Here is a 57,671-nt window from a genome sequence, read left to right as displayed (position 1 = left end):
TGGATCATTTCGGCGCTTGAGCTGCCTGAGATCAAGCAAATTTTAGGCAAATTTACCGACGTTTTAGAAATCCGAAAAAATTTAGAAAGCATCAGGGCAGGGCGCAAGATAGATAGCCAAACCGGCGACGAGACGCTAGATAGCCTCGAAAAATACGGCATCGATCTCACCGCAAAGGCGCTAAATAAGGAGCTTGATCCGGTCATCGGGCGCGACGAGGAGATCACGCGAATGATGCAAATTTTGATAAGAAAAAGCAAGAATAATCCTATTTTATTAGGCGAGCCGGGCGTGGGTAAAACCGCTATCGTCGAGGGCCTCGCGCAAAAAATCGTGGCAAAAGACGTGCCTACTAGCCTAGCAAACAAACGCGTAGTAGCACTTGATATGAGCGCGCTGATCGCGGGCGCGAAATACCGCGGCGAATTTGAAGACAGGCTAAAAGCCGTCATAAACGAGGTAAAAAGTGCGGCAAATATCATCCTGTTTATCGACGAGATCCATACTATCGTGGGCGCGGGAGCTAGCGAAGGCAGCATGGATGCGGCAAATATCCTAAAACCCGCGCTTGCTAGAGGCGAGCTGCATGCCGTAGGCGCGACGACGTTAAAAGAGTACCGCAAGTATTTCGAAAAAGACGCCGCGTTGCAACGACGCTTTCAGCCCATCGACGTAAAAGAACCTAGCGTAAACGAAGCGCTTCAAATTTTACGCGGTATAAAAGAGCGCCTCGAGGTGCACCACGGCGTGACGATCACCGATAGCGCGCTGGTCGCGGCGGCAAAGCTAAGCGATCGCTATATCTCAAACCGCTTTTTGCCAGATAAAGCGATCGATCTCATCGACGAAGCCGCAGCCGAGCTAAAAATGCAGATAGAAAGCGAACCGTACGAACTAGCCCGTATCAAACGCGAGATCGTGACGCTGCAAGTCGAAAAAGAGGCGCTAAAAATGGAAGACGAGGCCAAAAATGCGGCGCGCCTAAGCGAAATCGAAAAAGAAATCGCCAATCTAAACGAGCAAAAGCACGCCCTTGACGGTAAATTTGAAAACGAAAAGGCGGTTTTTGGCGGCATTTCAAATGCTAAAAAAGAGATAGATAGTCTAAAAAGCGAGGCCGAGATAGCGCGTAGAAACGGCGATCTGCAGCGCGCGGCCGAGATAGAATACGGCAAAATTTTAGAAGCGGCCAACCGCCAAAAAGAGCTCGAAAAAAAATGGGACGAGATGAAAAAATCAGGCGTGCTACTCAAAAATCAGGTCGATGAGGAGCTGGTGGCTGAAATACTAAGCAAATGGACGGGAATTTCAGTCAGCAAAATGCTAACTAGCGAAAAGCAAAAATATCTGATGATCGAGGAGCATTTGCGCGAAAGCGTCGTCGGTCAGGATGCCGCGCTGCACGCTCTAGCAAGAGCCATCAAGCGAAACAAAGCGGGCCTAAACGAGGGCGCGCGTCCGATCGGATCTTTTTTGTTTTTGGGGCCTACGGGCGTAGGTAAAACGCAGTCGGCGAAGGCTTTGGCTAAATTTTTATTTGACGACGAACGCGCGCTCATACGCTTTGATATGAGCGAATACATGGAAAAGCACAGCGTCTCTCGCCTGCTCGGAGCGCCTCCCGGATACGTGGGCTTTGAGGAGGGCGGACAGCTAACAGAAGCCGTGCGCAGACGTCCGTATAGTGTCATACTTTTTGACGAGATAGAAAAGGCTCACAAGGACGTGTTTAACGTGCTTTTAGGCATCCTAGACGACGGAAGGGCGACTGATAATAAAGGCGTGACGGTCGATTTTAAAAACACGATCATCATCCTCACGTCTAACATCGCGTCAAATTTTATCATGGATCTAAAAGGCGAGGAGCGCGAGCAAGCGGTCAAAAACGAGCTTAAAAACTACTTTAAACCCGAGTTTTTAAACCGTCTTGATGATATGATAATCTTTAATCCGCTTGACGAAGACGGACTCATAAAAATCGTAGATATAATGTTTAAAGAGCTCGAAAAAACGCTGCAAAATCGCGGCATAAAAGCAAGCCTAAGCGAAGAGGCGAAGAAATTTATCGCGGGCGCCGGCTTTGACATCGTTTACGGCGCTAGACCTTTGCGTCGCGCGCTATATGAGCTGGTTGAAGATCCGTTAGCCGATATGATCCTACGCGACGAGCTTGAAAGCGGCGACGAGATCGTAATCGGTAGCGACAAAGAAAAAATAACTATATCTAAAATTTAAACCAAATTTACGGTCGCGTTTCAGGCGCGGCCGAGGCCGGTTACCCTAGACGAGGCGCTAAGCTTGCTTGACGTGCCGCTTTAAATTCGATTTTAAGGGTGCTAGCGCGGCTAAAGGGCTATATTTTGCTTTTTCATCGCAGGACATCGGGCTTACGCGGATATTTTGCCACCGAGCGATAAAGGGTGGGCGCGTCGCCGAGGTCGTAGATTGCAAAGAAATTTGCCGCACCATCGGTAAAGAGTTTAAAAGAGCGGTGTCGCCGCTGTTTTCGAGCTATTAAATACTTAAAATTTATCTAAATAAGTTTAAAACGACGCGTCTAAATTCGCCGAGTTTTGAAGCGTTAAATTTCGCCTAAAGCGATACCGTATAGCGAGCGCGAGTAAATAAAGGCAAATTTACGGCGCTCGTAGCTTAAAAATTGCTAAAATTTTATTCATTTCAGGATGCTTTCAGAGAAAATTTATGCAGGTAAATTTGGCTCAAAAAGTCAAATTTGATAGTTTAAACGAGCGATTTTGCCTGCGTAAATTTAGCAAAATCCTAAAAATTTAGCTGCAAAAATTTGGCGTATAGTAGTAAAAAACGAAAATTAAAACGCAAAAAGAGCTTAACAAAATAACATTAATTTTTAAGGCCGCGTTAAGACGCTTTACTCACGAATTTAAAACAAAATTTACAGCGTTTCGCATATTTTTCGCTGCCGGTTTTGCGGATAAAAATCCAAGGCCCCTTTAACTTAATCTCAAGCAAAAAAGTGGGGGGGGGGGGGTATTGAGTTACGATGAGAACTATGTTCTTGAAAAGTAACGAGCGTAGCGAAGTTAAAAATAAGTAAATTTAGCAGTGAGATTTCCAGCTCGCACACTCGCCTAGAAGCTTCGCTTTAAACTTTAAAATAGATGAAAGCTACTTTAAAGCTAAGAGAGTAAGAGGTCTTGTGCTTAGCTTCATACTACTGATAAGACGCACTCTCTTTGAGAAAAAAGGTAGAGGTGCAGCAAATAAAACACCGGTGCTTAACTTCGCTTAGCGTCGCTTCGCTAGCTACCGTCGTCTAATGGCTCGAGACCGCTCGTTACTGCGTCTTGAAAAGCTACGAGTGTAACGAAGTAGAGTTTAGATATAATAACAGTAAAGATACAAAAACTTTCTATCATATTCTACTAAAGATGATAAGAGAAAATCCACTTAAGTTTAATCGAGCCAAATCCAAATAACGACGTAAATTTAACCTTTTGCCGTGCGAAACGTAAATTTGACCCGCCCTCCGCATTTCCCGCCAAATTTTAAGTAACGGCAAATTTGGCATTTAGATTTTTAGACTTTTGCGATCGGGGTTATGACGACAAAATCCGGGTCAAATTTAAAAATACAAAATAAAACCTCGACAGATTGGTAAAGATTGGCTAGAAGTACTAATCAAACCGCCGTATAGCAAATATTTTTCATCAAATTTAAGCAAAAATCACAAACGATAAAGCCAAATTTAACAAAACGGCAAAATTTAAGCGCCAAATTTGTCCGAGGCACAAATTTACTTGACTGCAAGGCTTCAAGTTTGGCTAAAAAGGCGAAAATTTTCAAAAAAGCAAATTTGCAAAGTTGAAAAAGTAAAATTTAAGCACAAGATTGTCAAATTTTATAAATAACGTTAAAAAGAAGATGAGGCCTACACATACCCGCAAAAGGCTTGCGAATTCGGCGATGAAATTATAAAAACTAACCGAATTTTACGAAAACAAAGGCACAAATTTAAAGCCAAAAACTAAAATTTAACGCCTTAAAACACGGTTTTATAAGCCCGCTGCCGCCAAACCGCTCAAATTTAGCGGCTATTCTCCGCTCAGCTCCTCGGCTACCTGCGCGGCGAGCTTTAGCTTTTCGCTATCAAAATGCGTGTAAATTCGCGATGTGTTTAGACTCGCGTGCCCGAGCACTTCTTGCACTAAAACCAGGTCTTTTTGCTTTTTGTAAAGCATCGTGGCAAAGGTATGACGCAGCATATGAGCGCCGTTTTTTTCCTTACGGATGCCAGCTTTAAAGAGTATCTGCTCGACGATGCGGCTCACGTAGGCTTGCGTTAGACGCGTGCCTTTTTTATTGATAAAAAGATAGCCTTCTTTATTTATATAGTTTATCGCGATCGCGTCCAGGTGGGCTTCGATGAGGCGGCGTTTGATCATCACGACGCGGTATTTGTTGCCTTTGCCGCGGATTCTTATGACGTATAGTTCGCCGTCCTCGGCTATGTCTTTGCGCTTTAGACTTAGCGCCTCGCTCACGCGGATGCCGGTGAAAATAATGATTTTTATGATGAGCTTATTGCGGTTGGCATTGCTTTTAAAGTCTGCGTTTTCGATCGCCTCCAAAAATCTCTTAACCTCATCCTCGCTCATAAACTCAGGCAGCTTTTGTCCGCGCGCTCCGCCCACGCCGCCCCAATTTTTTAGCCCGACGTCAAAGACGTGCGCCTTGCCGTCCTCTTCGTTTTGCTTATCCAAAAATGCGAAAAAATTTATCGCGCTTATGCGGTAGTTTTTCTTGCTCGCGTCGCTAAGTCCGCCCGTGACGCTAGCTAGCACTTCGCTTAGCAGCTCTTCGTCGATCTGCTTTAGGCTCTCTAGCTCGTAAAATTTAAGCGTCTCGTAAATTTTTTTAAGCGGATTAAAGTATGTATTTATGCCCGTTAGCCCCGCGTTTCTAGCCGATTTTACGAGGCCGTCGAGCTGATCGATGTTTTTTATCTCGCGGCTTAAAGCGAAATTTACGCTTGCTAGCGCCTTTGGGTCGCGAAGCTCTTTGTTTGAGAGCGAGCTAAGCTTAAATTTGACGTATCTCGTGAGCCAAAATATAAACGAGTTTTCAAAACTATCCTTGCAATCAAGCGCGTATTTCAAGATCTTTTCCTTAAATTTATAAAAATTTGAAAAGCATTATAACCAAACGCTTCTAAAAAATAAATTTTTGATAGTCTAAAAAATACTTTTAGTTAAAATATTAATATTATCGTTTAAGCTAATATATGATAAAGTCATAAAATCATTTCAAATCAAAGGAGAAAAAATGCAATCAACGCTAGGTTCGCGTCGTAGCTTTATCGCTGCGGCGGGTGTTTTTATCGCCTCTACCGCGCTTAGAGCCGCTACGAATACTTTTGAAAAACCAAAGGCCCGCGCTACGGCATGGTCATCGACCTCACGCGCTGTATCGGCTGCCAGTCGTGCACGATGAACTGCGCGATGGAAAACAACGTCCAAGCAGGCGCCTTTAGGACGATCGTTTCGGAGTACGAAGCCAGCGACAAAGACGGCAACCGCGCCGTTATCGCCTCGTTGCCGCGCCTTTGCAATCACTGCGAAAACCCCGCCTGTATCGACGTTTGTCCGACGGGCGCCAGCTACCAAAGAAATAGCGGCATCGTCAAAGTAGATAGCGCCGAGTGCATCGGCTGCGCGCTTTGCGCCGAGGCCTGTCCGTATCACGCCAGATACCTTAGCCTGCAGACTTACAAGGTCGATAAATGCACCTTCTGCGACCACAGACTGCGCGCGGGCCTGCTGCCTGCCTGCGTGGAGACCTGCGTGGGCGGAAGCCGCATAATAGGCGATCTAAACGACGAAAACTCAAATATCAGGAAATTTTTAGCCGCTCACGAGACGATGGTACTAGATAGCCCGAAAAATACGCACCCGCAGGTTTTTTATCACGGCGTGAGCGAAATTTTGGCTAAGAACGACAAGGAGCTGCTGGCTAAAAACGGCTACAAGCAAGCGATCAGCTGGAGCGAAGAGATCGCGCTGTAAGGAGAAACGATGAAAAGACGAGAATTTTTAAAAAACGCGGCGATGATCTCGGCCGCGGGCGCAACCGCTGCTGTAGCGGACGACGCTGCTAAAATAAAAGACGACTACAAGCCGCAGGGCAGCTCGCTACAGCCAGAATTTAGCGTAAAAGACGGCAAAATTTTAATGAACGACGGGCATAGCGTGGTATTTTCGATGTGTCACGGCTGCGTGGCAAAGTGCGGACTACGCCTACACGTGGACGAAAAAGAAGACCGCGTGCTAAGATGCACGGGCAACCCATACCATCCGCTATCAAACGTGCACTGGGCGAGCTTTGAGACATCGATAAACGACGCATTACTGGCAACCACGGCTAGCGGCGAGGACGATCGGCGCGCCACCGTATGCGCTAGAGGCGCGGCGCTGCCCGAGATGATAGCTTCGCCTATTAGAATTTTATCTCCGCTAAAGCGAGTGGGCAAAAGAGGCGAGGGCAAGTGGAAAAAGATCAGCTTTGAGCAGCTCATAGAGGAGGTCGTCGAGGGCGGGGATCTTTTCGGCGAGGGGCACGTGGACGGGCTGCGAGCCATACACTCAGACGAGCTCATCGACGAGGCAAATCCCGAATACGGCACCAAGCGCAACCAGCTTTTGAGCTTTTATCTCTACGACGGGCGCTCGGATATCGTCGATCGCTTTATCAAAAAATCTTTCGGCACCGTAAATCACTACTCGCACGGCGGTATCTGCGGCGGCGGCTTTAGGGTGGGCGGCAAGATCGCGCACAACGCAAAGGGCTTTGCTCACACCAAGCCCGACTACGAAAATTCCAAATTTAGCATCTACTGGGGAACCTCGCCCGCAAACGGTGGAAATCCGTTCCAAAAGCAAGCTAAAATGGTCGCCCACGCAAGAAGCGTAAACGATGACTTCAGCTATGCGGTGGTAGATCCGACGCTAACAAACGCCGTCAAATTCGCCGCATCCGACAAAGGCCGCTGGATCGGTATAAAGCCGGGCACCGACTCGGCGCTCGCTATGGCGATAATACGCTGGATCATCGAAAACGAAAAATACGCCGCAAACTACCTCATGCAGCCAAATTTGGAGCAGGCAAAGCTAGCGGGCGAGATACATTGGTGCAACGCCACCCACCTAGTCATCACGCAAAAAGGCCACCCAGACTACGGCAAATTTGCGCTTGCGGGCGACGAGTGGCAGGTTTGCTCGCAAAGCGGCAAAATCCAAAGCTACAAGATAAACGAGCCCGCCAAGCTCTACTACGAGGGTAAAATTTTACTGGGCGGCGAGGAGGTCGAGGTCAAAAGCTCGATGCAGCTGCTAAAAGAATCAGCCCACAAACATAGCCTCGAAGAGTACTCTAAAATTTGCGGCGTGAGTATGGATGATATCTTGTGGCTGTGCGAAAATTTCACCAAAAACGGCAGGCAGGTTAGCACCAACGTCCACGGCGGCATGATGCACACGCAAGCGGCGATGAGCACGTATGCGATATTTTGCCTAAACACTCTGATGGGCACATACGGCTACAAGGGCGGCAGCATAAACGCAAGCGCGGGCACGCACGGATTTTTAAAGGGCAGATACGATCTGGAGAGCTTCGAGGGCGCATATAAGGCAAACGGGCTAAATTTATCCCGCTCGGGCAAGTATTACGAAACTAGCTCGGAGTTTAAACGCAAAGTGGCAGCCGGCGGTAGCGGCTATCCCGCACAGCAGCCGTGGTATCCTATCTCGATGCCGCTGGTAAACGAAACGCTAACCAGCCACGCCGCTGGCTACCCGTATAAGGTAAAAGCGCTCATAAACTACATGACGAACGTCGTCTACGGGCAGGCGGGGCTCGAGGCTGCGGTACTAGACGCGCTAAAAGATAGCAAAAATTTACCGCTTTTCATCGGTATCGACGCCTTTATGAACGAGACCAACGCCTACGCCGACTACATCGTACCGGACGGGCTAAATCTCGAAAACTGGGCGCTTCCGAATTCGCTTTGGGGCACGATAGCTAAAACCTCGGTCGTGCGCTACCCGGCCGTCGCCGCCAAGCAAGACCGCGCCGCAGACGGTACGGTGATCGACGTGGAGGCCTTTTATATCGCGGTGGCAAAGAGGCTCGGGCTAAAGGGGTTTGGCAAGGGCGCCTTTAAGGATAAAGACGGAAAGCCGATGGATCTGGATACGAAAGAGCAGTATTACGCCGCGGCGCTGGCAAATTTGGCCTTTGACGGAGCGGGCGTGAAGGACATCGACAAAGAGGACTTGAAGCTTAGCAAAATTTCAAAAACCATGAAAAAGCTAGAGCCGTTTTTAAAAGACGAGGAAAAGCCGAAAGTAGCGCACGTGCTGGCAAAGGGCGGTAGATTTGATGATTACGAAAGCGCGTATGCGGGCGATAAAACCACGGTAAAAGTGCCCGCCGCCACGCCTGCTGCGATCTACTACGAGCCTCTTGGCGGACACAGACACTCTATCACGGGCGAGTATATGCCGGGTACGCCTAGCCTCGCTCTGCCTGTAGCAAGCGACGGCACGCCGTTAGAAAAGTGTTTCCCGAAATCCGAGTGGAAATACCTCGTAAGCTCGCGCAAATCAAACATCCAGCACTACTACACGATCGTAAGCCCAAAGCTACGCGCGATACATCCGAAAAATTTCGTCAGGATCGCGCAGGACGTGGCGAGCGAGCAGGGTATCAAGACGGGCGATACGGTCAAGATCACGACGCCCTACGGCTCGCAAACTGGCGAGGCCTTCGTAACAAACGGCGTTGCTGGCGGCGTCATCAGCCTCGAGCACGGCTTTGGACACGACGAGTTCGGCGCTAGGACGCATTTCGTAGACGGCGAGCCCGTCTTTAGGCTGGAGGGCGCCGAGGGCGGGCTCAATCACAACAAGCTTGGGCTGCTCGATCCAAAAAGGGAGGGTAAATTTAGCCTCAACGATTGGTTGGTGGGCACCTGCGCCAGACAGGCGCTGCCTGCGAAAATAAGTAAAATTTAATCGGCTCGGCGGCGGCTCGGGTTTTTGCGGCTGCCGCACTAAATGGAATTTCAGCGCGGTTTTTGCTTCGGGCCGCTGCGTTATTTCGCTTTGAATTTTGCCTCAAGTCGCTGCGCTATCTCGACGCGGGAGCACAGAAAGCGTTAATCTTCGTTTTGGATTTGCTTTAAGCTGCGGCGCGAAGAGGGCTTGCAGGGCCGCGGTTTTAATTTTTACGTTGTGCGCGAGGCGATTGACTGAAACGGCCTAGCTAGTTTAGGCGAGTAAAGCTCCCAACCATCGCGCCGACGCCAAATTTGCTAAAAACAGAGGCCAAAATTTGCTTTAAATTTATTGCTAAATTTAATCAAAAGTTAATTTTGGTCAAAAATTTAGCGACTACGATAGCCGCTCTGGCGAGGGCATTTGGTTGCCGCGCCGCATTTCTCAAGTTTTTTGACAAAGGCGGGCCGAAACGAGCAATGCGTAAATTTTCGTTTTAAAATGCAGCCGTCAAATTTGATACGAATTTGACGGCCTTTTAAACGATAGAGTTTGTTAAGCAAAACGCCTAACTCGCTGCGAGAATTTACGCGCATTGCGGTCTAAAACGGTCATTTTTATCGAGTTTATAAATAAGCACCGAATCAGGCTTTACGTACAGCCCCTAAGACCGCTTAAGTTTCATTACAGCATAGTCTCTACGGTTTTTCGCCTAAAAACTGTCGTATCCGACAAATCGAGGCTAGCCTTGGGCGATCTTTACGCTCCCATCGTGGTTAAAATTTCATAGCCTTTTTATATTTTTCAAAGCTCCCGTCGTTTTGTAATGCGGTCTCTCTTGCAAAAGCTCGGTTCAAGCTCCGGCGTAAGCCGTTTATCGTCCTTATTTAGATCAAATTTAAGTTTTGATTGCGTTTTTAAAAGCGCCCAAATCGCATTAAAAAGCTCGATTTTTATCTTACGGTAGCAAATTTTAAACTCCGACCGACAGACATTTACCTCAAATTTCGCCGATAAAACCGCTAAAACTATCGGCGACGGCATCAAATTTACGACAAATCCGTGCCGTAAATCAAGATTTTCGCAACAAACCCGCATAAATTTGACGATAAAATCACGCAAAAATCGCCCAAATCCGCCACAACCTAAAATTTATCTATTATAAAGCTCCAAGCTCAAATTTAGCTCGTCGATGACGCTAAGCATCTGCCTCACGTATCTTTGCTCGCGGCGAGCTTCGGCGATATCAAGCCTCTCAAAGAGCCGCCCCTCGAAAAAATTTCTCCTACTAAAGCAAAATAGATAAAATTTATCATCCATAAAGGCGGCACTTGGCGATTTTAGCGTGTTTTTGTAGGCCTTGAGCATATTTAGCTTGCCCATAAATTTAGGTGTGAGCAGATATCTCGCCTCTATCTTATCCGTCGTAAAAACTCTAAAATTTTCATTAAATTTGATGTCGTCGAGTAGCTCTTTTTCGCCTAAAAATTTAGTATTAAAATCCTTGCTTACGGCGACCGTTTTGCCGTGAAATTTCTTATTAAATTCGCACTTAAGCACGCTGCCTTTGAAGTCCGAATACTTGTCAAACGCGTATTTTAACAGGATAAATATGGCGGCGTATTTGTTATTTATCCGAGGGTATTCGCGCTCATGGCTAATAATCTCGCACAAGTTAAATTTGACGCCGTTATATACGCCACATATCCAGTCCTCGCTGTGAAAAACGCTCGGTCTATAAATCCCCGCCGCGTTAAATTCGCTCTGCGAAATGCCGCCGTAGGCGCTATACGTAAAGCTCTCGTTGATCTCACCGATGAGCGCTCGGACGAAAACTTCTTTGTAAAATTCGTTGTACTCGTTCTGTGCCCTGTCGATATCTACTGACTTTGACGATAGCCAAAATAGCAAACAAAAGAACAATATCAATAAAACAAGGGCAGCTCCGCCGCCTAGATCAAAAATCTTAAGCGCCGCTAAAAATAGTGCAAAAACGCCGACGCAAAAGGCGATAAGAGTGGGCGAACCGGCCGCTGCGGCTCGGCACTCTTTTTGTTTGTTTTTGGTTAATATAAATGCTTGCGAAAGGGTCATCTGCTCGCTTTTTATTAAATTTGACGTAAATTTTGACCGAGCGCGGCTTAAAATAAAATAAATTGAAAAGTATAAATTTTTCAAGAAATATAGTTATAGACTTATTGTTTTTTAAGTGCAATCAATATAGACTAACTACTTTGATTTTTACCGATAGGGAGTTTTATGGATAAAATTATTTTATTAGACAGAAATGTTATTTCAAAATGTAATGATTTATTAAATAAGAAAAAAGTAGATCAAAACATAAAACGAGAATTAAGAAGATTAAACCAGCCAAATATATTTATTAGTCCATTATTGTCTATTCTAGAGGGAAGTAAGGGGATTAATGAAACTATCAAAGAAAAAGAGCTAACAATTAAAAAAGAAACCTCTATTGTAAAACATTTTTTCAAAAAAGCTAAACATGATGCGATTTTTTTAAATGAAAATATTGAAGAATTTTCAAAAATATTTGCAGAGAGTGAGTTGGAAGATAAAGCTAACGACTACAGAAATTTTATTAAAGAAATTAATTCAAAACTTTTTCAACGAGTAAAGGCAGAAAAAAGAGAAATAGTAGAAAACGAAATACGCGATATTGCAAAAAAATATGATATTGATCAACAGCACTTGGTAGTAATATCTGCTCTTGAACTTCTATACGGAAATGACAACATTGGATATATTTTTAAATTTAAAAAAAATATTTCGGAAGGTGAATTGGAAAAACTAGCTTACAATGCTTATAGCGATATCATTTCTGGCGTCAGAATAGCTAAGATTAAAGAAATTATACAAAATAAGTATAACCAAAAAATTGAAGTAGAGTATTTTAGCTTTGACAAAGCTCTTGTTATTTTTTTGAATGAACTTAAAATTAGTTACAAGACTCTAGATGACGAATATGGTGAAGTAAGTATAACTTTTAAAAAAAATTGCTATCAACCTATGTGCGCAATTTAAAATATTTAAATTGCGCACTTTTTGTTTATCAATTTTCTATCACTCGCTTTGTTTCTAGCGCGATTTCTAGCTCCTCGTTAGTCGGCACTACGAGAGTTTTTACCGCCGCGTCAGAGGCGCTGAGATCTCGTATACCGCCGCTTGCGGCAAAATTTAGCTCGTGATCGATCCTGATACCCATATGCGTGAGATCGTTGCAGATTTTCTCGCGGCTATACGGGGCGTTTTCGCCGATACCGCCGGTAAAAATGACCGCATCCACTCGGCCCAAAACCGCGTAATACGCGCCGATATACTTTTTGATACGGTAGCAAAACATCTCAAAAGCTAGATGCGCGCGCTCGTCGCCGCCTTGCATCTTGACGACCACTTCACGCATGTCGTTTGAGCCGCAGATGCCTAGCAGTCCGCTTTTTTTGTTTAAAAACGCGTCTATGCCCTCGGCCGTGAGCTCGCCTAAATTTAAAAGATAAGTAAGCACCGCAGGGTCCATATCGCCGCTTCTAGTGCCCATTATCAGGCCTTCTAGCGGGCTTAAGCCCATCGAGGTATCGACGCTTTTGCCTCCTTGCACGGCGCAGGCGGAGGCTCCGTTGCCCAGATGCAGCGAGATAGCGTTAAATTTCTCATACGGCACGCCTAAAAACTGCGCCGCTTTTTTGGTCACGTAGTGGTGCGAAGTGCCGTGAAAGCCGTATCTGCGGATGTGCAGCCTTTTGCAAAGATCAAAGGGTAGGGCGTATCGGTAGGCGTACTCGGGGATAGTTTGATGAAATACGGTATCAAAAACGACGACGTGAGGCACCTTTTTGCCGCTTCCGTTTTTGTCTGTTTCTTGCATCGCGTTTTTTATGCCGGCTAGGTGGCCGGGGTTATGAAGCGGCGCTAGGACGGAGTTTTGCTCGATTTTAGCGATCACGTCAGGGGTAACTATGGCAGAGTCGCTAAAGCTCTCGCCGCCGTGCACGATACGGTGTCCGATGCCGTCCAGCTCTCTAAAATCATTCAAGATACCGGATTTTGCAAACAGTCGCCTCATCGCCTCAAGCCCGTCATGATGATCTTTTAGCGGCGCGTTTTCTTCGTAAATTTTACCCGAGCCTACGTCTTTTAGCTTTGCTTGCGAGCTCGCTTCGCCGATCTTTTCGACCAGACCGCTAGCGATGACGCGGTTATCCGCCATATCGAAAAGCTGAAATTTTATCGACGAGCTTCCCGAGTTTAAAACCAAAATCCGCATCATTTCTCTCCTATTCGCGACGCTTGTATCGCGCTGATTAGCGCCGTATTTACGACGTCGGCAACCGTGCAGCCGCGGCTTAGGTCGTTTACGGGCTTTTTTAACCCTTGCAAGATCGGCCCAACTGCTACGCAGTTTGCGCTTTTTTGCGCGATTTTATAGCCGATGTTGCCAGCGTTTAAATTTGGAAATACAAAAACGTTCGCGCGGCCGGCTACGTCGCTGTTTAGTAGCTTTTTGCGCGCTACTAGCGGATCTATGGCCGCATCGTACTGCACGGGAGCTTCGATCTTTATGGCGGAGTCCAGCTTGCGCGCTATCTCGCCCGCGCTCCTAACCAGGTCGATGTCTTCGCCGCTGCCGCTATCTCCGCTGGAGTAGCTTAGCATCGCCGCTCGCGGCTCCAGTCCGAACGCTCGTGCGGTATCTGCCGAGGCTATGGCGATTTGCGCGAGTTGCCGGGCATCTGGATTTGGATTTATCGCGCAGTCGGCGTAGATCAGGATCTCCTCTGCAAAGCACATTATAAACGAGCTTGAAACGAGCGGGCTATCAGGGCGGGTTTTGATGATCTGAAGAGCGGGGCGGATAGTGTGCGCCGTGGTCGTGTTTGCGCCGCTTACCATGGCGTGGGCTAGTCCTTCTTGTACCATCATCGTGGCAAAATACGTCCTATCACCTACGAGCTTTCTAGCCTGCTCCATACTCACGCCCTTGCTTTTGCGAGCTTCAAAAAGCGCGGCGGTTAGGCGCTCTTCGTATTCGTTTTTTTCTAAATTTATAAATTTAGCGCCGTTTAAATTTACCCCGAGCTTATCCGCATCAAATTTGACTTCGTTTTCATCGCCCAAAAGGATCAAATTTACCGCGCCGCTTTTTAGTAAAATTTCGCTCGCTCTTAGTATCCGCTCGTCTTCGCTTTCGGGCAAAACGACGGTTTTTTTATCTTTTGCGGCGAGTTTAAACAGCGAATTTTCAAAGCGCAAAGGCGTGATGATATCTTGCTTCGCATTTAAAATCTCATCCAAATTTCCGCTTACGATCAGCTTTGAGTTTCGCGTAAAAAAACTCAAATTTTCGCGGCAAAAAACGGGAACGTTTAAATTTCTAGCGATCTGCAAATTTAGCTCTGTTTCACCGATATTTGCGACGCTTTTTGTAGGCTTAACGAGTACGAAATCAGCGCCTGCGCTAAGGCGGTCAAATTCGCAAATAATGCTCTTAAAAAAATCGCCTTCTTTGCCGCTTTGAAAGTCTCTTTCGGTATTTTCGCGGCCGAAAAAACCGCAGACGGGATCAAAAACGGCTACATTTTCAAATTTTGTTGATATAATTTCGTAAATTTCTTGAAAATTTACGCCCAGCGTGAGGATAGAATTTGCCATATTTTTCCTTTTTGGAACTTGATTTGCTTATTTTATCGTAAAATTTCACCGGATAAGGTAAAACGTGAAAAAAAATATTTACTTCTGCGCGGTTTTAACGGCGTTTCTTAGCGGATGTTTGCCTAGCGCCGACCCCCGCATAGATATGAAGCCGCCCGTTTACGTCGAGCAACTTCCCGCCAAACAGGTCAACAACCAGCCAAACGCGGGCAGTCTTTTCGGTCGCGGCGACAACCCGCTTTTTGCCGACCGCAAGGCGATGAACGTAAACGACATCGTAACCGTCGTCATCAGCGAGCGCGCCAACCAAAGCTCCAGCGGCAAGCACGACACGAGCAAAAACAGCACGATAAACCTGGGCGGAGGGCTATTTAGCGCGGGTTCGGCGCCGCTATCCACGCTGGCTACTCAGCTAAATAAAGTAGGCAACATCGGCTTTAGCGCGGGCACGAAAAACGAATTTACGGGTGCAGGCTCTAGCGTGCGCGCAGAGGCCTTTACGACTACGATCTCAGCACGCATCATCAAGGTGCTGGAAAACGGCAACTACTTCATCGAGGGTTCGCGCGAACTGCTCATAAACGGCGAAAAGCAGATCATGCAGCTTAGCGGCGTGATCCGCCCCTACGACATCTCAAACGCCAACGAAATCGACTCGCGCTACATCGCCGACGCCAAAATCTTATATAAAACCGAAGGCGACTTGGATAGGGCGACGAGGAAGCCGTGGGGGACGAAGCTTATGGAGGCTATCTGGCCTTTTTAAGCTTTTTTATGCTTAGCTAGATGGCTTGTCTTTTGAGCGCCTTTGAATGAGTTTGAAATTTTCGCCCTGTGACAGACAATATGTCTAGTCTTGGGACGAAAATTTCCGCACAACATTCAAATCCATCTCAAAATACTTCGCCTTAATTTCTAAATTCAAATTTAAAGTCAAATTTGTAAATTTCGGCTTCAAATTTTGACCACCGAGACCCGCATCTCGAAAACGTAAATTTAAAAATTTGCGGCGCGACAGCGCCAGATAAAACTGCGCATAGCGCAGCAACCTCTCACGTGCAGTGGGGTTAGAGAGGGCTTGGGAGAGGAAGGGGCGACGCTTCGTAAGTAGAATCCCCTTCCTCTCCCGAAAAAAGAAAAAGGGAGCTCTTTTGCTTCGGCTTTGTCTCGCAACTGCAAGCAGAAAGCAATTCGGTCGGCTTCGATTACACACGCTCTCTCGTCTGACGAAAAAATACTGCGCCTTATCGTTTTACGCTCAAATTTGCAAATTTTATTCGCCGAGACCTGTATCTTGAAAACCCAAATTTAAAAAACGTGCGGCGCAATAGCGCAAATTTGAACCTGCACGTAGTGCAGCAACTTCTCACGTGCAGTGGGGTTAGAGAGGGCTTGGGAGAGGAAGGGGCGACGCTTCGTAAGTAGAATCCCCTTCCTCTCCCAAAGAAAAGAGACAAGCGGATATAAAAGTGAGCTTTTTGCTCTGCTAGGGGCTGTAGCTGATAGTAGAGCGTAATTCAAGCCCCCCCCTTTAACAAGAAAGATTGATTTGTGTAAAAAAATCTAATTTATAACGCCAAATTTAACCAAACCAAATTTAGCATCTTAAAGGTGCGGGTCTCGATGCGTAAAATTTAAAAAATTATTCAAATTTGCCCCTTTCTAAAATTTGCTCACAAATTTACTCAAATTTAGCCGTTGCAAAAACCCGAATTTCAAAACGACAGCCCCGATTTTACGCATTTTTAAAGCTGAAAGCTGTATAATCGGGGTCAAATTTATCAAAAGGCGATACAGATGATAAAAGGCATTTCTGGCTCGCGCATGGTGATGGAAGCCTTGCGCGAGGAGGGCGTAGACACGGTTTTCGGTTACCCCGGCGGCGCGGCGCTAAACATCTACGACGAGACGTACAAGCAGAGTTATTTCAGACACGTTTTGACGCGTCACGAGCAAGCCGCCGTGCACGCAGCAGACGGCTACGCGCGCGCTAGCGGCAAGGTCGGAGTGGCGTTTGTAACGAGCGGCCCCGGTTTTACAAACGCGGTCACCGGCCTAGCCACCGCATACTCCGACAGCATCCCGTTGGTGCTTATTAGCGGTCAGGTCGCGACCTCGCTTATCGGCACGGACGCCTTTCAGGAGATCGACGCCGTGGGCATCTCTCGCCCGTGCGTGAAGCACAACTACCTCGTGCGCAGTATCGAGGAGCTACCGCGCATCCTAAAAGAGGCCTTTTACATCGCTCGCTCGGGACGCCCGGGGCCCGTTCACGTCGATATCCCAAAGGATATAACCGCGGCCGTCGGGGATTTTCTTTATCCGACCGAGATAAAGATGCCGACATACAAACCGACCTACAAAGGCAACGCAAAGCAGATCAAAAAGGCGCTTGAGGTCATCGCCGAGGCCAAACGCCCGCTGCTTTATCTAGGAGGCGGCGTCGTAGCGGCGAACGCTAGCGAGCTCGTGCGTAAATTTAGCGCAAAGACGGGCATCCCTGCGGTCGAAACGCTGATGGGGCTTGGCGTCCTAGCGCACGAGGATAAAAATCTACTCTCGATGGTCGGCATGCACGGCAGCTACGCGGCAAATATGGCGATGAGCGAGACCGATCTAATCATCGCGCTGGGCGTGCGGTTTGACGACCGCGTGACGGGCAAGCTAAGCGAATTTGCCAAACACGCCAAAATCATCCACGTCGATATCGACCCTAGCTCGATCTCAAAGATCGTAAACGCGCACTTTCCGATCGTTGGCGATCTAAACTGCGTCCTAGAAGAGATGCTGGAAAAAGTAACCGTAAACGAGCAAAATTTGACCGCGTGGCGCGAGATATTGGCCAGGTACGACGCGCTAAATCCGCTGGATTACAAAGATAGCGACGAGATCATAAAACCGCAGTGGGTCGTGTGCGAAACGGCTAAAATTTTAAAAGAATCTGGCAAAGACGCCGTGATCGCCACCGACGTCGGCCAGCACCAGATGTGGGTCGCGCAGTTTTATCCGTTTGATAGGCCGCGCCAGCTGATAACTAGCGGCGGGCTTGGCACGATGGGTTTTGGTTTGCCCGCAGCCGTCGGAGCCAAAAACGCGATGCCGGGAAGCATCGTCGTAAATTTCACCGGCGACGGCTCGATCCTAATGAACATCCAAGAGATGATGACCGCCACCGAGATAGATAAGCCCGTCATTAACATCATCCTAAACAACAACTTCCTAGGCATGGTGCGCCAGTGGCAGACCTTTTTCTACGGCGAGCGCTACTCCTCGACCGACCTTAGCCTGCAGCCTGATTTTGCAAAGATCGCGGAGGGCTTTGGCGGAGCGGGCTTCGTGTGCCGCACGAAAGACGAGTTTCGCTCCGCGCTAAAAGAGGCGATGGCCTGCGGCAAAACGGCGGTGCTAGACGTGCGCGTGGATAGATTTGAGGACGTACTGCCGATGGTTCCTGCGGGCGCGGCGATATACAATATGATCTTAAAAAGCAAGGAATAAAAATGAGCATAAGAAGAGTGATTTCAGTCATCGTGCTAAACGAGCACGGCGTTTTATCGCGCATTTCCGGGCTTTTTGCGGGGCGCGGATACAACATCGACACGCTAACGGTTGCACCGATCCCAGGCACCGAGCTTTCTCGTATCAGCATCGTTACTAGCGGCGACGAGCGCGTGCTAGAGCAGATCGTAAAGCAACTACACAAGCTAATACCGACTTACAAAGTCATCGAAAGCGGCGAATTCGTCGAAAAGGAAATGGCGCTGGTAAAAATCCCGCTAAGCGAAAATTTCGGTGGGCTGGACGCGATACTAAAAGCCTACAACGGCATCGTAGCCAACACCAACGAGAACTACATCGTCGTCATGGTTAGCGACGATGCAAGCAGGATAGAAAATTTCCTCAAAGCTATCAAAAAATTTAACCCCACAGACGTCGTTCGCGGCGGCTCTGTGCTAATGGATCTATGATGAAACTAAGCGAAATTTATAAAATTTTAGGACTGAAATTTAGCGGCGAGGAGCTAGAGATCACGGCTCTAAATTCGCTCTCAAACGCCGGGGCTAGCGAGCTGGGCTACTGCGACAGCGAGAAAAACGCTAAATTTATCGAGAACTCAAAGGCGGGCGCGATTTTAGTCGCGTCAAATTTAAAAGAGCTCGTCGGCGCGCAAAGTAGGGCGGTAGTGGTAGAAAACCCGCACCTTGCTTTCGCTATTTTGAGCGAATATTTTGCCAGAGAGCTTCTAGCCTCCGAGCCGCAGCCGGTGCAAATTTCGCCAAGCGCAAAGATAATGCCAAACGTCTACGTGGGCTCAGGCGCCGTGATCGGCGATAACACGCTCGTGATGGCGGGCGCATACGTCGGCGATAACGTAAAAATCGGCGCAGACTGCGTCATCCACCCAAACGTCGTCATCTATAACGACACCGTTATCGGCAACGGCTGCCGTATCAACGCAAACGCCGTTATCGGTAGCGACGGCTTTGGCTACGCGCACACAAAAACGGGCGAACACGTGAAAATTTACCACAACGGCAACGTCGTTTTAGAGGATTTCGTCGAGATTGGCGCGTGCACGACGGTAGACCGCGGCGTGTTTGAAAGCACGGTCGTAAAAGCATACGCCAAGATCGATAACCTCGTGCAAATCGGCCACAACTGCGAGATAGGCTATGGCTCGATACTAGTCTCGCAAGTGGGGCTAGCGGGCTCAACCAAGCTAGGGCGAAACGTCGTGATGGGCGGACAAAGCGGCTCTGCGGGGCATTTAAAAGTCGGTGACTTTGCCCAGATAGCGGCGCGCGGCGGCGTGTCAAAGGATATCGCGGGCGGTAAAAAATACGCAGGCGCATATCCGATAATGGAGCTGGCCGACTTTTTCAAACTGCAAGCTAAGATCGCGAGATTTTTTAAGAAGAACTAAAATTTGACGGCTTTTACGTAATAGCCGTCAAATTTGAGGGCATAAAGGCGTAAATTTGAACGCAAAATCCACAGAAAAAACAACGGGGTCTAAGCTGATTTTCATAGGCATAAATATCAGACGGCGCCGCGTCTAAAACTAAACGGAGCGGTAAATTTCGATACGGATAATAACCTCTACCGTTACGTTTAACGATAACACTACCACTACCGCCGATGACGTATGGTTTAAGGTCGATCTTAGATATACCGAACAACCAAGTATAAACATCCCTGAAAGAATAAAAGCGCTACCGGAAGTAACCGCATTTGGAAATTTGCATAATCTAAGAAATGCAATGAGCGAAAACTTAGGACTGGAAAATATGATCAAACAACTGGATAGTATTTAAGGCTCAATGGAACTTAATACAAGCATAAGGAGCGGTAAGTTACGATGAGAACTATGTTCTTTAAAAGTAACGAGCGTAGCGAAGTAGAGTTTAGATATAAAACAGTAAAGATACGAAAGAGCTCCATCATATTTTACTGAAGATGATAAGAGGTCTTGTAAGTAGCAAGACGTAGTCACAGCTAAAAATCCGCTTAACTTATCTTGAGTCATCTTAATTTGCTACTCCTCCTCATCTTCCTTTCTATCCTCAGGCAATACCAAATGACCTTTTTCGTCTATTAGGGAGTATTGGACCAATACTATATATAATAGATCGTGGATATGATAATCGCCATAGATATCAGCGGCATAATCATCATATTTTCTTAAAAACTCGGCATAAGGCTTATCGTCCGTTTTTTCAATACCGCTTAATCCTACTTCGGAATAAAGTATAGGCACATACTTTAAGGTATCTTCAAATACCTCTTTAAAATACTCATAGTCTTCATCGTAAATTCTCTCAAACAGCTTTTGATCGTTTTTATAAAGCATTAAGGCTAGTTTAGCTGTGGAGTTTCTATAATGAGACCTAGTGCAATGAATGGCGCCTGATATACTAAAATTATCTTTAAACTGCACTCTAAAATCTTTAGAATACTCATTTATACACTCTTTTTGAGTTTTACTTATCCTCTCTCTAGCTATCTTCTGCGCTTTATCTTTTAACTTCGGATTTTCTTTCACTATTAGATTATAAAGATCGCTAAAGTAGTTATCTCTAAAAGCAGTAGTGTCCGACTGGCATATAAAGTCTTCTAAAGAGTACTCTTTAAATTTATATTTGCCTTTGGCATTATAGCATTTAAAGCTGGGAGGTATAAAGTCGCTGCCATAGTCCGCACTGCGCCATACCCCTGTATCAACCTGCCCATACTCACTATAGGCCTTTTTAGTAGCCTTACTAGGCGTTAAAGGCTCGAATCCATATAAATTTAAGCCTATCATCAAGCTCATTAATAATATAGTTTTAAATTTCATAATCGTTTTATTTTATAGGTGTATCGCAAGGCGTTCTTTTTGATATGCTTTTTAGCTTTTTCTTGCCGTTTTTGAGTGTCTTTAGCACAAAATACTCTTGCTTGCAAACATCTGTATCGAAATTTACATATCTAGCCATTAGAAGATCGCTATCCTCTCTAGTATAAAGTTTAGCAAATCCACCTATTTCACTATCTTTAAATAATGGTCTAGTTTCGGTATTGTCAAATTTATCCATACCTTCTATATTTACGGTCTTGCCTGCACTTAAATCTTCTACTGTTCTATAATAGCAACTAGTGCCACAACTATGCGTAACTATCATGTATTTACCTGCAAAATTTACGTAAAATTCTTGCTGATTGCTTACAAATTTACCAAATTTATCTCTATAAAGTCCCTCTTCATCCTTCTTGTAACTCTTTGGTATTTTTATTTCACCTTTATATACTTCTTTAACCTTGTATTTGTCAAATTTAGCTTCCAGTTTTTGCTCCAGCTTAGCGCCAAAAGCTGATGTGAGCAAAGCAAAAATAAGCATCATTATATTTAATTTCATAACATCTCCTTTAATCTAAAAATCTTTTAATCTCTTCATCATCTATAGCCAAGTCACTTATGTCTCTTTTTTCTAATTCCAAATGATACATATAGTACTCCATAAACTTTTCCATAGTTATGGTGCGTTGTCCATACGGAGAGTCTGGCATGCTAGCCCATTCATAATGTAGTCTTTTAAACTTATTATCTGTTCTACTTCTAACTGCTTCATCTATTTTTCCATTAATTATTAGATTAAGAGCGCCTCTTGTATGTTTTATTAGCACTAGACATGCTTTGTCCTGATTTGCTGGTGAAAAATCAGTAATACTGTAAGTCTTCCCATGGTTTTTAAGAATCATATCCCAAGTATCAGGCATTATTTGATAAGCGCCGGCGGCAGTTGAATTAACAGACTTTACGTAGTATCTCGGGTGGTCTGAAAAATCTTTTCCATAGTCTCTAGTGAATAGCTTTCCTCCGACATTTATCTCATATCCATTAGTTCCAGCCGTTCCCTCGCCGTATTTTATAGCACACATAAAAGCTCTTATTCTTAGAATTCCAATGTCTCTATTTATCTCTACCTTTACAGCCTTATCCCCATCCACCCACATACCTTTATCTACTCTGGTTAGGTTCTTTGACTCGTTAAACGAGCTTATGAATCTTTGCATTATTTGGGTTTAGGCTTTTATCGCAGTATCTGCATTGCTTCCTATTATATTCCCCTCATTGTCAAGATAGATTTCTACGTCCTTATACTTTTCGTAAAATTTAGGAGCCAGAATTTCATTGAGATATTTTTTGCCTTTTTCCGTTACGGCTACTACTATATTTTTCCCACTCCAGTCTTCAGGCTTATCCCAAGAGGTAGCAAAGTAGAAGGTGGCAAACCAGTCCGGATGATTGTCGTTTTCTTCGTCAGTTCTATCGAACCTTTTTTTATAAAAAAAGTTATCTCTAAAATATACCCAAGCTTCGTATTTGGAATTTCCGTAGTAAGACAAATTCGTAGGATAATCCGTTTGTTTATAATCGTCGTCATAGTCGCATAAGAAGTCTATGTATCCGGCTAGAAAAAGATTTCCGACTATGCCTATGTATTCGCTTATGTAGGTTGGCTTTGGGGAGTCTATGTCGTAGTTGCTTTCGTTTTCTGACAAGTGCGGCATCATTTCGTCCGATTCATGCCTGGCAAACATTGTTATAGACTGAAGAAAATAGTATTCCATAAGTTCCAAAATATTAGCTTTTGTGGCATTTGGTATAGCATTCAGAAATACGCTCACAACTTCTTTTTCAAATATTTCATCACATTCATTAAAAACCTGATCATTCAATTCGCATATCATCTTTGCTGTTTTCATTTTCTTTCCTTTCATTTTGGTTCCCATCCTTTTATATGTACTTTCCAGTCATGTTCTATTCCTTTGCCCTTGCCTATAGCATCCATCTCTATCGTCTCTCCGCCACTCTTTGACCCTGTTCTATATTTTATAATAGTCTTTCCGTCATCCAGTTTATGCATTGTAATATCTTCTCTAGTTGTAATTTTGGTTTTTTTGTTTGTTATGGGGACTGATCTTTTTTCTATAAATTTAGATCCTTTGGAGATTCTTATCCAAAGCAGATCCAATTCTTTTTTATTATCAACAAGTCTTACTGAAGAATTTATATTTCTAGCACTTCCACCAATCTCTAATCTCCTAAATATCCCCACTATCTCTTCCCTAGTTAAACTTCCCGGCAGTTTGATATTTTTTGTATATTTGGCTAACTTTGACGTGCCTTTTTTGGCAAGTCCACCGATACCTAAAGAAACCAAGAAATCATCCTCTAAAGGCGGATCTTCGTCTTCTATATTAAATAAAATTTCATCCTTAGGGACTAGTATCTCTATATAGTCGCCGCTATCGTCTTTGGTTTCTATTCTTAAAACGTTATAGTTTTCATCCTCTTTATTTTCTTCTTCATACTCTTTATTTATATCCACCCTCATATGAGTCTTACCGTATCCGGTATTAAACTGAAATTTAGCTTCATTCGTATCTTTGAACTTATCGTTTTGTTTTTTCTTCTTGTCCGTTTCTTTCTCTTTCTTCTCTTTTTCTTTAAGAGCGGCAAAGAATATTATAGAGTGTCCTCCTTGTTTTAGTTTGGCCAGGTCGTCTTTGGTTACCACCTTTGAGATTTGGATCGTTATCTCTTTGCCTTTTATTAGACCTTCTTCTTTGTTTGATTTATTATCTTTCGTTTCTTTGATTCGTTCGTCTTTTTTATTCTTTAAGAGTATGACGTCTTTAGGATTTGATTTTGATGCTTCGTTATACTCTACGGTTTTTATTACCTTATATCCCCATACTACCTCTTTATACTTTTTGTTTTCGTTTCCTCGTTCGTCTTTTTCCTCTTGTTTATATATAGCCTTTAGGGTTATGTCCTCATTTGTTTTAAACGGATACTCGTTATCCGAGATAACGTTTATTATATTATCGGTTATATCTCTTAGAGAGGTTTTTCTTAGGTAGCAAAAGCTTTGGTTGTTTTTATCTTTATAGCTTAGAGATATTACCGCAGTATCCGAGCGTTTATGTATATCTTTGGTGGTATGGGTTTTACTTAGATCGCTTGAATATATTATGAGCTTGGTATCTTTTTTGTTTTCTTTATCTATGGGTATGTTAAACGTAGCCGTATATGAGTTTTTAAATACGGAGTCTTTGTTTTTTACCAAAGACGAGCTTTCATATACCGTTTTATCCGAGCAGTGATGAAGATATACTTTATCTATATCGCTAGCTTCTCCGTTTTCATTTTCGATGATGAGATCTTGGAGGGTAAGGGTAAAGTTCGAGCTTGAGTAAGAAGTAGGCGTAGCTTCGTTTCCGTAGGCAAGAAGAAGCTTCATATCAAACATAGCTGAAGCCTTATCGTCTCTAAGGGTAAAGTTGTTTTCCTTAGCAAAATTTAGGAGGGTGAAATTTAGATAGGTGAGCCTATGGGGCGAGGCTTGATTCGAGACTGAATTTAATGCTTTGAGATCCGAGTCGCTGTTTTGTTTAAAGCAACTCATCTCTACCATGCCCTCTTTTAGCTTATACTCCATATCTTCTTCGTCTCGTCTAATAGACGTAAAGTACGGGTTTTTCGGTTTGGTTTTATCGCTTGAAGATTTTTTACCTTCTTTGCTATTTGCCTCGCTTTTGTTTTCGTTATCGCCACTATCTTCGCCTCGGTAAAGAGTTACCGTATCGTTTGAAACGAATTTGCCCGTAAAGGGATCAAGGGACCTGCTACTTGTTTTAGCGTTTTTAAATTTTATCTCTTCAGTAGTAGGGGTTTTTGGATCTTGGGTAGTATGCTTGGCGTTTGCTTTTTCATAAGGGTTAAATTTAAAATCCGTAAGCAACAGCTCGCATAAATTTACCTTACCGTAGTTAGCTCTGTTCGGATTTAGCTCTCTTGGATTTAGCTCGCTACAGTCAAATGGGGTTTGGCTAGCCAGCACTATGGTAAAGCTGCTCTTTTTGGGTTGGAAAATTCTAATAGGAGTAGCGGTTTTAACCGGGCATAGTATGAGTATATTCTCTTGTTTATAGAGCTCTTCCTCTCTTTTTCTTAAGAGCTTGTTTATCCTTGAAGCGTTAGACCCCGCTGTGAGGGTTAGGTTTATGCAGTAGATGTTTTCTAAACTAAAGGTTTTAGAGGTATGGGGGGCTAAGAGAAAATTTAGCCTGTCCGCAAAAAGCTTAAACAAGGCTTCTTGTTTTGAAGCGGCGGATGCGTCGCCCGGTTCTGCGCCAAATCCGCTTGGGCTCGGATTTTGTTTTTTTGAGCTTAAGTTTTTATTTGAGGAGCCGTTATTTAAATTAGGCGCTTTACTCGGCTTTACTCTATTTGTCTCGTAGGTTTTTATAAACTCCAGGCAGGTGGCTTCTTCTACGCTCTCTTTGTCTTCTTCGTCTTTTTTAGGGTATTTTATCTTTGTTACGTTTAAATGGCTAAATACATCTATACACTCGCTAAAGCCGATATGCTCCGTGCCGACCTTGGTCGAATTTGAAGCGCTAAGGCCGGTTTGGTTCTTAAAAGAGGAGGATGAGCCGTTTAAATTTTCGTTATATGCGTCATACTCGAAAAGGCCGAATCTGCTTGAAATCCTCTCTCTTAGTTTGGCAAATTTATCGCCCGTTTTACCGCCAAAGCTTTCATAGGCCAGCCAATACCAAACCCTAAAGCGATTTTTACTCTTGATATAAGTTACCAGGGAGGGATTTAGCTCCTTTTTATCGCTAAGATAAAGAAAAGCCAGAAGAGCTACGTGTTCTTTGCCGGGACCTGATGATCGCTTATCGGATGAAGCGGCTTCCTTGCCGGACGTTTGACTAGAGGTAGCAAGCGTAATATCTCCTAAATTTCCAAGAGGCGAGCCGCTTAGCTTTTTGTTTATCTCTCGGACGAGAGGTTTTAGCTTTTGTTCAAGGATAGCATTTTTTTGATCCTCGGAGGTAAATTTAAACTCGGGCAAAGGGTTTTGAGGTTTCTCGGTTTGAGAGGACGGGTTTTTAAATGAAGAGGGCGAGGGAGATTTGCCGGAGGATCCACTTGACGTCTGTTCTTTAGCTGACGATTTAGAAGTCTTTTTTGAATCGTTTGCGGCTTTATTTATTTTTTTATAAAGCAAGGTGGCGTTTTCATCGCTTGATTTGGTTTTATCTTTTTTAAAACCGGCTATAGCCTTTTTAACCCCCTCAAGAAGCGCCTTGTTTTTCTCTTTTCCGTAAATTTGATCGCATATCGTATCGATATCGTCTTTTAGGCTAAAGCCGTGGCCTATAAATGGTTTGTCACTTAGGAAAAAAGGACGATTTGTATCGACGGTATCTTTATATCGTAGTTTTATAAGTTCTATTAAATCTTCTTTGAAATTCGTATGGCTTCTAGGGGTTAGAGGCATAAAACATCCTTGATCGCTTTTTGCTTGGTATATTATCACAAACCTAGAGAATATTCAATAATATGTCTTAAATAACAATAAAAAAGATTCTGTTTTGTTGCAAAAAATCCGTGAATTATTAATGCTTTGAGTATAAAATTTTTACAACCCCAAGATAACAGACATAGTAGTCAAAGACGGACTTAGCTTAATTGCCGAAACGGGACTTAACGCCGGACGGGAAATAGAAGTTTCGAGCAAAAGCCACTTTGTAGCTCCTAATGCATAACGTAACTGATGCAAGCAGAGGTAAATCTACCCTAACGGTGCAAAAAGGAGATAAGAGCATAACGATAAACGAATTTAGCAAAGAAGATAAATCCCTGGGTATAAAACTGGCAAACAGTAAGATAGAAGTATCAGTAACAAATAAAGAGGGCGGCGATCGCTGGCTACAAGAATCTCTTGGAGATGCGGGACTTCCTTTTACCCTGTCTCTTAACAGAAAGCTGGATAAAGGAGAGTATCTTAAAGTAGAAGTAGTAACCAGTATGAAAGGGGATAAGAGTATTATAGAATTTAAAGAAGGAGAAGGAGATATCGGTAAAGACTTTAACTTCACCTGGGAAGACGATAACTATCCTCAAGGCAATAGATCATTTGTGGTAAATGCTTGTGTTGTAGATGAGTCCTCAGACTTAACGGCGGAAGTAATAAGTAGCGCAAGAGGCACTATAAAAGACGATGATAGAGATCCGGACAATCCCAATAATCCAAACTATCCAAATAACCCGGATGTTCCTACCGATCCCAATGACCCCGAAAACGCTCCCGTGCGTTACGATCCTATCATAATAGACCTAAACAAAGACGGTACAACCACATCTAAACTAAACGGAGCGGTAAATTTCGATATGGATAACAACGGCTTTAAAGAAGCTACCGGGTGGATAAGTAAAGATGATGCATTCTTAGCTTACGATAGAAACGGTAATGGTAAGATAGATAACGGTAGCGAATACTTTGAAGATATAAGAAAAGACGAGGTTGAGTTTTCTAACCAAGACGGTAGCGGACTAAATATAAAAATAAAAGGAACGCAAGATAGCATAAGCATAAAACGTTGGTATTCGCAGAGTGTCAATCAAATACCTTTTAAATTTGCAGACGGGGTTACTATGTCTAGTCAGGACTTACGTCTTACGGTAATCGGAGATGAGAGCGACAATACTTTATACGGCTATCAAAACAATGATACCATAGAGGGTGGTAAAAGCTTAGGTAGGATCTTTTTCTAAATTTAATAATAGTTTAAAATATGTAAGAGTAGAATGCTACTATTCGGAAAAGTTCTTTAGGCTATATAAATTTGCATATGTATTTTTTAAAAAGGATTAAATATGCAACACGCTAGCGCCAACTTCACTCCTTGCTTTACCATATCTCCAAAGGGGATACTATGGGTATTTTTCGTTATTCTGTGTATATTTGAAAATTTCACAATTATAGCCTTAACTGTAAAACTTGTTAAAAGATTTTGGATTAAAAGATCATACGTATTATGGCATTCAACAATAATTAAATGTATAATTTTTCAAGCAAAAATCGTTAAGGAGCGTTTTTATGTTCGCGTTAGTAGTTTTACTCATTGTTGGCATTGCAATGGCGATTTTATTCGTGGGCTTGAAAAAGCTCAAAACCTTTTGGAAAAGGCTTGTGTTTTCTATCGTTTGGGCATTAGCGTTTTGCGGGCATGACTTGCTTATCGGTGTGATATTTACGAGCGATGCTTCCAAATACGCAAAAATAACGGTTTACGATCATATTCGCCCAAAAGGCGTATATGTAGGCGAAATGGATTACTCAAAAGCGGATCGTTTTTGGATATATAAAGATATTTTAAAAGATGGATTTTTTTATGAATATAAACGAGTTAGAGACCCTTATGAGCGACTAAACTACAACCATAGGCTTGATGATAGGTATTTTAGAGTTTACTTAGACGACAATACGTCAAAAGATTGTCTATTTAAAAGAAACGTCTTTTACCACGTCGCTTATGAAAGCATTTCGAAAGAATACACAGAATCACTTGCTAAAGAGTTTTTCTCAAATTTAAAAAATTATGAAGACATCGACTATAAACCATATGAAAATAACGATATGTCTAAATATTCGGACGAACAAAGAGCAGTGATAAATAAACTGATAAAAATCGCAAAAGATAAATTTCCAGTTAATAAAAATTTTAAGGGATATGACTACGACGATAGATTTATAGCATGGGCTATACTTGAATTTAAAAATATAAATAAGCCTGAGAATAAAATAGAGAAATTGTCAAATTCAGACGACAAATGCATAGCAAGGATAGAGGTAAAAGCAAATGAAATTTCGCGTATAGAACTAAAGACTTGTTACGACCCCTATTATTATACAAATTCTTGCTCCAAGCGACCCGATATTAGCAACAAAAGAGGAGAATTTTACTACGGCTCATACATAATAGACAACGACAGCGGCAAGATATTGGCGGATAATATTTACGCAAAAGATTACATGGATAGGACTTACTCCGTATGGGGGTTGATAAACAATACTCTCGTGTCTTTAGGCGCTCAAAGCAGTGGAGGAACGGTTAGAGTGTGCGGCGGCAAAAATCTAACGACCAGCCTAAAAATATGTAATGAAGATTTAATCAAAATTTATTTTAAAGGATAAAAGATGAGTAAATACGGCGAATTAAAAATATACTCCGAACTAGCATGGGCTGGATATGCGGATTTTCTATCCGCTGACGATAGCGGTGATATATCTACGACCGGAATGCAAAGGTATAATTTTAGAAAGCAATTTAAGGTTATAGATAGCTATGAACAGAGAGAAGGTGGAAGCGGCTTTCAAGCCACCTTATTTCAAAACAGAGACACCGAGGAATACATTTTATCTATTAGGGGAACGGAAATAGGAATTCACCCCATAAAATGGTATGAAACAATCAAGGATACTATAATAGCAGATGGTAATTTGGCTATAAGCTCTATGCCAGGCAGTCAAACTTTAGATATGATTAATTTCATAAATAAATTAAACAATGAAAGCAAAATTCCAGAAAAACAAAAGATTACAATAGTAGGTCATTCTCTGGGTGGAGCACTAGCTCAAATAGCTTCAAAAATGTTCCCTGATCTCTTCAGTAAAGTATATACTTTTAATGCACCTAGTGGAAAGAGTTTAGTTTATAAAAAAATATATAAGGATGGTGAGAAGTATTTTTGGATAGGTAATGAACAAATCAACTCAAAACATTATGTCGACAAAAATACCGGTGAGGCCTTTTATAATTACCAAAATTCGCCTATGACTACATCCGTAACAGACGTTAGAGCTAAAGACGCTTTCAGCCTTATAGCAAATTTATGGTGGAAAGAAAGATTTGGAGAGCTCGTAGAAGTTTCAGGTGAAAGCCACTCTATGGCAGCTCTCTCTAAAATCCTCTACTTCTACGACGAAATGATAAAAAATGGTATCAGGGAAGAAGAAATAACTGATTATCTAAGTGGATTTCATAAGGGTTCAGCTTTATTTGGACACAATGGTAATGGAGTAGAACGGGTTGCCAATAAAACGTTAAATGTTATCAACAAGATAGTAAACGGCAATAATGCTGAGCAAAAAGACATCATAGATATAGCCATAGATTTTGAGAAAAACGATACTAAATTTAGCATAAATTTGCTACATAGGGATTCGTCGGTCAGCTCTTTTTTTACAAATTCCTCCATCCCGATATCTGCTCTCTACGCCCTGGTTCACCTAAACCCTTTCATAGTATCAGGCGTAGACTCTCCAGCTTATAAAGAGTTTGAAAAGTATAAAGATGAATACTCGGACGACTATATTAAAGATAAAGCAAAAATGTTTGAGGCGGCTTTAAAATATCCCGATAAAAAACCCGTAAATTTTAATTACTTTGACATTGAAACCAAAAAAGAACTATATAGTAATCCTGCAGGAAATAGCGACAAGGAAACCGATGTAGTATTTGGAGTCAATCTGGACGAAACGATACAAGCTAGGCCTAATTTTAATAACCGTATATATGCCTTGGCCGGTAACGATAGCATAAAAGGCGGCAAGCACGATAACTACATCGAAGCAGGCTCAGGTAACGATACTATAGACCTAAGAGGTTCCAAAGGAGAGAATACCGTATACGGCGGAGTAAATAACGGTAAAGATAACGATGATGACGGAGACGATACTATTTACGCAGGACAAGGAAAAGATACTATCTACGGCGGAAACGGTAAGGATACCATATATACGGACAATGACGATAAAGAAGACCTACTATATGGCGGAGACGGCTTTGACACCTACTACGTAGGAGATAAAGACATCATCTTTGATAGCGATGGTAAAGGCAAGGTAGTGTTTGACGGAGTTGAGCTAACGGGCGGAACATACGATAAGGATAAAGAGGCATACGTAAGTAAAGACGGCTTGATAGAGTATAGACTAAACGAAAGCGGAGGTAAATCTACCCTAATAGTGCAAAAGGGAGATAAGAGTATAACTATAAACGAATTTAGCAAAGAAGACAAATCCCTGGGTATAAAACTGGCAAACAGTAAGATAGAAGTATCCGTAACAAATAAAGAGGGAAGCGCTAACTGGTTAAAAGAATCTCTTGGAGACAGGGGACTTCCTTTTACCCTGTCTCTTAACAGAAAGCTGGATAAAGGAGAATATCTTAAAGTAGAAGTAGTAACCAGTATGAAAGGGGATAAGAGTATTATAGAATTTAAAGAAAGAGACATCAGCAAAGACTTTAACTTCACCTGGGAAGACGATAACTATCCTCAAGGCAACAGATCATTTGTGGTAAATGCTTGTGTTGTAGATGAGTCCTCAGACTTAACGGCGGAAGTAATAAGTAGCGCAAGAGGCACTATAAAAGACGATGATAGAGATCCGGATCCTGACCCCGACAGTCCAAACGATACTTTTCCTGATACGACCCCGGCTTCAACTAAAACTTCACCTATTGTGATTGATTTAAACGGTGACGGAGTAAAAACAATATCAAGAAAAAACGGTAAAACATACTTCGACCTAGATAATAACAAATTCGCAGAAAATACCTCTTGGATAGATAAAAACGACGGAATTTTAATCAATAAAACCTTAATCGCAAATAGCGTAACAAACGGAAGCGAACTATTTGGAAATCATACTTTGCTAAGAGACGGAAGCTTAGCTAATAACGGGTTTGAAGCGTTAAAGGAATTTGTAAATTTAAATTTACTTGTTGCGTAAATTCTTTGAATTTGCAAAAATGAGTTTAAATTTGTAAATTTAAGAATTTTGTATCGTATTTAAACGATATGACCTGAATTTAAATTTGCTAGAATTTGTCATTGCGAAACGACGAAGTCGGCGAAGCAAGACAAGCGTAGCGTTGGCTCACGCATAACGTGAGACGGGTTTGGGCGAGCATAGTGAAGTCAAATCCAGTGATTGCAAAATAAAAACGCCTGTCGGCGTTGCAGGATTGCTTCGTCAGTGCTTCACACTTCATCGCAATGGCAAAAAAATAACGAAAGGATAAAATTTGGAAACTTCAAATTTAAAAAACGATATTTTTAATAAAAACAAAAATTTAAGGGATTACGATAAAGAACCGATAGTAATTAAAAATCCTTATGAATTCTTTCTTTCAAATTTATTCTTTTTTTCTCATTGCGGAACAGTGTTTATTTTATTGGTTTATGTTGATTATACGGGGATTGCAAATATTAACAATATTTTTCTATGGGCTTTTTTTGCAGTTGGCGTTTTACATATCGTCGCTACATTTTATTATTACATTATCAAAAACAAATGCGAAACTAAATTTACAAATAAAACGATTGAATTTATCATAAACGGCGAAACAAAAAGGGTTAAGAATTTAAGTGATTTGGAACCTATAGTAAAGACTTTTAGACTGCTTACGCCATCATCGATAATTGGAATTATTGTTTTTAATCTACTTATATTTTTTATGGTTGCATTGGTAAAAATGGTTCATTATCTTATCGCTTATTATGTCATTTATTTACTTTTAAATTGTTTATTCAAATTTGTTTTTCATCTTATTTTGGGCGGAAAATTAAAATATTTTTCGCTATTTTCAGCTTATATATTTGATTACCCAGAAATTATTGGCAATTTTGGCTCTCGTATGAAATTTATAGAGGGAAAATATTATATGATTTATATCATTAAAAAACAAGATTACTTAGATTTACAAAAATATTTTTATGATAAGAAACATATCAATTTAAATTTAGTTGAAAAGAAATTTTAACCTAAAAAGGAGAAAGATGAGTAGAGAAAGTGTTGCTAAAATCGAGCTAGATAAAGCTTATGATACTATAGTTGCTAATCTCAAATTTACAAAGGATTATCGTGCAAGAATATAATACCAATACAACAAGCAATCAAAACAAGCAACAAAGGGATTATGATAAATATCCAATAGTTATAAAAAATCCTTATGAATTCTTTCTTTCAAATTTATTCTTTTTTTCTCATTGCGGAACAGTGTTTATTTTATTGGTTTATGTTGATTATACGGGGATTGCAAATATTAACAATATTTTTCTATGGGCTTTTTTTGCAGTTGGCGTTTTACATATCGTCGCTACATTTTATTATTACATTATCAAAAACAAATGCGAAACTAAATTTACAAATAAAACGATTGAATTTATCATAAACGGCGAAACAAAAAGGGTTAAGAATTTAAGTGATTTGGAACCTATAGTAAAGACTTTTAGACTGCTTACGCCATCATCGATAATTGGAATTATTGTTTTTAATCTACTTATATTTTTTATGGTTGCATTGGTAAAAATGGTTCATTATCTTATCGCTTATTATGTCATTTATTTACTTTTAAATTGTTTATTCAAATTTGTTTTTCATCTTATTTTGGGCGGAAAATTAAAAGATTTTTCATTATTTCCAGCCATTACAATTTATCATTATGAAGTTTTAGGTTCTACATTTAGCAGGGGTGGCTCCGCTGGTTGGCATGACATAAAAGGTAAATTTCACATGGTTTATATCATTAAAAAACAAGACTATTTAGATTTACAAAAATATTTTTATGATAAGAAACATATCAATTTAAATTTGGTTGAGAAGAAATTTTAATCTAAAAAGGAGACAATATGAGTAGAGAAACAGTTGCTCAAATCGAACTAGACAAAGCAGAAGCAAGACTTAGAAAAAACGGCGATTTAGTTAGAAAATTAACTGAATTATTTAAGGATGCATTTTCTGGTGCAAACATGTCCCTTAGTGGTCTAGAAAAATATGTAGAAGTAAATAGTAAAAAATACACAGAATTCGAATTGAAAAAACTAGACAATTATGTTAAGAAAGCAGGAATAGCAAATGGTTTGGCTGGTATAATTGATGATATAGCTGACGGTCAAAGTTTTGGGCATACTGCTGTGGGAGCAGCTGTGGATTTTGGTTTATTTGCTATTACAAAATTCATCCCTGTTGTCGGTTGGATAACCTTGTGGTATGACATAGGAAATTTACTAGATAAGCTAGACGGCAAAGATAGCGGAATTTTTGATTTACGCAAACAAGCACAAAATTTATGGGATAAAATAATGGGCGACGGATTATCCGACATAGACCAAGAAGCCTTAAAAAACGGAATTCTAAAAATAACTATGCCAGATAACACAGTCTATGCAAGACCTTTATCATCGTCATTTTTCCCTTATGGCGTAACTCCAAGCGGACTTTTAACAGGCGACTACAAAGACGATGTTTTATTTGGCGGATACGGCGATGATACCTTGATGGGAAAAAATGGTAGTGACTTACTCATCGGCGGAGCAGGACACGACACATACAACGCTACCGACGGCGACATTATCCGTGACTCTGATGGCAAAGGCGAAGTGCATTTTAGGGGGCACAAACTAACAGGCGGAACTTATGATGAAGACAAGGGCGTGTATGTCTCAAAAGACTATATAGAATACAAGCTACAAGGTAATAAACTTATAGTCAGTGATTTTGCAGATACCATAACCATAGAAGAGCAAAACTCTCTTGGTATTTATCTGCTCGATAAAAAGGATATTATAGTAACCATATCGGATGAAAGCAAAGCCGAAGGAGACACAGCTGGTCAATCTATGAATTTTACTATAAAGCTAAATAGAAAGCTAGAAAAAGATGAGTATCTAAATTTACTTGTTTTGGAAGGTAACGGCAAAAGTGAGATAGTAAGCTTTAAAGAAAACCAAGACGAAGCCACATACACATATACTTGGAGTGGAGATAAGATACCACAAGAAGATAAAAAATTTAAAATCTCTGCGAGTGTTTGGACTAGTTCAGATAACATAAATGTAAAAGAAGTTTTAGGTGGTAACGGAGTGATAGAAAATGACGATGACCGTGATCCAAAAGACGATCTTCCTGAAACCTACGATCCTATCGTAATAGATTTCAATAAAAACGGTATAACATCTACTAGGCTTGATAACACGGCGTATTTCGATTATGATAACAACGGTTTTAAAGAAGCAACCGCTTGGATAGAAAAGGATGACGGACTACTGGCACTGGATAAAAACGGTAACGGTAAGATAGATAACGGTAGCGAACTGTTTGGAGATAAAACAGTATCGGTAGGAGCTTACGGATATACGGGTAAAACGGCTGAGAACATTTATAGGTTTTGGTAAATTTTTATAGTGGTAGATATATAATCTATTCTAGAGGGATAGCAAGAAAAGGACTGATATGAAATTCTACAGGTCTATTAAATTTAAAACCCTGGCAGGGACACTGCTTCTTATAACAATACTTTGCGCCGCATTTATACGTATAATCCCCGATTACTCCACTTCGCGAGGCTTCGCTGTCGTTTCTATCTTTGGCTATAACAAATATCAACAGGGGTATTGTTTAAAAGAGAATAGAATTTTACCGAGAGAGGAGCTGTATAAAAGAGCGATAGGGCAGTATTTGGATTATGATCTAAAACTAGATCAAATGATCGATGACTATAGAGCTTATACCTATGGCAGTTCCTGGCGCAGCTCATATGAAATCGCATATTATGAATTGGAAGGTATAAATTTATCCAATTGGTTTGAAATAATAAAAGGATATTATAATGGCAACAAGACGATCGAAAATATCTTTATGGATATATTAAAAGCTAAAAAAACCGACCCAAAGAAATATTTAAAAATAAATTTGAACGATATGAGTGCTGGATTTGATAGGCCGATAATGTTTTTTGATCAAGATTTTTTTCTAAAGCTAGATATGGATTTTATTTTAAGCGATGGTCGTTTTGCAAATAACTATTTTCTAGGTTATTTTTTAGATGAAGAGGATGTGCGGAAATACTATGAGCATAAAGATCCGGCATATCTTCATAATGTAAAATTTGATAACTGTGGAAATATAGACTACGATTTAAAAAAAATTTACATGGATACAAGGGAAGCGCGAGGCGGCTGAAAAGCTTGATTGCTTGAAATTTACTAAACGAAATTTCGAGCTAAAATTTAGAACTTCAATATAAAGGATAAGCAATGGCGGTCAAACTAAATCTAATCGGCAATAATGATTTTGCTACGGAAATTCTCTCTTGGTATATATGGGGTCAGCCAAAGGCTCTTTCAAAGGAGAAAACAGCCGATACTCAATAGATAGATAGGGGGGGGGATATAACACTAGAAGTCAATACATAAATTTCCTTAAGAAAGGCTGAAAAACTTAAGTTTAAGTAAATTTTTATAGTAGTGGATATATAATCCGCACTAAGGGATAGTAAGAAAAGGACTGATATGAAATTCTACAAATCTCTTAAATTTAAAATCCTAGCCGCAGTGCTGCTTCTTATAACAATACTTTGCGCCGTATTTATCCGTATAATTCCCGATTACTCCACCTCACGAGGCTTTGCGATAGTTTCTCTCCCCGATTACAACAAATACAAGCAAGGATACTGCCTCAAAGAGAATAGAATTTTGCCGAAAGAAGAGCTGTATAAAAGAGCAATAGGACAGTTTTTGGATTATAAATTGAAATTAGAGCGAATGATTAATGATTATAGGACCTATGCCTATGGCAGTTCCCGGCGCAGCGCATATGAAATCGCATATTATGAATTAGAAAATATAAATTTATCGAATTGGTTTGAGGTATTGCAAAAGTATTATAAGAAGGGGAAAACGACCGAAGAGATACTGATGAAAGAGTTAAAGGCTAAAAAAACCGATCCTAAAAAATATCTAAAAATATCTTCAGATGGCGCAGGTTTCGGATTTGATAGGCCGATAGTGCTTATCGGTGGCAGCGACAAGGCGGTTACGGCCGATTTATTATTAGATAAATTTGTTCTAATTAATAAAAATTACTTGCGTTATAATCACAGCGAATACTTACATGATAGAGCAGAAATCGATGTTATTACTAAAAAACATTATGAAGATAGGAGTAAAGTAATATTATTTGATACAAAAAAAGAGGGTACGGAATTTGATAACTGCGGAAATCTAAACTATCCATTGGAAGAATATTATTTACGCAGCAGAGAAGCAAAAGGCGGCTGAAAAGCCTGATCATTTGAAATTTACCAAGCAAATTTCAAATCAAAATCTGAAATTCCAACACAAAGGATAAACAATGGCGGCTAAACTAATTTTAAGAGGCAATGATAATTTTACTGCGGAAATTCTATCTTGGTATATATGGGGTCAGCCAACGGCTCCTTCAAAGGAGAAAATAGCCGATACTCAATGGATAGATAGAGAAGATAATATAATACTAGAGGGCAATACATAAATTTCCTTAAGAAAGGCTGAAAAACTTAAGTTTAAGTAAATTTTTATAGTAACGGATATATAATCCGCGCTAAGGGATAGCAAGAAAAGGACTGATATGAAATTCTATAGGTCTATTAAATTTAAAGCCCTGGCAGGCGTGCTTCTTCTTATAATAATACTCTGCGCCGTATTTATCCGCATCGTGCCAGATTTTTCCACCTCACGAGGCTTTGTGATAGTTTCCCTTTCCGACTACGACAAATACAAGCAAGGATACTGCCTAAAAGAGGATAGAATTTTGCCTAAAGAGGAGCTGTATAAAAGAGCGATAGGACAGTTTTTGGATTATAAATTGAAATTAGAGCGAATGATTAATGATTATAGGGTTTATACTTATGGTAGCCTTTGGCGTAGCTCATATGAAATCGCATATTATGAATTAGAAAATATAAATTTATCGAATTGGTTTGAGGTATTGCAAAAGTATTATAAGAAGGGGAAAACGACCGAAGAGATACTGATGAAAGAGTTAAAGGCTAAAAAAACCGATCCTAAAAAATATCTAAAAATATCTTCAGATGGCGCAGGTTTCGGATTTGATAGGCCGATAGTGCTTATTTATGGTGATGACAAAACAGTTATAGCCGATTTATTATTAGATAAATTTGTTTTAGTTAATAAAAATTACTTGCGTTATAATCACAGCGAATACTTACATGATAGAGCAGAAATCGATGTTATTACTAAAAAACATTATGAAGATAGGAGTAAAGTAATATTATTTGATACAAAAAAAGAGGGTACGGAATTTGATAACTGCGGAAATCTAAATTATCCATTGGAAAAATATTATTTACGCAGCAGAGAAGCAAAAGGCGGCTGAAAAGCCTGATCATTTGAAATTTACTAAACGAAATTTCAAACTAAAATTTAGAACTTCAATATAAAGGATAAGCAATGGCAGCCAAACTAAATTTAAGAGGCAACAATGATTTTGCTACGGAAATTCTCTCTTGGTATCTTTGGGGCCAACCAAAAGCCCCTTCAAAGACGGAGATAGCGGATGAAAGGTGGATAAATAAAGAGGAGATAACACTAGAAGTCAATACACAAGAATTCCTAAAAAAGGCCGGGGATTTCGTAAACGCAAAAGACTTTATATTGTTTAAAACATTTTTTAGCGGCAAAACAGTAAGTGGAAACAAGCTAAACAATGGAAATCCAACATTGAACGAAGGCCAATATGAAAGGTTTGAAAATGGGTTGTATTTTTTAACTCAGAAGCAATTCGCGGAGCTATTTTATGGAGAATATGAAAATTCCGAAAAAGAAGATGAAAAAAAAGCATATGCCGCTGCGAATGATCCTACTGGCGATAATGCTGCTGCTGTATCTTTTTACAACCGAAATCTCGATAATCCGGACTTTGCCAAACTGGCTTTTACATTTGGAAGTATGAAAGTTGGACTCAATACTTCTAAAATTCGCTATGTTTTAGATGAAAATCTCAATCCTATCCTTGTAAAAGACATAGAATATCAATTTGAAGCGGGAGATTTTGATTTCGTAGGAGGCAAAGGTAGTGGGTTTGTGAATCAAATATTAAACCAAATAGCAGATCCTAGCGGTATAGGGAAAAAAATAAATCTAAAATTTACAGGAGATAATAAAATAGATGGAGGAAGTATAAACAAAAGCAATTATGATTCGATGAAAGAACTAAAAGAATATAAAGTCGATAGCAAAGGTAAAATTTTCGACTCTGATTTTTATAAAGCCATGGGTCTATTTGAAGAAGAATACAATCGCATAAAATCTTCAGGCATTATAAATTACCTGGACGAAAATGGCAAACTTGTTATGTACGGAAGTAACGATGACGATCGGCTTGTTGAATTTCAGGCTAAAAATATAAATTTTAGTGAGCCTTTGCTTAGCGAGCTTGCTGATATAAAAAATCACTACAAACAATATGTAAAAAATGGTATAACCTATGTCGGCGGCAAAGGCGCTGATACCATCACAGGCACAGACTACGACGATATCCTATACTCTACCGATAAGCATAATAAAGACGACAATGCAAGGGATGTGCTAAAGGGTGGAGAAGGATTTGACGCATACTATGTCGGCAACGGCGACATTATCTTGGACTCAGATCATAAAGGCAAGGTGGTATTTGGTGATACAGAGCTTAAAGGCGGCATATACGATAAAGATAAAAATATATATAAAGATGCCATCAATCCAAACATAGAGTATCACTTAAACAAAGAGTCTAATGTGCTTACGGTTATAAATAAAACGGACTACTCATCCATAGCCATAGCCAATTACTCTAAAGAAGACAAATCCCTGGGTATAAAACTGGCAAACAGTAAGATAGAAGTATCAGTAACAAATAAAGAGGGAAGCGCTAACTGGTTAAAAGAATCTCTTGGAGACAGGGGACTTCCTTTTACCCTGTCTCTTAACAGAAAGCTGGATAAAGGAGAATATCTTAAAGTAGAAGTAGTAACCAGTATGAAAGGGGATAAGAGTATTATAGAATTTAAAGAAAGAGACATCAGCAAAGACTTTAACTTCACCTGGGAAGACGATAACTATCCTCAAGGCAACAGATCATTTGTGGTAAATGCTTGTGTTGTAGATGAGTCCTCAGACTTAACGGCGGAAGTAATAAGTAGCGCAAGAGGCACTATAAAAGACGATGATAGAAATCCCAATAATCCAAATAACTCTGATATCCCGACAGATCCCAATGATCCGCAAAACGCTCCCGTGCGTTATGATCCTATCATAATAGACCTAAACAAAGACGGTACTACTACGTCTAAACTAAACGGAGCCGTAAATTTCGATATGGATAACAACGGCTTTAAAGAAGCTACCGGATGGATAAGTAAAGATGATGCATTCTTAGCTTACGATAAAAACGGTAACGGCAAGATAGATAACGGTAGCGAACTGTTTGGAGATAAAACAGTATCGGTAGGAGCTTACGGATATACGGGTAAAACGGCTGAGAACGGGTTTGAGGCTTTAAAGGAATTTGACTTTAACAATGATAATATCATAGATGAAAAAGATAAAGACTTTGATAAACTACTTCTTTGGCAAGATTTAAACACCAACGGCTTAACCGAAGAAGGAGAGTTAAAGACTTTAAAAGAACATAACATAAAATCCATAGATTTACGTTATAAAGAAACACAGATAGATAACAACGGCAATCTAATCAAACAAACCTCTACCGTTACATTTAACGATAACACCACCACTACCGCCGATGACGTATGGTTTAAGGTTGATCTTAGATATACCGAACAACCAAACATCGATATCCCCGAGAGAATAAAAGCCTTACCTGAAGTAACCGCATTTGGAAATTTGCATAATCTAAGAAATGCAATGAGCAAAAACTTAGAACTGGAAAATATGATCAAAGACTATATAAGCCTAACCCCAGAAGAAAAAGCAAAGCAACTGGATAATGTTTTATTTAAATGGGCGGGGGTGGAAAGTAATGCTTGTATCAAAGCAAGCCCCAATAGACACTATGGGTAAGGTCTTTTTCTAAATTTAATAATAATTTAAAATATGTAAGAGTAGAATGCTACTATTCGGAAAAGTTCTTTAGGCTATATAAATTTGCATATGTATTTTTTTAAAGGATTAAATATGCACGACGCCGCAGCACTTCTAATCGCACTCATTTTTCTAATCGTAAGCTTTTTTGTCGCTTTAATCGCCCCCAAAGGCAAACGCAAACTGCTTTGGCTTTTTGCTTGGTTTATGGTGTTTTTCGGGGATATTGTCGTACTTAAAGCAATTATGGCCTATTATGATTTTAAATATGCCAAGATAAGTGTCCACGAAAAGCCCGCCATACACGCTTACTATGCAGGAGAAAGAGAAATAGTCGAATGGAATAGAAGCGCTTTTCCTTTGATAGATCCAACCAATTGGCTAAATTTCCCTGCAAATACGACCGATGCAAATTTCATATCTTTGATAAACGGCTACGTAAATTTTATAGACTACAAAGAAAAAAGTAAAAATCCCGCCACGAACGGTAAATATTTTAGAATTTATCTGGATGACTATACTGCAAAAGAGTGCTTTTTATCAGCCAAGTTAAGCACAAGAGGCTTTTTAAAGAGTATCCCGATAACATATGAGGAATTAAATATATTTTTTAATCAACTGCAATCAAATCATGAAAGCGAGGATAAAATAATCAGAGAGATAAAATCGTTACTTGACGATAGAAATGCCTCGACGATAGATATAAAACCGTCTAAAATATTAAGCTACATAAAATACAATATGAAAGATCTCAAGCAAACCTACAAAGACAAATGCGTAGCTCGCAAAGAAATCAATGAAGATGAGATAGCGTCTGTCGAGCTCGTAGCGGAAGATCTATATCATCTCTTAGAACTAAAGCCCGACATAAAACCTAATGTATTGACAGATATGTTATATATTGATTTTAACTACGGTGCCGTGATCGAAGATAGATATACCGGTAAAATTCTAGCAGATAACGTATATATGAGCATTGGATACCAGGGGATAGCGGGTGAAATTATAAGGGCATATGGCGGCAATCCCGGGAGTACGGATTTTTGCGATAGCGGCAGAGAGAAGTATTTAGACGTATGTAATCAAAAAATGATAGAGGAATTCTTTAGAAAGGATAGAAAATGAGAAAATTTGAGACACTAAAAATGTATGCAGAGCTGGCTTGGGCTGGATATAAGGGATTTAAGATTTTACAAAAGATTATCAAATGCTAGCTTTTATTTTAATTGTTATAATTTCGTTTGCTTGGGCAATAGTGATAAATCAAATTTATTTGTCAAATTTAAATAAATCACTTAAATTTATATCCATATTATCGTGCGTCATTATTTCAACAGCATTGCTAATGTTTCCAATGTTTATTATGCCAATATTTTTATCAATATTTCATAGAAAAAATATCAAATTTGATAAGGAATTCACACCATGGGTAGTCCTGTTTCTTGCTATTGTAAATTTTGATGATGCTAGATTTTTTATAACATACCAATACAAATGTAATATTCAAAAAGATAATGGGATTGTTGCTCTGGATACCAATTACACTAAGCATGATGTAGAGAAATTTCGTATTTTATCAAGCAATGAAAAATTGCCGAACAAAATTTCAAGGTATCATAAATATAATATTTTAGATAATAAGGATAATTTAGTTGCAAAAGCCTATGAAATTTATATTCCTTATGGAATGGTATTTAATGAAATACATAAAGCTATTATGGGCAAAAATGGTGGCAAAAGTTGTGGTTTTGATGGAGAGAAAGGTGATATTGAAATAAAACAAATTTTAAAAAACAAACTTAAATAAAAGGATATAAAATGAATGACTTCAGTAAACTAAAGATATATGCAAACCTTGCGAATGATGCATATAGTAGCAGAAAAATAGGTGATAAAATTCAAAATTATGAGGTAATAGATACTTTTAATTTTATAGGATTTCAATCTACTCTTTATAAGAGTGTTGATAATAAAAAGATACTTGGTATAAGAGGAACAGAAGTAGAAATAAGTGTAAATAGCTTAAGTGACTTATATAACGACCTCCAATTAGCTCTCGCGGGTGTAAATTTACAAGAACTTGATTTAGAGAGATACTACAATAGGTTAATAGTACAAGGCATTATATCTCCCAATGAAAAAATTACTGTAGTTGGACACTCCCTTGGCGGATATTTGGCACAAATTTTAACTTTAAAACATCCAGAAGTAGTTAATAATACTTATACATTCAATGCGCCTGGAATTGGTGGGCTGCCAGGAACATTATTGAATGCTTTGGGTATAGAAAATTTTTACAACCCCAAGATAACAGACGTGGTAGCCAAAGACGGTCTTAGCTTAATAGCCGGAACGGGACTTAACGCTGGACAGGAAATAGAAGTTTCTGGCGAAACCCACTTTATAGCTCCTATGACCAAAATCCTCTACTTCTACGACGAAATGATAAAAAACGGAGTTAATGAAAAAGATATAACAGCCTATCTAAGCGGGTTTTATCAAATACCTTCAAAGATATTTGATAACAAAAAGAGTGTAGAGCATATAGCCAATAAAACACTAAACGCTATCAACAAGATAGTAAATGGCGATAATGCCGAGCAAAAAGACATCATAGACATAGCCATAGATTTTGAAAAAAATAATACTAAATTTAGTATAGAGTTTATATTTAGTAATGGTTTCAACCAATCTACTTTTCCAAATTCCTCCATCCCGATATCTGCCCTATACGCCCTGGTTCACCTAAACCCTTTCATAGTCTCTGGCGTAGACTCTCCTGCCTACAAAGAGCTTGAAAAGTATAAAGACGAGTATTCCGATAACTATATACAAGACAGAATAAAAATGTTCGATCACTTTATGCATAATGTAACGGATGTAGGTAGTTATTTTTACGATATGCAAAGCGGCGTAAGTCATGGAATTACCGATGGATCAAATCATGGCACATCCGATAATACAAATCCGTATATCCATGAAATCACAAACCAATTTATATTCGGCACCAATCAAAACGATGTTATCAAAGATGCCGTAGCCCTGCTGGACGATAATGTAAAAACAAGGGTATACTCCCTAGCCGGAGACGACAACATAAAGATAGTAGGAGGTAGCGCCTACATCGAAGCAGGCTCGGGTAACGATACTATAGACCTAAGAGGTTCCAAAGGAGAGAATACCGTATACGGCGGAGTAAATAACGGTAAAGATAACGATGACGACGGAGACGATATAATCTACGGAGGAGAAGGAAAAGATACTATCTACGGCGGAAACGGTAAGGATACCATATATACGGACAATGACGATAAAGAAGACCTACTATATGGCGGAGACGGCTTTGACACCTACTACGTAGGAGATAAAGACATCATCTTTGATAGCGATGGTAAGGGTAAGATAGTGTTTGACACAGTTGAGCTTAAAGGCGGAACATACGATAAGGATAAAGAGGCATACGTAAGTAAAGACGGCTTGATAGAGTATAGACTAAACGAAAGCGGAGGTAAATCTACCCTAATAGTGCAAAAGGGAGATAAGAGTATAACTATAAACGAATTTAGCAAAGAAGACAAATCCCTGGGTATAAAACTGGCAAACAGTAAGATAGAAGTATCCGTAACAAATAAAGAGGGAAGCGCTAACTGGTTAAAAGAATCTCTTGGAGACAGGGGACTTCCTTTTACCCTGTCTCTTAACAGAAAGCTGGATAAAGGAGAATATCTTAAAGTAGAAGTAGTAACCAGTATGAAAGGGGATAAGAGTATTATAGAATTTAAAGAAAGAGACATCAGCAAAGACTTTAACTTCACCTGGGAAGACGATAACTATCCTCAAGGCAACAGATCATTTGTGGTAAATGCTTGTGTTGTAGATGAGTCCTCAGACTTAACGGCGGAAGTAATAAGTAGCGCAAGAGGCACTATAAAAGACGATGATAGAAATCCCAATAATCCAAATAACTCTGATATCCCGACAGATCCCAATGATCCGCAAAACGCTCCCGTGCGTTATGATCCTATCATAATAGACCTAAACAAAGACGGTACTACTACGTCTAAACTAAACGGAGCCGTAAATTTCGATATGGATAACAACGGCTTTAAAGAAGCTACCGGATGGATAAGTAAAGATGATGCATTCTTAGCTTACGATAAAAACGGTAACGGCAAGATAGATAACGGTAGCGAACTGTTTGGAGATAAAACAGTATCGGTAGGAGCTTACGGATATACGGGTAAAACGGCTGAGAACGGGTTTGAGGCTTTAAAGGAATTTGACTTTAACAATGATAATATCATAGATGAAAAAGATAAAGACTTTGATAAACTACTTCTTTGGCAAGATTTAAACACCAACGGCTTAACCGAAGAAGGAGAGTTAAAGACTTTAAAAGAACATAACATAAAATCCATAGATTTACGTTATAAAGAAACACAGATAGATAACAACGGCAATCTAATCAAACAAACCTCTACCGTTACATTTAACGATAACACCACCACTACCGCCGATGACGTATGGTTTAAGGTTGATCTTAGATATACCGAACAACCAAACATCGATATCCCCGAGAGAATAAAAGCCTTACCTGAAGTAACCGCATTTGGAAATTTGCATAATCTAAGAAATGCAATGAGCAAAAACTTAGAACTGGAAAATATGATCAAAGACTATATGGGTCTAAGCCTTGAAGAAAAAGCAAAGCAACTGGATAATGTTTTATTTAAATGGGCCGGAGTGGAAGGAGTAGATAAGGATAGCAGAGGACAGTTCATAGATGCAAGGATGCTTGGAGTATATGAAAAGATATCGGGTAAGGAGTTTTTACAATGGGGAAATAATCCCAATCCTTCTTCACCGGCTGCTGATATAATAATGGGCATTATGAGTAAATTTAAAAACTACGTATATGCCAATATCGAACTTCAAACCAAGTATAAAGGTCTGATTGATACTACTTATATGTATTATAACGACGATACCAATAAATACGACTATGATTTTAGCAAAGTCAATGCAAAACTAAAAGAACTCTATAATGCTAAGAATTATAAAGAACTATCGGTATTAACCGGCACCATAAGGGATGGGGCTCAATATAAATCGGAGTTACTGGATAGCTTTAAAAATAATCTCGAAAAGCTTGCAAGCAATAACAATGATTTCGCTTTATTCGCTCTTAGCGATTATATATCCGGTACCGACGGAGATGACGTCATCCGAGGTAAAAGCAGTCATAATTTATTTGTAGGAGGCAAAGGAAACGATGTCTTTCACGGTGGATACGGCAAAAACGCATATATCTATCATAAAGGCGACGGTAGCGACACCATATACGAGAGCGGCGGCGAGAGCACTATTTACTTTGAAGATATAAGAAAAGACGAGGTTGAGTTTTCTAATCAAGACGGTAGCGGACTAAATATAAAAATAAAAGGAACGCAAGATAGCATAAATATAAAACGTTGGTATTCGCAGAGTGTCAATCAAATACCTTTTAAATTTGCAGACGGGGTTACTATGTCTAGTCAGGACTTACGTCTTACGGTAATCGGAGATGAGAGCGACAATATTTTATACGGTTATCAAAACAATGATACCATAGAGGGCGGCAAAGGAAACGATAAATTAAACGGCGAATACGGAGACGATACCTACATTTATAGCAAAGGCGACGGCAACGACGTGATAAGCGACTGGGGAGGCGCAAATATCCTTTACTTTAAAAATCTCAGCTATGACGACGTAGAGTTTTTCAAACAAGACAGAAATTTGCTTATTAAAATAAAAGATACCGGAGAAACTATAACCATAAACGACATACTTTCCTACTCATCTTATGCGGCATTTCGTTTTAAATTTTCGGACGGAACGATAAGAGATGGCTCTAACATAAATCTTATGGTAGTCGGAGACGATCAAGATAATACCTTGTATGGATTTTTTAGAGAAAACACCTTTATAGGAGGTAAAGGAAACGATAGTCTTTACGGGAATGATGGGGATGATACCTATGTCTATAGCAAAGGTGATGGCAACGATACCATAATATATAGCTACCGAGGAAAAAATACTCTGGAATTTAAAGATATAAATAAAGATGGGGTAGAATTTTCCGTCAAAGGCAATGATTTATTGATAACTGTAAAAGATACGCAAGAATACATAACCTTAAAAAACATTTTTGAGCAAAACGGTGATTTTAATTTCAAATTTTCAGATGGAAACGTTATCGGTACGAGCGATTTGCTCCTTACCTTTATCGGGGATGACAATGACAATATTCTAAACGGATATCATGGAAACGACATACTAGAAGGCAAAAAAGGAAACGATAGTCTTTATGGCGGAAAGGGCGATGACAAACTATACGGCGATGAAGGAGACGACGCTTTAGGCGGTGGTAGCGGCAACGATATCTTAGAAGGCGGTAAAGGAAACGATAGTCTTTATGGCGGAGAGGATAATGATACCTACATCTATCACAAAGGGGATGGCAACGATACTATCCATGACCGACAAGGAAGCAACACTCTTGTATTTAAAGACATAAACAAAAATGAAGTTGATTTTATAAGACCGTATAATAATCTAAAAGATCTGATCATCAAGATAAAAGATACGAATGAACAAATAAGGATTTTGGAATTCTTTGAACAAAATGAAACTCTTTTTGATTTTAAATTTGCCAATGGAGCGACCATAAATCGGCATAACATAGCTCTTAAGATAATCGGAGACGACCAAGATAACAACTTAATGGGATATCGCCAAAACGACACCTTAGAAGGCAAAAAAGGAAACGATATACTACAAGGAGAGAAAGGAGATGATACCTACATATATAGCAAAGGTGACGGCAACGATTCCATATTTGACTTATGGGGGAAAAATACTCTTGTATTTAAAGACATAAACAAAAATGAAGTTGATTTCATAAGGCCGTATAATAATCTAAAAGATCTGATCATTAAGATAAAAGATACGAATGAACAAATAAGGATTTCGGAATTCTTTATGCATAGTAAAGCTTTTTTTGATTTTAAATTTGCCGATGGAAGCGTTTTGAGTAGTGATGAGGCGAAGAAAGCCAGCCTTATCGGCAATGACAACGATAATATCATTTACGGATTTGATTCCGATGACATCTTGAAAGGCAATGGGGGAAACGATAAACTTTACGGTGGGGACGGTAACGATATCCTAGAGGGAGGAAAGGGCAATGACATCTTATATGGTCATAAAGGCGATGATACGTATATCTTTGGCAAAGGTGACGGGGATGATGTCATATATGATGAGGCATATTTTACAGCAAACAGAAACGATACCATCAAATTTAAAGCCGGTATCAACAAAGACGATCTCGTATTTACCAGAACGGGAGACAATAAGCACGATCTTTTGATAAAGATAAAGGGTAGTAATGACTCCATAACCGTAAAGGATATGTTTAAAGATATGGAGCGAAATTTATATGGAATCAACAAGATAACATTTGACGATGGAACTTCTATGAGTATCGCAGATATCTACAAAGCTACCCCTGCAATAGCAAATCCAAATGACCAATCGCAAATTTACGGTTCTCCTTACGACGATACCATATATGGCAATGAAAAAGACAATGATATACGCGGACAAGCAGGTAACGATACGCTTTATGGCGGTGAAGGCGATGATACGCTAAGAGGCGGTGATGGCAACGATATCCTAGAAGGCGGAAGCGGTAACGATACTCTTTATGGAGGCGAAGGCGACGATACCTATATCTTTGGTAGAGATGATGGAAATGATACGCTAATAGACTCAGACGGAAACAATACCATCAAATTTAAAGCCGGTATCAACAAAGACGATCTCGTATTTACCAGAACGGGAGACAATAAGCATGATCTTTTGATAAAGATAAAGGGTAGTAACAACTCCATCACCGTAAAGGATATGTTTAGATATTATACCAATAAAGATGGAATCAATAAGATAACATTTGACGACGGAACTTCTATGAGTATAGCAGATATCCACAAAGCTACTCCTGTAATAATAAGCCCAAATGATCAATCGCAAATTTACTACGGTTCCTATTATGACGATATCATATACGGCAATGAAAAAGATAACGATATAAGAGGACAAGAGGGTAACGATACTATTTACGGCGGAAAGGGAAATGATGATATAAGTGGCGGCAACGGAGACGATACCATCTACGGAAACGATGGCGATGATAAGCTTTACGGCGACAAAGGTAATGACACTTTATATGGAGGTAATGGCGATGACGAACTTCGGGGCGGTGATGGCAACGACACCATAGAAGGCGGAAGCGGTAACGATACCATTTACGGCGGCGAAGGAGAAGACACTTATATCTTCGGCAGAGGTGACGGTCAAGATACTATTATATATGCTGACGGACAAGATACTATCAAATTTAGGGCAGGCATAACTAAGGACGATCTAATATTTAAAAGGATTACACCATCAAATCTGGAAGATAGTCTTATGATACAAATCAAAGATACTAAGGATCATATATTTATAAAAAATATGTTCAACAAAGAAGACGGTTCTAGTGGAATAAAGGGGTTGGAATTCGATGACGGCTCATATATGAGCTTTGAAGAGGTCAAACAAAAAACCTTAATGAGCCCTAATAACTATAGTGTGATTTACGGCTTTGATTCGGACGATATCATAGTGGGAGGAGACGGAGACAATCATATCTATGGAAGAAACGGAAACGATACTTTGTATGGCGGCAAAGGTAGCGACGAACTACACGGAGAAGCCGGTAACGATACTCTTTACGGCGATGATGGAAACGATACCTTGATAGGAGAGGAGGGTAACGATATCCTAGAAGGCGGTGCAGGCGATGACAACCTTGAGGGGCGAGAAGGGTCAGACACCTATATATTCGGTAAAGGTGATGGCCATGATATGGTATATTCCGATGAAAAAGATACGATAAAGCTAAAAGAGGGAATTTCTAAAGACGATATAGCCATACAAAAACTAAATGATAAAGATTTAAGAATACTTATAAAACAAACCGGTGATTCTATGACCGTCCATAATATATTTAGTAAAGATTACCCCGGTAGCATCGGTAAAATAGAATTTTCCGACGGCTCATTCATTGACTCCGAAAATATCAAAAAAATAGCTTCAAATAATAGCGTATTTTGCGTAGATGCCTCAAATAGCACACTGGATGGCAGCAGTGAAAACGATACCTTGTATGGAGATGATCGGGATAATCGTATGCACGGCATAGCGGGAGACGATGTATTGATAGGAGGCAAAGGAAATGATAGCTTATCTGGGGGAGAAGGCGCCGATACTTATATATTCGGTAAGGGTGACGGAAACGATACGATATATGCAGATGGAAATGATATTGTTAAATTTAAAGAAAGGATTACTAAAGACGATATTTTGATAACTAGAGATTATGACGATTTGATGATAAAATTTAAAAATAGCGACGATTCGATTAAGATTTCAAATATGCTCTACGAAAATATAGATGATGCCGACGATAATTCTCAGGGAATTAAGGCTATAGAGTTTAGCGACGGTTCGTCTTTAAGTCTCGAAGATATAAGAAAAATAGCTCTTGCAGACAAAGACTCAACCGGTCGCGGCAATAGGATATACGGTTTTAATTCAGACGATATTATAAACGGGGGTTTAGAGGGGGAGACTATAAAGGCAAAAGGAGGAAATGATATAGTCAATGGCAAGGAAGGAGACGATATCATACTAGGCGGTAAAGGAGACGATACCTTAATAGGTGGAGAAGGCGACGACACTTATGAGTATCGTTTGGGAGACGGTAACGACACTATAGACAATACCGGTGGAGGAAACGATACGTTATTTTTTGCCTATGGTATATTAAAAAATAGCATCTTGTATAAAAAAGACAATGATGACTTGCTAATGACGATAAATAATGATCCAAATCAAACGGTAAGAATCAAAAATCACTTCCTAGGCGGAGACTATGCTATAGATAGAATAGGATTCGGCCAAGATGATAGCTTTGAGGATCAAGAATACATTTTAAAACAAATCAACGTCGTTCACCTTTCTTCCGCAAACGGCAACAACAACCTATCGGATAAGGATAAAAAAGATAACGTCTACACCTACACCGGAGGCAAAGTAACCATAAGCGATAACGGAGGAGACGATAGAGTGGTGTTTAGGCTTGATGATGATAATGATCAAGAATCAAGGGTGTATTATAGCTCAAACGGAAGAGATCTAAAGATAAGCACGGCTAAGATAGATAGCTCAAACAAGAACGTATTGGAGATCAAGAATTTCTTCGTAAATAGAAACTCCATAATAGAAAACTTTGACATAAACGACTACTGGAGCATAACGGCCCAGTCCATATATGAGAAATTCGGCAAGGCATTCCCTCCTGAGACTCCGGATACTCCGGATGATCCTACTCCCTCAAACCCGGGCGATGGCGATAACGGCTCTTTAACCGGAGGAAGCGAAGATAATGTCTTTAACTATAAAGGCGGCATGGTAAGTATAACAGATACGGGAGGAAATGATAAAGTAATATTTAAAAATCCCGGATCAAGGGTATTTTATAGCTCAAACGGAAGAGATCTAAAGATAAGCACCTCTAAGATAAATAGCTCAAACAAGAACGTATTGGAGGTTAAAAACTTCTTTTCGGATAAAAACTACATAATAGAGAAATTTCAGATAAGTGACTACTGGACGGTAACAGCCGAGTCCATATATCAAGCGTTTGGAAAAACTTATCCGGCTGCGCAAAACGCTCCTTTGGCTTTACTGGGAGCCCCAAACAAGACGAATGAGGATAGTCTAAACGATAACGCATCCGATATGTAGATTATAAGCTAGAATGCCAAACAGGACCGAGTGGTTGGCTCGGACCAATAAAATAATGCCTAAATAAAAGACTCTTAAACATTTCAAAATAACATTACCAATCCTATGCATCATCCGTCATTAAGCATTAGAAGCAATTCCAGCCAGTGCAAAATTTGCTTTAGCATCGAGGCGGCACAATCGCTTGTCTTTGTATAAAAGTTAGGATATGTTTATTGTTTTTAATCCCGGGATGCAAAAACCCACAAAAGAAAACGAATTTTCTTAAAAAGCAACCTAGGCGATTGCTTCAAAAGCTCAAATTTGACGCTGCAAAACCAGCTCGCCGCGTCAAATTTGAGCCAAATTTACGCTACTTTTTATAGCTTTTTACAAATTCGCCGATCCTTGCGATACCTTTTCTGATACTTTCTAAATCAGTCGCAAAAGACAGCCTAAAGTATCCGTCCATACCAAACCCAACGCCGGGCACCACGGCAACCTTGGCCTTTTCTAGCAGCTCTTTGCAAAATTTCATACTATCTGGCTCGACCTCGGAGCAGTTTATAAAAAGATAAAACGCGCCGTCAGGCTTAAGCACGCTAAGCCCCGGTATAGCGTTTATCATCTCGACGCCTAGGTCGCGGCGCTTTTTAAACTCGCCCTTCATATACGCGATGTCCTCGTCGGCTTTGCCGAGCAACGCAGGGATGGCGCCGGCTTGCGTTAGAGAGTTTATGTTGCTCGTGCTTTGGCTTTGCAGCTTGTTTACCGCGGCGTTTAGCTCTTTAAACGGGCTAGCCATGTAGCCAAATCTCCAGCCAGGCATCGCGCCGCACTTGCTTAGGCCGTTTATCGTGATCGTGCGGTTAAACATATCCTCGCTCACCGCCGCGGTCGCGACGAATTCGCCCTCGTAGTTTAGCTTTTCGTACATTTCGTCGCTAGCTACGATGATTTTCGTATCTTTTAGCACTTCGCCCAGCGCTTCGAGCTCTTTGCGGCTATATATCGCGCCCGTCGGGTTGCAAGGGCTGTTTAATACTAAAATTTTAGTTCTAGGAGTGATCGCCGCCTTTAGCTGCTCGGGAGTGATTTTAAAGCCGGTCTTTTCGTTAGTTTCGATAAAGACGGGATTGCCGCCGCTAAATTTGACCATCTCCGGGTAGCTCACCCAGTACGGGCTTGGTACGATGACCTCGTCGCCATGATCGACTAGCGCTTGGAATACGTTAAAAAGCGAGTGCTTGGCGCCGACGTTTGTTATTATTTGATTTGGCGCGTAGTTTAAACCGTTGTCGCGCTTGAGTTTTGCGGCGACTGCCTCTCTCACCTCGGGCGTGCCGGCGACGGCGGTATATTTGCCGCAACCTTTATCTAGGGCGGCTTTTACTTCGTTTTTGATGATCTCTGGCGTGTCAAAGTCCGGTTCGCCCGCGCCGAAACTGATCACGTCCTCGCCGCGGGCTTTCATCTCTTTTGCCTTGGTGCTGATTTCGATGGTTAGGCTCTCGCCTAGCACCTGAACTCTTTTTGATAGCATTTTTACTCCTTTTTCTAAATTTAAGATATAGTTTTTAGATAGCCGTTATCGTTTAAAAACAGATACATTTCGCCTAAAATTTGCTTTCGTTGCGAGTCGTTTACGAGCTTTGACTTTTCGATACGCTCGTTTAGGATGTCTTGGATCTCGTAGATGTCGTAGTCAAGATCCTCCATGATATCAAGGATCGATTGGCTCTCCAGCAGGTGCGACACCTTAAAGCCCTCGGCGTCTATCTCGATAGTAGCTTCGGTCGGGTGAGTAAAGAGGTTGTGTTTCATACCCAGCACCTCCTGATACGCTCCGACTAGGAAAAATCCTAAAAAGTACTCCTCTTTTTCCACGTCCACGTCGTGTAAAAACAGAGGATTTTCCTCGTCGTCAAAGCCTATCTCGCCGTCGCTATCGCAAGTGATATCCCACAGCGACGCCGAACGGGTAGGGCGCACGTCCAGGCGGTCAAGCGGCATGATAGGGAAATTTTGCTTTAAGCCCCAAAAATCAGGCAACGACTGAAATAGCGAAAAATTTACGAGATAGCGCTCCTGCGCCTCTTCCTGTAGCTTTAAAAGCTCGGCGTTGTGCTGTTTGGTGCCGAGGATTTTAGCCGCTTTTTTGATGATTAGGTGGGTTAAAATTTCAGCGTTCGAGCGATCCTGCAAATCGACGTAGCCTAGATCAAATAGCGTCAAAATGCTCTCCATATGATCGATGCTGTCGTGCAGATACTCCATCGCGTTTGACGGTTTTATCGTGTTTAGCAGATCGTTTAGCTCGGTGATTAGCTGAGGGTTTTTCTTTTTCAGCACGAGTTTTTCCTCGGTGTAGTCCTGGCTAAAGAGCTCCAAAACGGGCGCAACCAGCACGGCGTGCGAAGCCGAGACGAAACGGCCGCTCTCGATAAAGATATCAGGCTCCACCTCGTTTCGCTGCGTCGCCATCGTTTTTAGCAGATAGACCACGTCGTTGGCGTATTCGCTAAGCGTGTAGTTTCGGCTCGAGTTTTCCTTAAACTGCGAGTATTCTATAGCTAGACCGCCGCCCAAATTTATGGCTTTTAGGTTTTTCGCACCCATTTTTCGCAGCTCGGCGTAGATGTTTCCTGCTTCGATTAGAGCTTTTTTTAGCGGGTGGATTTCGGTGATTTGCGAACCGATATGAAAGTGGATCATATTAAAGCGGTCGAGCAAATTTGCCTCTTTTAGCAAATTTACCGCTTCGATTAGCTCGGTTGCGGTTAGGCCGAATTTGGAGTTTATACCGCCGCTTTTAGCCCAGACGCCGGATCCGCTGCTATGCAGCCTGATACGCAGGCCGATGTTTGGCTTTGGCGCGAAACGCTCTTTTGCGATGGCGATGATAGCCTCAAGCTCGTTTAGTCCCTCGATCGTTAGCGTGATGTTGTGCCCCATTTCGGCCGCGATAAAGCCAATGTTTATCATCTCTTTATCTTTAAAGCCGTTTACGGTTATCGGCGCACCTTCGTTATTATACGCCATCACCAGCAGCAGCTCGGCCTTTGAGCCTGCCTCCAGCCCGTAGCCGTATTTTTGGCCGTGACGGACTAGGTTTTTTACAAAACCCGGATATTGATTTACTTTTAGCGGATAAACGGCGTTAAAGCTGCCTTTGTAGCCGAATTCGTTTTTAGCGCTCTCAAAGCTTTTGTAAATTTGCGAAATTTGCTTGTGTATGAGGTGAGGGAAGCGCAGCAATAGCGGGCCTCGGTAGCCTTCGCTCCTGATGCTTTTTACGATGTCGATGATGGCCGGTTTTGAGCCGGTATTGACGCAAATTTTACCGTTTTCGACAATGAAGTTATTGTTTCCCCACAAATTTAAACCGTAATCATACATTTAAAATCCTTTTAAGTTCCGTCTCCAGATCCGCCAAATCAAGCGTTTTTTCGGCTTTCTCGCTCAGATCTTTTAGCCAAATTTTGCCCGATTTTAGCTCGTCCTCGCCGACGCACAGGCAAATCCTAGTGTTAGCATTATCGGCCGCATTTAAGTGCTTTTGTAGTTTTTTAGGTTCGTAGCTTACTAGGACGGGGATGCTTTTTCTTAAATTTATCGCTATTTTATAGACCGCGTCCACGCCATCGGCATCCATCGCGCCGATATATACGCCGCTTCTTGCGCTTTGGCTCTCTCGGCCGCCTAGGATTTCCATTATGCGCTCGATACCCATCGCAAAGCCCACGCCGTAGCTAGCCTTGCCGCCTAGGTACTCGACCAATCTGTCGTAGCGTCCGCCGCCTGCGACCGCGCTCTTTGCGCCGATCTCGCTTGAAACGAACTCAAACGCCGTTTTGCAGTAGTAATCAAGCCCGCGCACAAGCTTTGGATCTATCTCAAACTCCACGCCGTTGCCGCTTAAAATTTCTTGCAACTTTTTAAACTCGCCCGCGCATTCGTCGTTTAGGCTACCGATTATCAGCGGCGCGTTTTCGTAAATTTTCTGACAGCTCTGGGCCTTGCAGTCTAGCACGCGGATAGGATTTGTTAGCTTTCTGCGCTTGCAGTCCTCGCAAATTTGCTCCTCGTGCGCGTCTAAAAATTTAACCAGCTTTTGCCTGTATGCACCCATACTAGCGGCATCTCCGAGCGAATTTATGAGTAACTTGGTTTTGATACCCAGGCGCGAGAAGATCTCGTTTATCATCAAAATAACGCTCGCATCCTCATAAACGCTAGGCTCGCCGAAGCACTCGCAGCCAAACTGATGAAACTCGCGCAAACGTCCTTTTTGCGGACGCTCGTAGCGAAACATCGAGCCGTGGTAAAAGTACCGTCTCACGCCGCCAGTGCGGTCAAATTTGGCCTCGATAAAGGCGCGCACGACGCCGGCAGTGCCCTCCGGACGCAGGCAAACGTCGTTACCGCCCTTGTCCTCAAACTGATACATCTCCTTGCCCACGATATCGCTGCTTTCCCCGACGCTGCGGCGAAAAAGCGCCGTTTGCTCCAGGTGTGGAGACAGCACGAACTCGTATCCGTAGTTTTTCGCGACCTCTTCGCAGATTTTGATTATCCTCTCGTAAAGTCCCGACTGGGGTGGCAAAACGTCCTTCATCCCCCTTAATGCGCTAATCATTTATAAACTCCTTTATCAAATTCGTTATTTTTTCTTCGTCCAGGGCGGCGTCGATCGTGACGTAACTGACGTCTAGTTTTTGCAAAATTTCCTCCATCGCGTCCTGTACTCTTAGTAGATACTCAAAACCCCTAGCCTCTATGCCGTCCATCTGCGCGCGCGAGCTTAAGCGCGATCTTAGCGTGCTTTCGTCCGCTTTAAAAAATACTATTTTTTGCGGAAAATTTCCTTGTAGGGCAAATTTATTTAAGCTTAAAAGCTCTTCAAAGCTAAAATTTCCGCCCGCCAGCGCGTAGGCCATGCCTGAAACAAAGCCTCTGTCGCTCAAAATCATTTTATCTGAGTTGGGTTTTATTATCTTACCCGAATGCTCGGCTCTATCGGCCAAAAATAGCAAAATTTCGGCCCTTTTATCCAGATCGTTTTCTTTTAGTAATATCTCGCGCAAATTTTCGCCAAGCTTCGTACCGCCCGGCTCCTTAGTCACGATCGCTTGCGGGTAAGCCGTCGCCAGCCGCGCTATCTGCGTGCTTTTGCCCGCGCCGTCGATACCTTCAAATAAAATATACAAATTTAGCCTTTCAAAGTTTCTAAAATTTCGCTCGGAACCAGCTTGCTGACGTCGCCGTCGTGGCTGAGAACGGAGCGCACGATCGAGCTTGAGATAAAGGCGTTTTTGAGGCTCGGCATCAGATAAACGGTCTCAAGCTCCTCCCAAAGCGTGGCGTTTGCGTAGCCGATTTGCAGCTCGTACTCAAAGTCGCTAACCGCGCGAAGTCCGCGGATCACGACGTTTACGCCGCAGCTTTTGGCAAAATCGACGAGCAGGTTATCAAAGCCCACGACCTCGACGTTTTTTAAATCCGCCGTTGAGATTTTTACCATCTCAACGCGTCTAGCCAGGCTAAAATAGGGCTGCTTACTCTCGCTAGCCGCAACTGCGACGATGACTTTATCGAAAATTTTAGTCGCCCGCCTGATAACGTCGACGTGTCCGTTTGTTACGGGATCAAAGGTGCCCGGATATATGCAAGCTTTCATTTTTCGCCTTTAAATTTTAAAGGTTGATTTTACTATTTTATGCCTAAAATAGGACTTTATCTTACGACCGGCGCAGCTGTTTTAGCTCCATCTTTTGTAAATTTGATGCTTAAGTCCGAGCAGGTCAAGCCACTTGCCGATGATGAAA

At 41.2% G+C, this 57,671-nt stretch carries 38 protein-coding genes (2 of these 38 only partly in view); 22 read left to right on the top strand and 16 right to left on the bottom strand.

Annotated elements, in window-relative coordinates; genetic code table 11:
* Positions 1-2,235 carry the 3' portion of an ATP-dependent Clp protease ATP-binding subunit gene (locus CRECT_RS05940; RefSeq protein ID WP_004319959.1) on the top strand. Its footprint begins 339 nt before the window's first position, so 2,235 of the gene's 2,574 nt are visible here — the last part of the coding sequence; its start codon lies off the left edge, out of view; it ends in the stop codon at positions 2,233-2,235.
* A gap of 1,838 nt (positions 2,236-4,073) precedes the next feature.
* Here CRECT_RS05940 and CRECT_RS05935 read toward each other — a convergent pair.
* A complete protein-coding gene (locus CRECT_RS05935; RefSeq protein ID WP_004320795.1) occupies positions 4,074-5,138 on the bottom strand; it encodes a tyrosine-type recombinase/integrase in 1,065 nt (354 codons plus the stop codon).
* A gap of 285 nt (positions 5,139-5,423) precedes the next feature.
* Between CRECT_RS05935 and CRECT_RS05930 the strand changes: the two genes are divergently transcribed.
* Both CRECT_RS05930 and CRECT_RS05925 read left to right on the top strand, forming a co-directional pair.
* A complete protein-coding gene (locus CRECT_RS05930) occupies positions 5,424-6,044 on the top strand; it encodes a 4Fe-4S dicluster domain-containing protein (RefSeq protein ID WP_004320803.1) in 621 nt (206 codons plus the stop codon).
* A 9-nt stretch (positions 6,045-6,053) separates the two neighbouring features.
* Positions 6,054-9,050, top strand: coding sequence for a molybdopterin dinucleotide binding domain-containing protein (locus tag CRECT_RS05925; protein ID WP_004320785.1), 2,997 nt, complete (start codon positions 6,054-6,056; stop codon positions 9,048-9,050).
* Between the two features lie 786 nt (positions 9,051-9,836).
* On the opposite strand, the gene CRECT_RS05920 is transcribed toward CRECT_RS05925, so the two are convergent.
* Together CRECT_RS05920 and CRECT_RS05915 are read right to left on the bottom strand one after the other, a co-directional pair.
* Positions 9,837-10,154, bottom strand: a complete 318-nt coding sequence (locus tag CRECT_RS05920; protein WP_004320789.1) for a hypothetical protein — start codon at positions 10,152-10,154, stop codon at positions 9,837-9,839.
* A 30-nt stretch (positions 10,155-10,184) separates the two neighbouring features.
* Positions 10,185-11,126, bottom strand: a complete 942-nt coding sequence (locus CRECT_RS05915) for a DUF3137 domain-containing protein (protein WP_039888704.1) — start codon at positions 11,124-11,126, stop codon at positions 10,185-10,187.
* Between the two features lie 165 nt (positions 11,127-11,291).
* On the opposite strand from CRECT_RS05915, the gene CRECT_RS05910 reads away from it, so the two are divergent.
* On the top strand, positions 11,292-12,074 hold the full coding sequence (locus CRECT_RS05910; protein ID WP_004320810.1) for a hypothetical protein: 783 nt from the start codon (positions 11,292-11,294) through the stop codon (positions 12,072-12,074).
* A gap of 28 nt (positions 12,075-12,102) precedes the next feature.
* Here CRECT_RS05910 and CRECT_RS05905 read toward each other — a convergent pair whose 3' ends face one another.
* Positions 12,103-13,314, bottom strand: a complete 1,212-nt coding sequence (locus CRECT_RS05905; RefSeq protein ID WP_039888706.1) for an acetate kinase — start codon at positions 13,312-13,314, stop codon at positions 12,103-12,105.
* Positions 13,314-14,699 carry a phosphate acetyltransferase gene (gene pta, locus CRECT_RS05900; protein ID WP_050771516.1) on the bottom strand — a complete coding sequence of 462 codons (1,386 nt, stop codon included), beginning with the start codon at positions 14,697-14,699 and terminating at the stop codon, positions 13,314-13,316. Before pta ends, CRECT_RS05905 begins: the two co-directional genes overlap by 1 nt.
* Positions 14,700-14,763: 64 nt before the next feature.
* On the opposite strand from pta, the gene flgH reads away from it, so the two are divergent.
* The 4 genes from flgH to lpxD all read left to right on the top strand — a co-directional run bounded on the left by flgH (position 14,764) and on the right by lpxD (position 19,623).
* A complete protein-coding gene (flgH, locus tag CRECT_RS05895) occupies positions 14,764-15,465 on the top strand; it encodes a flagellar basal body L-ring protein FlgH (protein ID WP_004320797.1) in 702 nt (233 codons plus the stop codon).
* Between the two features lie 1,031 nt (positions 15,466-16,496).
* A complete protein-coding gene (locus CRECT_RS05890; protein WP_002946179.1) occupies positions 16,497-18,197 on the top strand; it encodes an acetolactate synthase large subunit in 1,701 nt (566 codons plus the stop codon).
* Between the two features lie 8 nt (positions 18,198-18,205).
* Positions 18,206-18,667 (top strand): acetolactate synthase small subunit, encoded by a 462-nt coding sequence (gene ilvN, locus CRECT_RS05885; RefSeq protein ID WP_163026421.1) that lies wholly within the window; start codon positions 18,206-18,208, stop codon positions 18,665-18,667.
* Complete coding sequence (lpxD, locus tag CRECT_RS05880; protein WP_002946173.1) at positions 18,667-19,623, top strand: UDP-3-O-(3-hydroxymyristoyl)glucosamine N-acyltransferase; 957 nt, start codon at positions 18,667-18,669, stop codon at positions 19,621-19,623. The genes ilvN and lpxD overlap by 1 nt, the downstream gene beginning before the upstream one ends.
* 612 nt (positions 19,624-20,235) lie before the next feature.
* On the opposite strand, the gene CRECT_RS05875 is transcribed toward lpxD, so the two are convergent.
* The 5 genes from CRECT_RS05875 to CRECT_RS05855 all read right to left on the bottom strand — a co-directional run bounded on the left by CRECT_RS05875 (position 20,236) and on the right by CRECT_RS05855 (position 26,536).
* The gene (locus CRECT_RS05875; protein ID WP_002946177.1) at positions 20,236-21,003 is read right to left on the bottom strand and encodes a hypothetical protein; all 768 of its coding nucleotides are present in this window, start codon (positions 21,001-21,003) and stop codon (positions 20,236-20,238) included.
* Between the two features lie 40 nt (positions 21,004-21,043).
* The gene (locus CRECT_RS05870) at positions 21,044-21,595 is read right to left on the bottom strand and encodes a hypothetical protein (RefSeq protein ID WP_002946261.1); all 552 of its coding nucleotides are present in this window, start codon (positions 21,593-21,595) and stop codon (positions 21,044-21,046) included.
* Positions 21,596-21,605: 10 nt separating this feature from the next.
* Entirely contained in the window at positions 21,606-22,187 is a 582-nt protein-coding gene (locus tag CRECT_RS05865) for a glycoside hydrolase family 24 protein (protein WP_171992690.1), read from the bottom strand.
* Between the two features lie 75 nt (positions 22,188-22,262).
* Complete coding sequence (locus CRECT_RS05860; protein ID WP_227932221.1) at positions 22,263-22,868, bottom strand: hypothetical protein; 606 nt, start codon at positions 22,866-22,868, stop codon at positions 22,263-22,265.
* Between the two features lie 89 nt (positions 22,869-22,957).
* Positions 22,958-26,536, bottom strand: coding sequence for a hypothetical protein (locus tag CRECT_RS05855; protein ID WP_171992689.1), 3,579 nt, complete (start codon positions 26,534-26,536; stop codon positions 22,958-22,960).
* 260 nt (positions 26,537-26,796) lie between these two features.
* Between CRECT_RS05855 and CRECT_RS05850 the strand changes: the two genes are divergently transcribed.
* The 14 genes from CRECT_RS05850 (at position 26,797) to CRECT_RS05785 (ending at position 51,864) form a co-directional block, all read left to right on the top strand.
* Positions 26,797-27,813 carry an SPM autocatalytic domain-containing protein gene (locus CRECT_RS05850; RefSeq protein WP_171992688.1) on the top strand — a complete coding sequence of 339 codons (1,017 nt, stop codon included), beginning with the start codon at positions 26,797-26,799 and terminating at the stop codon, positions 27,811-27,813.
* Between the two features lie 325 nt (positions 27,814-28,138).
* The gene (locus tag CRECT_RS05845; protein WP_002946206.1) at positions 28,139-29,236 is read left to right on the top strand and encodes a hypothetical protein; all 1,098 of its coding nucleotides are present in this window, start codon (positions 28,139-28,141) and stop codon (positions 29,234-29,236) included.
* Between the two features lie 3 nt (positions 29,237-29,239).
* On the top strand, positions 29,240-31,837 hold the full coding sequence (locus CRECT_RS05840; protein ID WP_171992687.1) for an alpha/beta hydrolase family protein: 2,598 nt from the start codon (positions 29,240-29,242) through the stop codon (positions 31,835-31,837).
* Between the two features lie 295 nt (positions 31,838-32,132).
* Entirely contained in the window at positions 32,133-32,870 is a 738-nt protein-coding gene (locus CRECT_RS05835; RefSeq protein WP_171992686.1) for a hypothetical protein, read from the top strand.
* 101 nt (positions 32,871-32,971) lie between these two features.
* Positions 32,972-33,721, top strand: coding sequence for a hypothetical protein (locus CRECT_RS05830; protein ID WP_171992685.1), 750 nt, complete (start codon positions 32,972-32,974; stop codon positions 33,719-33,721).
* Positions 33,722-33,738: 17 nt separating this feature from the next.
* Positions 33,739-35,283: an SPM autocatalytic domain-containing protein gene (locus tag CRECT_RS05825; RefSeq protein ID WP_039888770.1), complete on the top strand. Its 1,545-nt coding sequence runs from the start codon at positions 33,739-33,741 to the stop codon at positions 35,281-35,283.
* 58 nt (positions 35,284-35,341) lie between these two features.
* On the top strand, positions 35,342-36,070 hold the full coding sequence (locus tag CRECT_RS05820) for a hypothetical protein (protein ID WP_002946149.1): 729 nt from the start codon (positions 35,342-35,344) through the stop codon (positions 36,068-36,070).
* Positions 36,071-36,399: 329 nt separating this feature from the next.
* Positions 36,400-37,167: a hypothetical protein gene (locus CRECT_RS05815; protein WP_002946157.1), complete on the top strand. Its 768-nt coding sequence runs from the start codon at positions 36,400-36,402 to the stop codon at positions 37,165-37,167.
* Positions 37,168-37,240: 73 nt separating this feature from the next.
* Entirely contained in the window at positions 37,241-37,399 is a 159-nt protein-coding gene (locus CRECT_RS05810; protein ID WP_157752407.1) for a hypothetical protein, read from the top strand.
* 96 nt (positions 37,400-37,495) lie between these two features.
* Positions 37,496-38,263: a hypothetical protein gene (locus CRECT_RS05805; RefSeq protein ID WP_002946150.1), complete on the top strand. Its 768-nt coding sequence runs from the start codon at positions 37,496-37,498 to the stop codon at positions 38,261-38,263.
* A gap of 74 nt (positions 38,264-38,337) precedes the next feature.
* Positions 38,338-40,947 (top strand): SPM autocatalytic domain-containing protein, encoded by a 2,610-nt coding sequence (locus CRECT_RS05800; RefSeq protein WP_171992684.1) that lies wholly within the window; start codon positions 38,338-38,340, stop codon positions 40,945-40,947.
* Between the two features lie 114 nt (positions 40,948-41,061).
* Complete coding sequence (locus tag CRECT_RS05795) at positions 41,062-42,093, top strand: hypothetical protein (RefSeq protein ID WP_039888807.1); 1,032 nt, start codon at positions 41,062-41,064, stop codon at positions 42,091-42,093.
* 82 nt (positions 42,094-42,175) lie between these two features.
* Positions 42,176-42,775: a hypothetical protein gene (locus tag CRECT_RS05790; protein WP_039888804.1), complete on the top strand. Its 600-nt coding sequence runs from the start codon at positions 42,176-42,178 to the stop codon at positions 42,773-42,775.
* An 11-nt stretch (positions 42,776-42,786) separates the two neighbouring features.
* Positions 42,787-51,864: a calcium-binding protein gene (locus tag CRECT_RS05785; RefSeq protein ID WP_171992683.1), complete on the top strand. Its 9,078-nt coding sequence runs from the start codon at positions 42,787-42,789 to the stop codon at positions 51,862-51,864.
* 352 nt (positions 51,865-52,216) lie between these two features.
* On the opposite strand, the gene CRECT_RS05780 is transcribed toward CRECT_RS05785, so the two are convergent.
* The 6 genes from CRECT_RS05780 to CRECT_RS05755 form a co-directional block, all read right to left on the bottom strand.
* Positions 52,217-53,386, bottom strand: a complete 1,170-nt coding sequence (locus CRECT_RS05780; RefSeq protein WP_002945763.1) for a pyridoxal phosphate-dependent aminotransferase — start codon at positions 53,384-53,386, stop codon at positions 52,217-52,219.
* A gap of 20 nt (positions 53,387-53,406) precedes the next feature.
* The gene (speA, locus tag CRECT_RS05775) at positions 53,407-55,242 is read right to left on the bottom strand and encodes a biosynthetic arginine decarboxylase (protein WP_004320699.1); all 1,836 of its coding nucleotides are present in this window, start codon (positions 55,240-55,242) and stop codon (positions 53,407-53,409) included.
* Complete coding sequence (hisS, locus tag CRECT_RS05770; RefSeq protein ID WP_004320687.1) at positions 55,235-56,482, bottom strand: histidine--tRNA ligase; 1,248 nt, start codon at positions 56,480-56,482, stop codon at positions 55,235-55,237. The genes speA and hisS overlap by 8 nt, the downstream gene beginning before the upstream one ends.
* Positions 56,475-57,053, bottom strand: coding sequence for a dTMP kinase (gene tmk / locus CRECT_RS05765; protein ID WP_004320689.1), 579 nt, complete (start codon positions 57,051-57,053; stop codon positions 56,475-56,477). Before tmk ends, hisS begins: the two co-directional genes overlap by 8 nt.
* A 2-nt stretch (positions 57,054-57,055) precedes the next feature.
* Positions 57,056-57,523 (bottom strand): pantetheine-phosphate adenylyltransferase, encoded by a 468-nt coding sequence (gene coaD / locus CRECT_RS05760; RefSeq protein ID WP_004320690.1) that lies wholly within the window; start codon positions 57,521-57,523, stop codon positions 57,056-57,058.
* 81 nt (positions 57,524-57,604) lie between these two features.
* Positions 57,605-57,671, bottom strand: partial view of a UbiX family flavin prenyltransferase gene (locus CRECT_RS05755; RefSeq protein ID WP_407643371.1) — the final stretch only. It continues 1,106 nt past the right edge of the window; the window shows 67 of its 1,173 coding nt (coding positions 1,107-1,173); the start codon falls outside the window, past its right edge; it ends in the stop codon at positions 57,605-57,607.

Origin of the sequence: Campylobacter rectus (assembly GCF_004803795.1) — a bacterium.
GTDB classification, from domain to species: Bacteria; Campylobacterota; Campylobacteria; order Campylobacterales; family Campylobacteraceae; genus Campylobacter_A; species Campylobacter_A rectus.
This window is presented reverse-complemented; position numbering and strand designations above follow the sequence as displayed.

Excerpts from the sequence above, each read along its gene's own strand:
- CRECT_RS05930 (WP_004320803.1), top strand. The coding sequence starts at position 5,424 with ATGGTCATCGACCTCACGCGCTGTATCGGCTGCCAGTCGTGCACGATG.
- CRECT_RS05925 (WP_004320785.1), top strand. The coding sequence starts at position 6,054 with ATGAAAAGACGAGAATTTTTAAAAAACGCGGCGATGATCTCGGCCGCG.
- CRECT_RS05915 (WP_039888704.1), bottom strand. The coding sequence starts at position 11,126 with ATGACCCTTTCGCAAGCATTTATATTAACCAAAAACAAACAAAAAGAG.
- CRECT_RS05910 (WP_004320810.1), top strand. The coding sequence starts at position 11,292 with ATGGATAAAATTATTTTATTAGACAGAAATGTTATTTCAAAATGTAAT.
- CRECT_RS05905 (WP_039888706.1), bottom strand. The coding sequence starts at position 13,314 with ATGCGGATTTTGGTTTTAAACTCGGGAAGCTCGTCGATAAAATTTCAG.
- pta (WP_050771516.1), bottom strand. The coding sequence starts at position 14,699 with ATGGCAAATTCTATCCTCACGCTGGGCGTAAATTTTCAAGAAATTTAC.
- CRECT_RS05890 (WP_002946179.1), top strand. The coding sequence starts at position 16,497 with ATGATAAAAGGCATTTCTGGCTCGCGCATGGTGATGGAAGCCTTGCGC.
- lpxD (WP_002946173.1), top strand. The coding sequence starts at position 18,667 with ATGAAACTAAGCGAAATTTATAAAATTTTAGGACTGAAATTTAGCGGC.
- CRECT_RS05875 (WP_002946177.1), bottom strand. The coding sequence starts at position 21,003 with ATGATAGGCTTAAATTTATATGGATTCGAGCCTTTAACGCCTAGTAAG.
- CRECT_RS05870 (WP_002946261.1), bottom strand. The coding sequence starts at position 21,595 with ATGAAATTAAATATAATGATGCTTATTTTTGCTTTGCTCACATCAGCT.
- CRECT_RS05855 (WP_171992689.1), bottom strand. The coding sequence starts at position 26,536 with ATGCCTCTAACCCCTAGAAGCCATACGAATTTCAAAGAAGATTTAATA.
- CRECT_RS05850 (WP_171992688.1), top strand. The coding sequence starts at position 26,797 with ATGCATAACGTAACTGATGCAAGCAGAGGTAAATCTACCCTAACGGTG.
- CRECT_RS05845 (WP_002946206.1), top strand. The coding sequence starts at position 28,139 with ATGTTCGCGTTAGTAGTTTTACTCATTGTTGGCATTGCAATGGCGATT.
- CRECT_RS05840 (WP_171992687.1), top strand. The coding sequence starts at position 29,240 with ATGAGTAAATACGGCGAATTAAAAATATACTCCGAACTAGCATGGGCT.
- CRECT_RS05825 (WP_039888770.1), top strand. The coding sequence starts at position 33,739 with ATGAGTAGAGAAACAGTTGCTCAAATCGAACTAGACAAAGCAGAAGCA.
- CRECT_RS05820 (WP_002946149.1), top strand. The coding sequence starts at position 35,342 with ATGAAATTCTACAGGTCTATTAAATTTAAAACCCTGGCAGGGACACTG.
- CRECT_RS05815 (WP_002946157.1), top strand. The coding sequence starts at position 36,400 with ATGAAATTCTACAAATCTCTTAAATTTAAAATCCTAGCCGCAGTGCTG.
- CRECT_RS05810 (WP_157752407.1), top strand. The coding sequence starts at position 37,241 with ATGGCGGCTAAACTAATTTTAAGAGGCAATGATAATTTTACTGCGGAA.
- CRECT_RS05805 (WP_002946150.1), top strand. The coding sequence starts at position 37,496 with ATGAAATTCTATAGGTCTATTAAATTTAAAGCCCTGGCAGGCGTGCTT.
- CRECT_RS05800 (WP_171992684.1), top strand. The coding sequence starts at position 38,338 with ATGGCAGCCAAACTAAATTTAAGAGGCAACAATGATTTTGCTACGGAA.
- CRECT_RS05795 (WP_039888807.1), top strand. The coding sequence starts at position 41,062 with ATGCACGACGCCGCAGCACTTCTAATCGCACTCATTTTTCTAATCGTA.
- CRECT_RS05790 (WP_039888804.1), top strand. The coding sequence starts at position 42,176 with ATGCTAGCTTTTATTTTAATTGTTATAATTTCGTTTGCTTGGGCAATA.
- CRECT_RS05785 (WP_171992683.1), top strand. The coding sequence starts at position 42,787 with ATGAATGACTTCAGTAAACTAAAGATATATGCAAACCTTGCGAATGAT.
- CRECT_RS05780 (WP_002945763.1), bottom strand. The coding sequence starts at position 53,386 with ATGCTATCAAAAAGAGTTCAGGTGCTAGGCGAGAGCCTAACCATCGAA.
- speA (WP_004320699.1), bottom strand. The coding sequence starts at position 55,242 with ATGTATGATTACGGTTTAAATTTGTGGGGAAACAATAACTTCATTGTC.
- hisS (WP_004320687.1), bottom strand. The coding sequence starts at position 56,482 with ATGATTAGCGCATTAAGGGGGATGAAGGACGTTTTGCCACCCCAGTCG.
- coaD (WP_004320690.1), bottom strand. The coding sequence starts at position 57,523 with ATGAAAGCTTGCATATATCCGGGCACCTTTGATCCCGTAACAAACGGA.